Origin of the sequence: Mesorhizobium sp. B3-1-9, from assembly GCF_006439595.1 — a bacterium.
GTDB lineage: Bacteria > Pseudomonadota > Alphaproteobacteria > Rhizobiales > Rhizobiaceae > Mesorhizobium.
Genome location: NZ_VFTJ01000003.1, coordinates 216523 through 272238 on the forward strand (window position 1 = coordinate 216523; position 55716 = coordinate 272238).

The following is a 55716-nucleotide window of genomic DNA, read 5'->3' on the forward strand; positions in this document are numbered from 1 at the left end:
CCGACCTACGGAACTGACAAGACGGCAGCCGCGCAGCTCTTCGACGATGTCTCCGCGGCGGCCTCTATCACCCCGAAGCGCAAAGATCCGATCGACTACAAGCCGCGTCCTGATCTGGTGAAGCCCGCTCCCGGGCAGAAGGAAAGCCTGCCGCCGCCGCAGCAAAGCATCGAGACGGCGAGCGCCGACTGGCCCGAATCGCCTGAGGCGCGCCGCGCCCGCATCCGCGCCGACGCCACCGCGCACCAGAACGATCCGAATTACCAGCCGGAAGCCGTCGAGGATATCCAGACCAATCCCGAGGCGGTGAAGAAGGCATTGGCCGAATCGGGCTCCAGCCACCCGCCGGCCTGGTCGCCGGATGACAACTCGGCCGCCCGCCGTGCGCAGATTCAGCGCAGCCTTGCCGAACAGAAGCAGGGCGATCCGACCGTTCGCAAATATCTGAGCGAGCCGCCGCTTGCCTATCGCCAAGCTGCCGGCACCGCGCCGCAGAACGAGCTCGGCGAGGACGAATACAAGAAGGAGCGCCGCCTCAAGGCGCAGGCCGAAGGCAAGAAGGGCGGCTGGTTCGACTGGCTAGGGCTGTGAACAGTCAGTAGTCAGTAGTCAGTAGTCAGTAGTGACCTACTCACTACTCACTTCACCCGCCATTCCGTCTCCCGCGAAAAAAGTCCTTGAGGATGAGGGCGGCGTCGCTCTCGCCGATCCCCGGATAGACGTCCGGCGTGTGGTGGCAGGTGGGTGAGGCGAAGAAGCGCACGCCGTTGACCACCGCGCCGCCTTTCACATCGGCGGCGCCGAAATAGAGCCGCCGCAGCCGGGCGAAGGAGATCGCGCCGGCGCACATCGCGCAGGGCTCCAGCGTCACGTAGAGATCGTGGCCGGTGAGACGTTCGCTGGCGAGCTTCAGGCAGGCCTCGCGGATCGCCAGCATCTCGGCATGCGCGGTCGGGTCCGAGAGCTCGCGCGTGCGGTTGCCGGCTTTCGCGACCACCGTGCCGCCATTGGCGATCACGGCGCCGACCGGCACTTCGCCGCGGCTGGCGGCCGCTTCGGCCTCTTCAAGCGCCAGGGCCATGAAATCCGGTCGTTTCAAGCGGTTTCCATTCCGATTACTCCTCGCCACCCGACAGCGATCCTGTTATCTAGCGCGAGACCTTGAAAACCGGAATCGGTTTTTGCCGCGCTGGCATATGCGCAATAATCAAGATGACACCGCCTGCGCTGGGCGTCCGAAAGGGCGTGCTGCGCTGTAGCAGGTGAAGACGAGCGAAGTAATGAACGACGACAAGAAATCTTCACGCGGGCCGCGCAAAGGCGGCTCGAAACCGGCGGGCCGGCGGGACGGCAAGCCGGCCTACGGCGCCAAGAAGCCGTTCGCCAAGCGCGAGCGACCGATGGCTGCCGAAGGCGAGCGCCGCGATATCGAAGGCGAGCGCCGCGACTTCAAGCGCAGCTATAAGCCACGCGAAACGGGCGAGGGCGCCGGGCGCGCCGAAAAGCCGTTCCGCAAAGGTCCGCGTCCGGAAGGCAAGCCCTTCGAGAAGCGCGAGGGCCACAAACCTTACACACCGCGCGGCGACCGGCCGATGGCCGCGGAGGGTGAGCGCCCTGCGCGCGATTTCAAGCGCAGCTACAGGCCGCGTGAGATGGGGCCGCGTGAAATGGGTGAAGGCGGGGAGCGTGGCGACAGGCCGTTCCGCAAAGGTCCGCCGCGCGATGGCAAGCCTTTCGAGAAACGTGAGGACCGCAAGCCTTACGCACCGCGTGGCGACCGACCGGCTGCTGCCGAAGGCGATCGGGGCGAACGACGATTCGACCGCCCCAAGCGGGCATTCGACGACCGTCCCAAACGCGATTTCGCCGACCGGCCGAAGCGAGACTTCAGCGATCGTCCACGCGGAGCTGGCGGAAAGCCGGAAGGCGGCTTCAAGCCACGGCCGCGTCCCTCGGAAGCTGCGCCCGAAAGCGGCGAGCGCATCGCCAAGCGGCTGGCGCGCGCCGGCATCGCCTCGCGCCGCGACGCCGAGGAACTGATCGCGGCCGGTCGCGTCAAGGTCAACGGCAAGGTGCTGGACTCGCCGGCCTTCAATGTCGGCGCCAACGACATCATCCATCTCGACGGCACCGAGATCCCGCCGATCGAGCGCACGCGTCTCTTCCTGTTCCACAAGCCGGCGGGCGTCGTCACCACCAACCGCGATCCGGAAGGCCGCAAGACCGTCTTCGACGTACTGCCGTCCGACCTGCCGCGGCTGATGACGATCGGCCGGCTCGACATCAACACCGAGGGCCTGCTGCTTTTGACCAATGACGGCGGGCTGTCGCGCGTGCTCGAATTGCCGGCCACCGGCTGGCTGCGGCGCTACCGCGCGCGCGTCCACGGCAAGGTCGAGGAGAGCGCGCTCGCCGGCCTGCGCGAAGGCATCGCCGTCGACGGCGTCTTCTACGGCTCGATCGAAGCCTCGCTCGACCGCGAGCAGGGCACCAATGCGTGGCTGACCCTGGGCCTGCGCGAAGGCAAGAACCGCGAGGTGAAGAACATCCTCGGCGCGCTTGGCCTCGACGTGACGCGGCTGATCCGCATCTCCTACGGACCGTTCCAGCTCGAGGATCTTCCCGAGGGCCATGTGCTGGAGATCAAGGGCCGCGTGCTGCGCGAACAGCTCGGCGAACGGCTGATCGAGGAATCCGGCGCCAATTTCGATGCCGACATCCAAAAGCCGTTTTCCAACAAGCCGGTGCGCGGCGGCGGCCCTCGCCGCGAAGAGGCCGACCGGCCGAAATTCACGCGCGACGGCGATCACCGGCCGATCGGCGAGGGCGGTCTGATCAAGGCGCGCAAGCGCCGCGAAGGCAGCCGCGACGAGGCGCTGAGCAAGCTCTCGACAAAGCCGGACAGGGCGTTTGGGCCGGACCGGGCGTTCGGCGAGCGCGGCCCTAAATCCGACCGCGGCGGTTTCGGCGAAAAGCCGCGTGGTGGCTTCGGCGACAAGCCTCGTTTCGGCGGCAAGAAATCCGAGCGCGAGCAGCGGCCGATCGAACCGCCGGGCCAGCGCAAGGCCAATGTCTGGATGGCGCCGGGCGCTCGACCGATCGGCAAGGGCAGGGCGGAAGCCGATGCCGCCAGGGCCGCCGAGGCGAAGGCGCGCAAGGCATCCTACAAGCCGGGCGGCAAGGGCAAGCCGGGCGCGAAGCCGTTCGGCAAGCCCCGCGGCGAGCGCCGCGAAGGCGATGGCGGCGACAGGCCGCGCGGTCCGAAGAGGGGCGGCAATGCGGATCGTCGGCGGTGAGTTCCGCGGGCGTCCGCTGGCGACGCCGAAAAGCAATGCCATCCGCCCGACCACCGACCGCACCCGCGAGGCGGTGTTCAACGTGCTCGCGCATCGCTATGCCGAAAAGCTCGAAGGCGGCCGCGTGCTCGACCTCTTCGCCGGCACCGGCGCGCTTGGACTTGAGGCGCTGTCGCGCGGCGCCGCCTACTGCGTCTTCATCGAGGAATCGACGGAGGGGCGCGGCCTGATCCGCGAGAACGTCGAGGCCTATGGGCTCACCGGCCGCACCAAGATTTTTCGTCGCGACGCCGCTCATTTGGGTGAGGCTGGCACGCTCTCGCCCTTCGGCCTGATCTTCGCCGACCCGCCCTATGGCAAGGGGCTTGGCGAACGCGCGCTGCGCTCGGCCAAGGCCGGCGGCTGGCTGTTGCCCGGCGCGTTGTTCGTGGTCGAGGAGGCGGCCTCGGCGCCGTTCGAGGCAGGCCCGGGTTTTTCCGTGGTGGACGAGCGGGGCTATGGCGAAACGGTCATTCGCTTCATCGAGGTTGGCTAGCGCCGCCTCGAAAATGACTCACAATTCACTTTGCCTTGCCAACAACCTTGCCTATCGTCGCGCAACCGCGACCGGAGAACTTAATGAGACGAACAGGAATTGGGCTGCGCGCAGCGCTTCTGGCCAGCGCGCTGGCGCTTGCGGCGGCCGCTCCGGCCCGCGCAGCCGATGACGGCGAGGTCAAGGATTTCCTGCTCGACAACGGCATGGAAGTGGTGGTCATCCCGGACCACCGCGCCCCGATCGTCACTCACATGGTCTGGTACAAGATCGGCAGCGCCGACGAGCCTCTCGGCAAATCCGGCATCGCGCATTTCTTCGAGCACCTGATGTTCAAGGCCACGACCAACCACGCCGCCGGCGAGTTCGACCGCGCCGTGTCCGAGATCGGCGGCTCCAACAATGCCTTCACCTCTTACGACTACACCGCCTTCCACGAGACGGTGCCGCCTTCCGCCCTCGAACAGATGATGGGCTTCGAGGCCGATCGCATGCGCAACCTCATCCTGACAGACGATGTCATCAAGACCGAGCGCGACGTGATCCTGGAGGAGCGCCGTTCGCGCATCGACAGCAATCCGCAGGCGGTGCTCGACGAGGAGGTCGACGCGACGCTCTGGCAGAACCAGCGATACCGCATTCCGGTGATCGGCTGGATGCAGGAGATGGAGCAGTTGAACCGTCCGGACGCGAAAGCCTTCTACGACGCCTACTACCGGCCGAACAACGCGGTGCTGGTGGTGGCCGGCGACGTCGATCCCGACGCGGTGAAGGCGATGGCCGGGCGCACCTACGGCAAGGTCGCCCGCGGCCCGGACCTGCGGCCGCGCATCCGCCCCGTGGAGCCGGAGCAGAACACGAAGCGCACGGTGACGCTCACCGACGCGCGCGTCTCGGTGCCGAGCTTTTCGACGCAATGGGTCGTGCCGTCCTATCACACGGCCAAGCCCGGCGAAGCCGAGGCGCTCGACCTGCTTGCCGAGATCCTCGGCGGCGACAACCGCAGCAGGTTGTACCAGCAGCTCGTCGTCAAGCAGGGCATCGCCTCAGAGGCCGGCGCCTACTTCCAGGGCACCATGCTCGACGCCACCAACTTCACCGTCTATGGCGCCCCGCGCGGCGACGCCAGGCTTGCCGATGTCGAGGCAGCGGTCGATGCCGAGATCGCCCGCATCGTCAAGGACGGCGTGAGCGACGATGAGCTGGAGCGGGCCAAGACCCGCTATGTGCGCTCCATGATCTTTGCGCGCGACAAGCAGGACGACATGGCCAACATGTATGGCTCGACGCTTGCCACGGGCGGCAATGTCAAGGACGTCCAGGAATGGCCGGACCGCATCCGCAAGGTGACCGCCGATGAAGTCAAGGCGGCAGCCGCCCGCTACCTCGTGCTCGATCGTTCCACCACCGGCTATCTCTTGCCGCAGCAGCAGGCGGGGAATTGATGATGAGCATGGTTCTTGGCCATACGATCGCTTCTCCTTCTCCGGCGAGCGAGGAAGGCAAGCTCTATCGCGCCGTCGCCACCCTTTGCTTCGCCCTGTTCTTCCTGCTTTTGCCGGTGCTTGCCGCGCGCGCCGAAATGAACATCCAGGAGGTGAAGTCGAACAAGGGCGTCACCGCCTGGCTGGTGGAAGACCATTCGATCCCGCTGGTTGCGATCCGTTTCGTCTTCGACGGCGGCACGGCGCAGGACCCCGCCGGCAAGGAAGGCCTGGTCAACCTGATGACCGGCCTGTTCGACGAGGGCGCCGGCGACCTCGACAGCGAGGCCTTCCAGTTGAAGCTCGACGATGCCGGCGCGGAGATGAGTTTTCAGGCGGCGCGCGATGGCACCTATGGCTCGATGCGCATGCTGTCCGACCAGAAGGACGAGGCTTTTGGCCTGCTGAAGCTGGCGGTGAACAGCCCGCGCTTCGATCAGGCGCCGATCGACCGCATCCGCGCCCAGACACTCTCCGGCATCCTCGCCAATGAGCGGGACCCCAATACGATCGCCCAGCAGCGCTGGCTGCGCGCGATCTATGGCCAGCATCCCTACGCGCGGCCGGACGAGGGCAACAAAGACAGCCTCGAAACCATCACTGCCGACGACCTCAAGGCCTTCCACAAGGCGAACTTCGCCCGCGGCGGCCTGCATGTGGCGGTGGTGGGCGATATCGACGCCGCCACGTTGAGCGGCAGGCTTGACGAGGTGTTCGGCGACCTGCCGGCCAAGCAGACGCTGGCGCCGGTTGCCGATATCACGCCCAAGCTCGGCCAGCAGCTCGAAGTGAATTACGATCTGCCGCAGACCTCCCTGCAGCTTGCCTGGCCGGGCGTGAAGCGGAGCGATCCCGATTTCTACGCCGCCGTGCTGATGAACGAGATTCTCGGCGGCTCAACTTTCACGTCGCGCTTGTATGAGCAGGTGCGCGAGAAACGCGGCCTTGCCTATAGCGTCAGCTCCGATCTCGTCGATCACGAGCATTCCAACGCGCTGGTGGTGACGACGGCGACGCGTTCCGACCGCGCCGCCGAAACACTTTCGATCGTGCGCCAGGTGGTGAAGGACATGGCCGAGAACGGCCCCACCGAGGAGGAGCTCGCGGCGACCAAGAAATACATGGTCGGCGCTTACGCCATCAGCAATCTGGATTCGTCCAGCTCCATCGCAGCGACGCTGGTGGAGCTGCAGATCGATGATCTCGGCATCGATTATATCAAGCGGCGCGCGGCTCTCATCAACGCGGTGACGCTGGCCGACGTGAAGGCGGCGGCGAAGAAGCTCCTGTCGTCCGACCCCGCGGTGATGGTCATCGGGCCGCCGCTGGTGCAGGTGGCGGGAGGCGGCAAGGGATGAGCCCGACCTTCGGGGTGGCCTTTGGCGGCGGCGGCGCGCGCGGTCTCGCGCATATCCACATCATCGAGGCTCTCGACGATCTCGGCATCAAGCCGGTGGCGATTGCCGGCTCGTCGATCGGCGCCATCATGGGCGCCGGCATGGCGTCGGGCATGAAGGGTGCCGAGATTCACGATTATGCCCGATCGATCCTCGGCAGCCGGGCTGAAGTGGCCGCGCGCATGTGGCGCTCGCGGCCGGGCACGATCGCTGAGGCCATGCAGGGCGGCATCCGCGTCAGCCAGTTCAACATCGAGCGCATTCTGAAGGCTTTCCTACCCGAGGCGATCCCGCAGACATTCGAGGCGCTGAAGGTTCCGCTCAAGGTTACGGCGACCGACTATTTCGGCCACAGCCTTGCGGTATTCGCCGAAGGCGACCTGCATTCGGCGCTTGCCGCATCGGCGGCTATCCCGGCGGTCTTCCGCCCGGTGACGCGCGAGGGCCGCGTGCTGATCGATGGCGGTATCTACAACCCCGTGCCTTTCGACCTCATCGAGAAGGACGCCGACATCATCATCGCCGTCGATGTCGTCGGCGCGCCGAGCGAGGCCGAGCGCAGGCATCCGACCACAGTCGACCTGATGTATGGCGCCACCCAGCTGATGATGCAGTCGATCATCGCCAACAAGCTTAGGCAGCACCCGCCGGACATTCTGATCCGGCCGAATGTCTCGAAATACCGCGTGCTCGAATTCCTCAAGATCGAGACGCTGATGGCCGAGACGGTCGAGATCAAGGACGAATTGAAGCGCGCCGTCGAGAAGGCCGTGGAAGCGCATAGCGGCAGGCGGGGAGGAGGGCGGCTTAGGTAGATCCGTGGGAGGCTCAGGCCTTGGCCAGGCTGGATCGCCGGTGTAAGCCGCCTCTCGACCTGTCGCGGCGCATTTTGCCACTAGCCGCGAGCAGACCGCACATCATAATGTCGCGCCCATTCGAAGTGCCTTGAGGCCGTATGACCAAGCTCCTTTTCACCCGCGTTCCTTTCAACCCGGTCTCTCTCGGGCTCGTCTGCAATTTCATTGCGCACTATCCGCCCTTCGACGGATACGAGTTTGGACAGATGGTGAAGTCCCTGCGCTACCAGATCGAGCAGCAGACGCACCTTATCGGTTCCATCGACGACGCGATCGTCGCTTACGTCGGCTGGATCGTGACCAGCCGCGAAATTGCCGAGACGTGGGTTGCAAACAGAGGGCCACTCAACCCCGATCTCGGCGGCAACGCGATTGCCGCGACGATTATGGCAACGCGCTCGTCCTCGCACATCCTGCCGATGATCAAGGAAGCGAAACTGCTCAACCTCGACAAGTCGGTCTACTGGAAGCGCGATTTCATCGACGCCCGCGGTGCCATGAAACGCGCCGTTCGCAAGCGGGACGCGTGATGGAACAGGCTACCCCAGGCGAGGCGCTGACCCAGGAAATCCTGATCCGCCTCGGCGACCGTTACGCCTCGATGTTCGTGCGCATCTGGCAACCGGCCGGCCAACCGCGCGGCACCGTGTTCTGCCTGCACGGCTTTGCCGGCAATGGCTGCGATTTCGATTACCTCGCGTCCTTCCTGTGCCGCAACGGCTATCTGGTGATCTGCCCCGACCTGCTCGGACGGGGGCGCAGCGCCTATCTCGGCGCGGGCTACGATATGGATCTCTATTCCAGGTGCCTGCGCGCGCTCAGCCAGTTTGCCGGCAAGGAGAACCATTTCGTCGGCACGTCATGGGGCGGGCTGATCCTGCTTCTCTTTCTCTACGCGAACCGCGGCAGCGTCGACAAGATCATCCTCAACGATGTCCCCCTGATTGGCGGGCCGAAAGTCGATGCTTTGCGAAACGAGGCCATCCGCGAAGCCGCGCTTGTATTCCAGACGCGCGCCCAGGCAGGGGAATATCTGCGTGTCTCAAATCCAGGCATGGGGCGGGTGGAGAGGCCGGTCCTCGACCGCTTCATCGATAACAGAATTGCCGCGAGGGCTGGCGAGTTTCGTTTGGCCTACGATCCGGCCACGACCGGGAATTTCGAGGCCATGACCGGCCGCGAATACGACCTGTTTCCCATGGTCGCTAAGCTCGACGCCCAGGTCATGCTCATGTACGGCCGCGAGAGCGGGTTCATCGACAGGCAGGCCTTTGAACGATCCCGCTGCGCCCGACCCGATCTTTGCATCGTCGACAATATCGATGTCGGCCATCCGCCGTCGCTGATGACGCCCGATCAGGCTCTCCTGATCTTCGGGTTTCTGTCCGCCATGTGAGCAGTATCCGTCATGGCGGGATCGCACTTCGATGAAACATATACCCGATTGCTCTCAGCTGATCTCGATCGCGACGACGCGGCCGAAAATCCGTATAGAATCCTGATTTGCACCACGCCGAGAACCGCCGGCCATACCTATTGCCAGGTCATGCGGCATTTTGGACTTGGCCTGCCCACCGAATACTTCCAGTGGCAATTCGCGGTACCGCTCATGCGGCGCTGGACGGGAGACGACACATTCGACGTCCCGGCGCTCGATCGCGGTGCGTCGTCATATGGAAAGCATCTTCTGATGCGGCGCTCAGTCGAAGGCGTATTCGCGGCCAAGCTGTTTTTCGGCAATCTGGACTTCGCCCGCCTCTCGATCGGCGAGGATGATGCAAGCTCGTTCTATGTATTCCTGTCCCGCCGGAACAAAGTCGATCAGACGGTCAGCCTGCTTTCGATGCTGCATACTGGTCAGCCATTCGATGGCGGGGAAACGCTGCCCGGTGTCCCTATGTTGAGAACGATAAGTCAGAAGGCGGTTATTGACACCGTGCGACACATCGCGGACTCCGAGGCAAAGTGGCGGAGCTACCTTTCGACCATTGATGTGACGAGGGTTGCTCATGTGGCCTATGAGGATTTCGTCGTCAATCCCCACGACAATGTGAAGGCGACGATGCGGAACTGGTTTCCAGCCCGCAATCTGCGCAATGATGCCCTCGCTGCAAATGGTCGCTACAGCAACGACGCCTCCGTAAAGTCGATTATCGCAAGACAGTTCGGAGGCTTGATCCGTCAACTTTGGCGCGACATGCCTGTCGAGGCGGAGCAGAGCCGATCAGCGCCTTGACACCTGGACGGACATGCCGCTCGCCGGGCGCAGCGCCAGCGCATAGTCGAAGCGGATAACGTCGTCGGCGCGAGTAAAGGCGAACTGGCGCACGACCGCGCGGACCGCCTGCTCCACCTCGAGTCGGCCCAGGCGTGCGCCCCCGCACATACGTGGTCCGGTTAGGAAGGGAATGAAGGCGCGGCGGTCGAAACTGTTGTTGATGAACTCCTTGCGGCTGGCATCGAAAGTCCTCGGATTTTCCCAGAATTCAGGATGCTGGTGCACACCGACGACGGACAGCATGATAAGTTGCCCGGCCCGTAGCGACGTGCCATCCAGAACCGCATCGGTGCTTACTTCGCGAGTGAGGAACGGTATAGGTGGGAAATAGCGCATCGTCTCGTTGATGAAGCAGTCAGTAAACGGTGTCTGTGCCTTGCCGCCAGTAATCTCACTATAGATACGCTCCTGCACCTGCTGGTTGGCGCCGAGCCTATCGATCACCCACTGCACTGTCGTGAGGGTGGTTTCGACGCCAGCGAACAGATTCATCACGAATTCTTCGATCGGGGAAAAGCCGTCGATCCCGGCTGCTCTTTCCGAGAAACGGTCCATTTCCGCGGCCGCCCGCGGATCCGCCATCAGTTGCGAACCGAAATCCGCGATGACCGCGCGGGCATCTTGGATGGCGCTGTCTCTTTCGGCATTGGTTGGCGTGACCCAGGAATAATACTGCAGGCGGCGCAATGTCTCACGGACTCGGTCGAAAAGCACCGTGGTTGGTCGCGCTTCCGCGACAAGTCCGAAGGCCTGATAGAAAATGGTCATGGCGCCGGTGAAAAGCGCCTGGTGGATTCCTGCGAGGGAGGTCTCGCAATCGGCAAGGTCGCCGCTGAATATATCCGACACGCTTTGCCCATGGGCGGGTTTGGCCGCCGCGAGATAGCGATCCTGGGTGATGGCGCGTCTTGTCGCCCATTCCTCGTCATTGGTGTTGAAGCGGCTGAAGCCGAGGGCCGAGATCAGCGAGAAGTTCTTCCGGAACAGGGCAGGCGACTTGACGATCTCGTCGACGCTCTCCGGATGGTCGAATACGACGAGGTTGCCGATTTCCTTAGCGCCGGTTGCTCGTCCATCATCCTGCCCGCTCCGCGCGAATAGGTTGTAGACGAGACTGTTGAGCATGCCTTCAATTTGTGCTGGATCGCTCACCCTACCTCCATGTCTGAACGCACGACCACTTCGGTATTCGTTCAGCTAACGATGTCCCTTATTGTTGCAAAAATGCGACAGTCACGCCGCAAAGTCATTGGCATCCCGCAGCGGCAATAGGCGGTTATAAACTTGTCTGCAATAACAACCCGGCTGGAATCTGGGTGGGGACTTAAATGCATTCGCAGGGCACGGGTAAATTTTTAGCTACGGTGGCGGCTTCGGCTGCCTCCCTAACGGCAACAGGCGTGGCCACGGCTAACGCAACCGAGGCGCAGCCCTCGGATCAGACGGTCATTGATTCGCGCATCAAGATGTCGTTCGAAGGCTCGTACTTCTGGAACAATCTCCATAACGACGACAAGCTGAGCAGCGACAAGCTGGGTAAAGGCAACGGTGATATTTCCGGGGCAGTTTCGCTGACCAAGCAGATCTCTCCGGACTGGGATTGGCGTCTTGCCGCCGCTGTCCAACTCGGCAAGGACCGCTCTGCCCTCCTCTTCGAGCAGCCTGAGACGAACCCTGAGGGTCTTGTTACAGGGACTTACAGCGACGGCTACAGCTTCCAGACTTTCGATTTTGACGTCGGCAAGCACGTCAAGGTGCAACAGGCCGATATCCGTTTCTTCGGCGGCCTGCGGCTAGTGCATTCCGATGAAACATTGGGCGAGATTTCCGAAAAGTTCACCCCCACCAATCCTGCCGACAAGGGCATCGCCGCTGACAAGATCGGTACGGCCGAGTACTGGGGCATCGGCCCGCGCGTTGGTGCGGAAGCTTACTATCCGGTTGGCGAGAACTGGGGCCTGACAGGCTCGGCTTCGGGCGCAGTCATGTGGGGCCGCCGCACCGCGCGTGTCGGTTTCAATATTTCGTCCACAAACCCAGACGAACACTTTTCCGAAACTCTGGCCAGTCAGGGCTCGAATGAAACGGTCTCGAACCTCGACGCATCGCTTGGCCTGAGCTGGACGCCGATAACGAACGCCACCTTCACTGCTGGTTACAAGATCGAGGCTTGGCACAATCTGCTTGTGAACGCAGATCACAAGAATCAGGTTTTCCAAGGCCCGTTCCTGCGCCTCGAAGTAAAGATGTGATCGCGGCGGCCGGTCAGGGTGACTTCGGAGACAGGTTTCGAGTCCAGGTTCGCATCTAACAGGAACGTTAAACTGCACTATGTCGCGGCGGGCTCCGGCCCGCCGATCCTTTTCCTGCACGGCCTTCCCGACCATGGCCTTGGTTGGCGCAGGCAGATCGAGGCTCTACGCGGCAGTTTCAGGGTGTTGGCACCGGATTTGCGCGGATTCGGGCGAAGCGACGCGCCGCGCGGACATGCCCACTACACGCTGCTGCCGCATCTGGTCGAGGACGTGCTTTCGGTGCTCGTGGCCGAACAACTCTCCCAGGCCTCGATCGTCGGTCATGACTGGGGCGGAACAATTGCCTGGTGGCTGGCCATGCGGGTCCCGCAGGTGGTTCGCCATCTGGTTGTCCTTTCCTCCCCTCATCCGCGCAACTATCTGCGCGCCATCGCCGATCCAGCCAACGCCCGGTATTTCGCCTATGTGCGCCGCTTCCAGGAGGCAGGCGCGTCCGCCATGCCGGCGCCGGAGGAGCTTGCCGGATGGGTCGCCGACGAGGCCGACCGACAGGCTCTCGCAGCGTCGCTCCGGCATTCCGATCCGGAGGCGATGCTGGGTTACTACAGGGCCAACATTCCGCTCGGCAGGGTGCCGGACATCGGTCAATTGCCTCTGGTCAAAGCACCTACGCTGGTGATGTTCGGCGCCCACGATCCCTATGTTCCGGCCAGTGCTTTCGAAGGCACATTCCGCGAAGTCGACAACATCAGCTCCGTGGTGGCGCTGCCCGACGCCGGCCATTTCATCCATCATGAGGCCGCCACCTTCGTCACGCGTGAGATCGAGGGCTGGGTGTCGCGGCCGCTGTCGAGCTTTCGGGTCGCGGGATAGAGACGCGATCGGCAATCGAGCCGGGCAGCGTCAGCACGGTTGCCACTTTGAGCCCTCGTTGCTGTGAGGTTTCCAGACAAGGCGTTGGGCCTTCTTCATGCCCCTTGCGTTCACCCTTGTTTTCGGATTAGATTTCGCTTGAGAAAACCTTTTCCCAAATCGCCCTGCGCTTGCTGACTCATCCGTCAACACCACGCAGGCCGATAAGAGAAAACCTTTTCCCAACTCAGGGAATGGTTGCACGATATGTCTTCGGATGCCTCACCTGTCTCCGCCAAGCCGCCGGTCACGCTGCGCGAGGTCGCTGCCGCGGCCGGCGTCAGCGTCGCCACGGCGTCGAAGGCGCTGAACGGGCAGGGGCGGATGACGGCGGAGACGCGCGAGCGCATCCGCGAGACGGCGCGGCTGCTCGGCTTCCGGCCGAACAGCCTGGCCCAGAGCCTCCTGCGAAAACGCTCCTTCACCGTCGGGCTGCTCACCAACGATACCTATGGCCGCTTCTCGCTGCCGCTGATGGCTGGCGTTTCGGATGCGCTGGTCGACAAGGGCGTCTCGGTGTTCCTGTGCAATGTCGAGGATGACCAGCGGCTCGGCCAGCTGCATGTCGAGGCCATGCTTGACAAGCGCGTCGACGGCATCGTCGCCACGGGAAAACGCATCGACCGCCATCTGCCGGTCGATCTCTCCAACTTGCGCATTCCGGTCGTCTACGCCTTCACCCAGCCCGATCCCGGCGCGGTCGGCCTTGTCTCCGACGACGCCGGCGGCGCGCGGCTGGCGGTAGAGCAGTTTGTGCGGCTCGGGCGCCGCCGCATCGCCCATGTCACCGGACCGGCGAGCTTCGCGGTGGTGCATACGCGGGCCGGAGCGTACCGCGATGTCCTGACGGAGAACGGCTTGCCCGCAGCCGAGCCGCTGCTGGGCGCATGGTCTGAAGCCTGGGGCCACGATGCCGTGGCAAGACTGTTCAGCAAGGCGGGCAGGGAGGGGTGGCCGGACGCCGTCTTCTGCGGCAACGACCAGATTGCCCGCGGTGTCATCGATGCGCTGCGCGAACGCGGTATCCGCGTGCCCGAGGATGTCGGCGTCATCGGCTTCGACAATTGGGAGATTGTGGCCGAGGCGACGCGTCCGCCGCTGACTTCGATCGACATGAACCTGGCGAGCCTCGGGCGCGAGGCCGGGCTTGCCCTGCTTTCGCTCGTCGATGGCCAGCCGGCCGCGCCGGGCATCAGGAAACTGCCGTGCCGGCTGGTGGTGCGTCAGTCATGCGGCAGTCCGCCGCAATGAAGCAACAAGGCTACGCGCCCGGTTAAGCCGGGCGGCGTGGCCAGAACAGGGAGGAGAACATGAGGAGGAGTAAGATGAAGACCATTTTTGCCAGGCTGGCGCTTGCGGCAGCCGTCATTGGTGGCGGCCTGCAGGCGGCGTCCGCCGAAACCGCCAACATCTGGGTGCGCGCCGACGGCTCGAACTTCATGCCGCGCATCGTCGACGCCTTCAACAAGGCGAACAAGGACCAGGTCAAGCTCGACATCATCCCCAACGCCGAGATCATCCCGAAATATGGCGCGGCCGCCGCCGGCGGCACGGCGCCCGACGCGCTCTCGCTCGACCTGATCTACACGCCGTCCTTCGCCGCCGCCGGCCAGTTGGAAGACATCACCGACTGGGCGAAATCCTTGCCCTATTTTTCGAGCCTGTCGCCGGCGCATGTGAAGACCGGCACCTATAAGGACCGCATCTACGGCCTGCCGTTCTCGGCCGACGCCTCGGTGCTGATCTGGAACAAGAAGCTGTTCAAGCAGGCGGGGCTGGACCCTGAGAAGGGCCCGACCAATTGGGCCGAGATCGAGGCCGACGCCGAGAAGGTCAATGCGCTCGGCGGCGACATCAAGGGCTTCTACTTCTCCGGCAATTGCGGCGGCTGCAACATCTTCACCTTCACGCCGCTGATCTGGGCCTCGGGCGGCGACATCCTGTCCGAGGACGGCTCGAAGGCGACGCTCGACAGCCCGCAGCTGCGCGGCGCGATCGACCTCTACCGCTCGATGGTCAAGAAAGGGCTGGTGCCCGAGGGCGCGCAGACCGATACCGGCGCCAATTTCTTCGCCGCCTTTGCCGGCGGCAAGATCGGCATCTCGCCGTCCGGCGCCTTCGCCATCGGCGCGCTCAACACGCAGTATCCGGACGTCGACTACGGCATCACCTTCCTGCCGGGCAAGGATGGCGGTTGGTCGTCCTTCGCCGGCGGCGACAATTTCGTCGTCACCAAGGGCACCAAGAAGATCGCCGTGGTGAAGGAGTTTTTGGACTTCGCCTATTCGCTCGAGGGCCAGACCATCCTTGCCAAATATGGCAGCTTGCCGGTGCGCAACGACATCGCCAAGGATGCGCTCAAGGATCTCGACCCGCGCTACCAGGTGGCGGCCGAGGCGATGGCCAAGGGCAGGACGCCCTATTCGGTGGTGTTCAACGACCTGATCAACTCTGCCAACGGTCCGTGGACGCAGATGATCAACGAGGTGTTCTTCGGCGACGACGTCGACGGCGCCATCAAGAACGCGCAGGATACCATGCAGTCGATCATCGACCAGGCGCCGAACAAGTAAACACCAGGGCCAGCCGGCGGCGAGGATCGCGCAACGCCTCGCCGCCAAGGCTCCGGCCGGCCGCCCGCTCCGTCTCCCTGGCCGGGCGGCCGGATGATCCATCGCTGAATGGCAGGGACTGACGCGTTGAGAAAAGACCCCTTCATCCGGCCGCTTCGCGGCCACCTTCTCTCCGGTGGGGAGAAGAGTTTGGCGCCGACGCTTGCGATCTCCTCTCCCCTTGGGGAGAGGTCGGATTGCCCCGGATTGCCCTTCGCAATCCGGTCGGCAATCCGGATGAGGGGGCGCCGGCGGGCTGGCTCCCCCTTCTCCCCTTGTGGGAGAAGGGGGAGCCAAGCTCGGTCGGATGAGGGGCGCTCCAGGGAACGCCGACGCCTCACTCCGCTGGAACATCCCTCGTCCGTCTTGGCGATGCGCGCCGATCCACCTTCTCCCGCAAGGGGAGAAGGGGAGGCCCAGCCATGACCGCCATCGCCACCACCTCCGCGCCCGCCCGAGCCCGCGCACGCACCAGCCGCCGGCAATGGGTGGGCCTGCTCTATGTCCTGCCGGCGGTCGCCCTGGTCACCGTCTTCTTCGTCATCCCGCTCGGCATGACGGCGTGGATGTCGCTGCACAACTGGCCGCTGATGGGCGAGCATTCCTTCATCGGCCTCGACAACTACTTTGCCATCCTGCGCGACACGCGCTTCTGGAATGCGCTGAAATTCACCTTCTATTACACGGTGATCGTCACCATCGCGATCTTCGCCGTCGCCTTCCCGCTGGCGATCTTCATCGAAAGACCGCGCCCGCTCACCAATCTCTACCGCACCGCCTTCTTCATGCCGGCGGTGGTGGGTTTTGCTTCGGCAAGCCTGCTCTGGTCGTGGCTGCTTAACGTCGATTCCGGCCTGTTCAGCCCGGCCGCCTTTGACCTCGGCCTGACCGGCAAGAAGGTCAATCTTCTCGCCACCTTCCAGCCGGCCTTCTGGTCGATCATCGCCATGGTGGTCTGGAAGGTCGCCGGCTTCACCATGATCATCCTGATGACCGGCCTGCAATCGATCCCGCAGGATTTGCAGGAGGCCGCTGTCATCGATGGCGCCGGCCCGTTCGCCAGGTTCAGGGCGATCACGCTGCCGCTGATGCGCCGCACACTGGCGCTGGCGCTGATCCTGTCGGTCGCGGGCTCGATCCTGGCCTTCGACCAGTTCTACATCATCTTGCGCGGCGGCCCGCGCAACCAGACGCTGACGGCCGTCTACTGGATCTTCAACCAGTCCTTCGTCTCGTTCAAGCTCGGCTACGGTGCCGCGCTCTCGATGGTGCTGCTGGTCATCCTGGTGGCGCTCAGCCTCATCCAGCTCTGGCTGCTGCGCAAGCCCGAGGGGCTCGACTGATGGCCGAGGCGATGTCGCAAAACCGCAAAGCGGCCTTCAGCCTCGCCAGGCACTCGACCGGCATCGTCGCCTCGGTGCTGTTTTTGGCGCCGATCGTGTGGACGGTGCTGTCGACCTTCAAGCCGGCGCAGGAAGCGCGCCAGCCTCCGCTGCCGCCCTGGCCGACCACCGGCTTCTCGATCGAGAATTATCAGACGCTGAACTCCTTCGGCGACGGGCTCTGGGTCTCGGCGCAGAACAGCATCTATGTCTCGGTGATGACGGTGCTGCTCTCCGTGCTGGTCAGCGTGCTCGCCGGCTACGGTTTTTCGCGCTTCCGCTTTCCGTTCCGGGATTTCTTCTTCGTCCTCATCCTGTCGACGATCATGATCCCGTTCCAGTCGATCCTGACGCCGATCTTCCTGGTGCTGACGAAACTCGGCCTGCACAACACGCTGACCGGGCTGGTCTGCGTCTATGTCACGCTGCAGCTGCCTTTCTCTATCTTCATGATGCGCAACGCCTTCGACGCCGTGCCGCGCGAGATCGAGGAGGCCGCGCGCATGGACGGCGCCAACAACGTCACCATGCTGGTGAAGGTGATGCTGCCGCTGGTCTGGCCGGGCGTCGTCACCATCGCGCTGTTCGCTTTCCTCGGCGCCTGGAACGAGTTCCTGGCAGCACTCGTGCTGATGACCGACCAGTCCAAATTCACCTTGCCGGTGATGATGACCGCGCTTCAGTCCGGCCGTTTCGGCGCCATCGACTGGGGCGCCGTGCAGGCCGGCGTCACGGTGATGATGGTGCCCTGCCTGATCCTCTTCCTGGCGCTGCAGCGCTTCTACATCCGCGGCCTGATGGCCGGGGCCGTCAAGTAATTCGAATGGAGTGAAATCATGACCGCATCGCAGCCCGCCGCGCAGACCGGCACCTCCGCCAGGCCGAAGCTTGCCTTCCGGCCGCTTCCCGTGCCGCAGGTCGATGTCCGCGGCTTCTGGGGCGACCGTGTCGATGCCGTGGCCGCCAAGACCGCCGGCATCCTCTACGACCGTTGTGTCGAGGCGCGCATGCTGGAGCAGATCGATCCGGACGTACCGTCGCCGGGTGTCGTCATCCCCTTCCATGTCAGCGACGGTTTTACCGCGCGCACCGTGACCACCCAGATGTTCTGGGATTCCGACTGGGGCAAGACGATCGAGACCGCGGCCTATTCGCTCTACCGCCGCCGAAATCCCGATCTGGAAAAGAAGATCGACGCCGTCATCGACATGTACGGCAAGCTGCAGCAGGAGGACGGCTATCTGTCGAGCTGGTACCAGCGCATCCAGCCCGGCCTGCGCTGGACCAATCTGCGCGACTGCCACGAGCTCTACTGCGCCGGCCACCTGATCGAGGGCGCCGTCGCTTACTTTCAGGCGACGGGAAAACGCAAGCTGCTCGACATCATGAGCCGCTATGCCGACCATATCGCCGACACCTTCGGTCCGGAGCCCGGCAAGCGGAAAGGCTATTGTGGCCATGAGGAGATCGAGCTGGCGCTGGTCAGGCTCGCCCGCGTCACCGGCAACGACAAATATATGAAGCTGGCCAAATACTTCATCGACCAGCGCGGCCAGCAGCCGCATTACTTCGACGAGGAGGCGCTGGCGCGCGGCGCCGACCCGAAGGATTTCCACTTCAAGACCTACGAATACAACCAGTCGCACAAGCCGGTGCGCGAGCAGGACAAGGTCGTAGGCCATGCGGTGAGAGCCATGTACCTCTATTCCGGCATGGCCGACATCGCGACCGAATATGGCGACGACACGCTCAAGGTGGCGCTCGAGCGGCTATGGGACGATCTCACGACGAAAAGCCTCTACGTCACCGGCGGTCTGGGTCCGTCGGCCGACAATGAAGGCTTCACCAACGACTACGACCTGCCCAACGAGACCGCCTATGCCGAGACCTGCGCTTCGGTCGGCCTGGTGTTCTGGGCGAGCCGCATGCTGGGCATGGGTCCGAACGCGCGCTACGCCGACATGATGGAGCGGGCTTTATACAACGGCTCGATCTCGGGCCTGTCGCTCGATGGCTCGCTGTTCTTCTACGAGAACCCGCTGGAGAGCCGCGGCGGCCACCATCGCTGGAAATGGCACCGCTGCCCGTGCTGCCCGCCCAACATCGGCCGCATGGTGGCCTCGATCGGCAGCTATTTCTACGGCCTCGCCGACGATGCGCTGGCGGTCCACCTCTATGGCGAATCGACCGCGCGCTTCGAGATCGCTGGCCGGCAGGTTACCCTGGTCCAGACCTGCAACTATCCCTGGGATGGCGCGGTCGGGATCGAGGTCGGGCCGGAGGCGCCGATTGCGTTCACGCTTCATCTGCGCGTGCCTGCCTGGTGCCGCAAGGCAGCGCTTCGGATCAACGGCAAGCTGGTCGATCTCGAAGCGGCGACGGTCGACGGCTATGCCGCGATACGCCGCGAATGGCGCCAGGGCGATAAGGTCGAGCTCGATCTCGAAATGTCGATGGCGCGCCTCTTCGCCAACCCGCAGGTGCGGCAGGACATCGGCCGGGTGGCGCTGGCGCGGGGTCCGCTGATCTACTGCGTCGAGGAAACCGACAATGGCGGCGGGCTGCATCGCATAGCGCTATCGCGCACGGCCAGGCTCGAGGCCAACAAGGAGCCGAACCTGCTCGGCGGCGTGGTCACGCTTTCGGCCATCGGCAGCCGGGCCGAAACGAAGAACTGGGGTCACGATCTCTATCGCTCCGAACCGCCGGCGACGAAGGAGACGAAGCTCAAGGCCATTCCCTATTTCGCCTGGGACAATCGCGACCCCGGCGAGATGCTGGTCTGGCTGAGGGAGGGGTAGGGCACCTGCGTCGTCTCGGCGGGACGAACTTCCGCCAGCAAGTCCTTCACGAATGGGCGTGCAAGCCTACTGGATATTTGCAGCGGAGGCGGATAGTGCCGACGCTCGATCGGGCGTTTCGGCATTCATGCTCACTTCCGTCACCAGCTTGCGGCGCAGGGCCGTGACGTAATCGCGCGGCTCCTTCGGTGACATCACGAAGGCCTGTGAGCCGCCGATAACCGACTGCTCAAAGTAGGAAGCCAGCGGTTGGCGAGGGTCTTCGTCGTCGGCCGGAATGGCGATCGCGTTGATCGTGTAACCCTTGGCGATGGCGTTTTCCCGGCTTGGCTGCACAGGCAGCCCGTCATTGTTCTCGCCATTCGAAGAGATGTCGATCACCTTCTTCATGGCATTTCCTGGAAACTCGTCGAGCAGGAGGCTTCCGACGTCGATTGCCGTCGACACCGAAGTTCCGCCCCGGCCTCGACGGATATGGCCGGTGTCGCCCGTCTTGCTGATCACCGACGCGGCCGCCTTGGCATCGTCCAGTCCGCAGATGCGTGTCCAGGGCAGCACGGTGCGCGAGCGACCCGGGCTCGACCATTCGAAATAGGCCACGCCGATGCAACCGAGATAGTTCTGGGAGATGGCGCGGATGATCTCGGGCGAGGTGAGCGCTTCGGCATGGCCTTCACGCTGCATGTCGGCGATCTTGGGATCGATCGAGGAGGAGAAATCCACGGCGAAGACCACGGCTACGTCGACACGCATCGACGCCAGACCGACGTTGTTTGCATCCGCGACAGGTCCCCAAAGTATTGAGGTCGCGAATGTCGCCAGTCTCAGCAATGAATTGATATGCCTGATCGGCCCCGCATCAGAGCCAAATGTCCCATGAATACATTCGACCATCTTATTTCCCCCTCTGACAAGAAACTTGTCGAGAAATCAGTTATTCCTCTTTCAGGGGATGCTAAATGAAGTGCGTCACGATAACGCTTGGAATGGCGGGCTTGGCGTTTGCGAGGCGTTAGTTTTGAGTTAGAATTTCGTCAGGCTGGGGGCCCGTTGGCAATGCAGGGTGGGAAAGGCTTCATTGCTGGCAGGATTTCTCTCTTCGGTGGTTTTCGAATTGAGAGGGAAGCTGGCAGTGAGCTCTTGCTGACCGGAAAGCGCGGTGCCGCTATCCTCGCCTATCTTGCCCTTTGTCCCGGTATGGCGGCGCCACGCGAGCGGCTGGCCGACCTGCTTTGGAGCGACAGCGACAGCGAACACTCACGCAACAGCCTGCGGCAAACGCTCAGTGTCCTGCGCCGGGATTTGTCGCGCGCGGGTATGGATATCATCCAGTCCCACAAGGAGCTGATTGGGATAAAGGCAAACGCGGTGCGGGTTGACGTGGAGGACTTCGAAGCCGGCCTGTCCGGCCGGTCCGCTTCGGAGCTCGAAACCACCCTGGCGCTTTATACGGGGCCGTTTCTCGACGGATTTCATGTCGGCACCAATGTTTTCGACGATTGGGCGGCACAGGAACGCGAAAGGCTGCTGAGCCGCGCGCTTCCGTCGCTGGAGAAACTCGCCCGTCTCGTGGATGCCGAAAGCGGGCTTGCCGTGGCCGATCGAATTCTGGCCATGGAACCGACGCGGGAGGAAGCCTACCGGCTGAAGATGGAACTGCTCGTTGCGGGCGGTCAGCGAGACCAGGCGTTGCGAACCTTCGAGGCTTGCAGAAGCGTCTTGAGGAAGGAGTTCGGTGTCGATGTCAGCGCCGAGACACGAACGCTCTGGCAATCGCTGCTTTCCTCCACAGAGTCACCGTCAAATCCGCAGACGGCCAACGGAGCCATCGCCGGTCAGCGCTCGGGACGCCCATCCATCGCCATGGCCGACTTCGTCAATCTGACGGGACAGCGCGGCGACGACTTCTTCGCCAAGGGTCTGGTCCACGATATCACCACGGCGCTTTCCGAGGTGGCCGACTACATCGTGATCTCGGCCCTCGAGAAAAACGGCGAGGAGCCGAGGGCGCAGGACAGCTTGCGGGCGCGTTACACACTGAAGGGCAGCGTCCAGCGGTCGGGAGACGGGCTGAGGGTGAACATCCAGCTTGTCGATGCCGCGGGCGGCCACAATGTCTGGGCTCAGAAGTTCGACGGCCAATCGGAAAGCGCGCTTCAATTCCAGGACCGGATCGCGCAGTCGGTCGTGCTGGCGGTGAGCCTTGAGCTTCAGTTGACCAACTGGAAGGTTCGCGACAAGAGCCCGCCCGGTCCTCCCGAAGTGCGCCGGCTGGTGAACGAAGCCCTGATGAAATATTTCGAGATGACCCGGGACTCGTTGCTGGTCTCGAAGGATCTCGCCGAAAAAGCTCTGGTGATTGCGCCCGACAACGTCCGCGCGAAACGGACGCTGTCCATCGCGACGACCATGGGGGGTGCGTTCGGCGCCTTGCCTCGCAAGCAGGAGTCTATCGACCGTGCGATCGAGCTTGCCGAGGACGCGGTAAGGGCCGTGCCCGACGACGAAATTGCCCGCTGCATCCTGTCATTCGCCTACGAATGCGATGGCCGGATCGACGAGGCGATCGTGCAATGCCAGCACGCAATCAGCCTCAATCCGAGCTATCCCAGCGGCCACGGCGATATTGCGATGCTCTTCGCGCTGCGCGGACAGGTCAGCGAGGCGGTGCGCGCGGCCAACGAAGCGATCCGGCTTGGAACGCATGACGTCATCGACTTCTGGCGCCACCACGGCCTGGTTTTGGCGCTGTTTGCCGGTCAGGACGATCGGCGGGCACTCGAAGTCGCCCGCAAGGTGGTCAGGACAAAGCCGGGATTCGTGCGCGGCGCCCTTTATTGGGCGGCAACCGCTTCGGCGACAGGGAACAATGAAGAGGCCTCACGAGCCATCCATCACTGTCTGTCACAGCTTCCACATCTCAACCTGGGCAATGTCGCTCCTGGGTTCATGCCCCGCTATGTGAGGGACGACCATCACGGCAGGTTCCTCGAGATGCTGTCGAGAGCCGGCCTTCCTGGCTCGTGATCCGCGTATCTTCGACGGACCGAAGGCCGCTCTTGCGTGGCACCGCTACAAATGCACGAACGCCGTCAGCGGCAGGTGGTCGGAGGCGACGCGCGACAACGGCGTGTCATGCGCCTCGACGCCTGAAACCAGATCGTGCCGGTTGCCCATGATGCGGTCGAGCGCCAGCACCGGCAGGCCGGATGGGAAAGTCGGCACCGCCGGCGGCGTCGGGCCGAATGTCGTGTGCAGCGTGTTCAGCGCCGAGCGGTTGCCGAGCCGCCATTCGTTGAGGTCGCCGAGCAAAAGCGTCGGCCTTTCGTCGGCGCTGCTCATGATGTCGAGCACGACGCGGGCCTGTTCCGAGCGCGAGCGGCGCAGCAGGCCGAGATGCGCGGCAATGACTCGCAGCGATCGTTTCTCGTCGAGATCGATCTCGGCGACCAGCGCGCCGCGCGGCTCCAGCCCCGGCAGCTTGATCTGGTGGACGTCGCGCACGCTGCCGCGCTTGAACAACAGCACGTTGCCGCGCCAGCCATGTCCCTTGCCGTTGCCGATGACCGGCACCGGCACCAGCCCGGTATCGTGTTCGAGGCGGGCGAGATCGAGCAGACCGGCGCGGTCGCCGAAGCGGTTGTCGGCCTCCTGCAGGGCGATCACGTCGGGGCTTATTTCGCGGATGACGCGCCCCGTCCGCTCCGGGTCGAACCTGCGGTCGGTGCCGATGCATTTGTGGACATTGTAGGAGGCAACGACGATCTCGGCGCCGTTGACGCGCTTGCGCGGCGTCGCCCTCGCCTTGCGCGCGCTTCTGCCGCGGATCGAGAGCAGCACCGTCTCGGGCAGACTGCGTCCTTTGATGTCGTCTATCTCCATGATCCCGATGCTCGATTTCCTGCTCTAAAGATAGGGCGATCCCAGCCACAGCAAACGGTCGAAGACGCGGATTATGAACGGTCTTTCCCTCAGCGTCTGCAGCGTCACCGGCTGGGCCGTGGAGATGGCCGCCGCGATGCGGGCGTCGATCTCGGCGGCGAAGTTTTCATCCAGGACTTCCATGTCGATCTCGAAATTCAGCCTCAGCGAGCGGGCGTCCAGATTGGAGGAGCCGACATAGGCCCACACGCCGTCGATCGCCATCAGCTTCGAATGGTCGAACGAGCCTTCGTGGCGCCAGACGCGGCAATAGTGCTTCAAGACCTGGTCAAACTGCGCCGTCATCGCATGGTCGACGAGGAAAAGGTTGTTCACCGCCGGCACGACGATGTCGATTTCGACGCCGCGCCGGCCGGCCGTGGTCAGCGCGCTGATGAATTCGCGGTCCGGCAGGAAATAGGGCGACATGATGCGTATCGATTTGCGGGCCACCGAAAACGCGCCCATCAGCAGCTTGAGATTGGTTTCGTTGGACGCGTCCGGTCCGGTCGCGACCGCGCGCACCAGCATCGGCTGTCCGGGCGGCGGCACCGCGCGCTCGACCTGCCAGGGCCCGTCCTTCAGGGCCTCGTTGCCGGCAAAGCGCCAGTCCTCGGCGGCAACCGAGAACAGATCGGCCACCACCGGCCCAGTGACTTCGAAATGCGTGTCGCGCGAACTGTCGGAACCGGCGAATTCGGCAGAGAAACCCTTGCGGATGTTCATGCCTCCCGTGAACGCCACCGTGCCGTCGACGATCAGGATCTTCCTGTGGGTCCTGAGGTTCGCATAAGGAAGTCTCAGGCCCATGACGATGTTGCCGTTGAAGAGATCGGCGGTGACGTCGGCTTCCCTGAGTTGCTTCAGGATGCTGGGCACCGAGTAGCGCACGCCGACGGCGTCGATCAGCACCCGCACGGTGACGCCGCGCTTGACGGCATTGCCGAGCGACTGGACGAAAAGCGCGCCCACCGCGTCATTGTCGAAGATATAGGTTTCGAGCAGCACGCTTCTTTGCGCCGAGTCGATCGCCCGGCACATCGCCGTATAGGCCTCGTCGCCGGTCTTGAGCACGGCGATGGTGTTTCCCGATGTGAGCGGACGCCGCGCCACCCTGTCGCCAAGCGTCTTCAGCCCGGTGAAACGCTGGCCGTATTCGGCGCTGATCAGGGCTTCGAGCGCGACGTCGCGGTCGTGCCTAGCGGCGGCGGCCTCGGGGGAGGCCGGGCGCATGGCACTGATCGTCGCGCGGCGGATGCGGTTGATGCCGGCAATGGCGTAGATGATCGCGCCGAGAAAGGGTGACAAGAGCATCACGCCCACCCAGCCGGTGGCGGCGCGCACGTCCTCCTTCGTCATGATGGCATGCACGATCCCCACCGCCGCCATCGCCAGCGACAGGATCAGGATAAGCGTGGACCAGTGACTCGCAATCGCCTCGAACATCGGCTCGACTATTGTGCGAGCCGGCGCGGAAGGCAATGCGGGTGAGTTGTTCCTGCGCTCCTTCGGATACCTGAGACCGGGTGGCAAGAACCGCGGTCATGCGCTCGGCGAGTTCCGTGACTGGCCCGGTCCTTTCCCAGGCATAAAGGGAGACCACCATCGACGGCTCGGCGCCAAGTCGAGCATAGGGCCGGACGCGATGCTCGATCGTCACGCTCCGCGGCAGCAGCGACAGGCCGAACCCGGGGCGGCGGCTTTCTCATCGCCGCGATACCGCCCTGGATCGTCGCGGTGCTGCACGACATGACCGGCGGTTTTCGCGCCGGCTGGCTGCTGCACCTGCCTGTATCGCCATCGTGACAGTGCTGACCTTGCGTCTCGCGCCCGACAGCTACGGGCGGTCCATGAGGCTGCCTACCGTCAACGCGCTGGCATAGGTTCGTGCCACGGTGTGACCCAACCGTGTAACCGTGGCTTTGCCGTGTCAGCCATCGGTCGAGATGGTTACGGCCCTCCAGGCTTCGATCTCTTGCTGCAGATGCTGGATACGCTCCGACACGAGCTCGAGGGCGTCGCTGCCAAGCAGGAGCTGCGGTGGCGGGGCTTCGGATTCCACCAAAGCCAATAAGGCCGTCGCAAGCTTGTCCGGATCGCCAAGCTGCTTGCCGCTTTTCGCCTGTCGGGCCTCCCGGATCGGATCGAAAAGCGCATCGTAGTCGCTGATGGACCTTTCGGTCCGGACCATGGAGCGCCCGGCCCAGTCCGTCCGGAAAGAGCCGGGGCAGACGGCCGTGACCCGAACGCCGAACGGAGCCATTTCCGAACGCATCACTTCCGATATGCCCTGGAGCGCGAACTTGCTGCCACAATAATAGGCGATGCCCGGCATCGTGATCATGCCGCCCATCGACGTGACATTGACGATGAAGCCGCGGCGTCGCTCGCGGAACCTGGCCGCACTTGCTGCCACTGGCAAAGAGAGCGTAAGTCTAGGGGATATCTAGGGGCTTTCAGGGCGGTGGGGGATGCTGCGAAACTGGAAAGCGTGGCCGGTTGCTATCGGCCTTGTTCTGGCGATTGGCGGGCTTAGCTGGTCACAAGAGACCCAGCTAAGCCAACAAGGCGGTTCCCCGCAACCAGCTACTGCCGAAGATCAGCAACGTACTCCGCAAAACAGCCAAACCCATACGGTCGCGCCTGCGCCGAGCCAAGTTATCAGCGAAGCAAAGACCACCGATGACGAGCAGGGCAGCGCCGGCAAAGAATGGCGCGAAAACCTGGTTGAACATGCGCCCGATTGGTCGGTCGCCTTCTTCACCTTTGTTCTGTGCGTGTTTACCGGGTTGCTCTGGCGCTCCACCAATAAGCTCTGGCTGGCCGGCGAAAAGCAAATGAAGCTGATTCAGGACAATGCTGCCCAGCAATCCACCGACATGCAGGCGTCTACCAAAGCCGCTCAGGACGCCGTCGCAGTCTCCAGAGAAACTGGCGTGACGCAAGTACGTGCGTACATCAGCGTAACCAAGGCGGAAGTCAGCTTTCATCCACTCCCGTATCTTATTGATGTCGTTACGGGCAAATCCACTAAGCAATATCAAATGTGGGTGGACCTGAAAGTCGGCAATTTTGGTCGAACGCCAGCTCGGCGCATCCAAACTAGTTGGGTTATCTCTCGCTACGCCGATCCGAGTGACGTTTGGGCTGGCCGCAGGAACTTCATCGAAAACATCGACATTCCGCCAGAGCAGACAGACTACATCGTGAGCGATGCACAATTTAAGGCCCCCGCTGAAGCGGGGGAGCGTTTCGCCAACCAGGAAATTGATCTCGTTTTGGAGGGAGCGGTCATCTACGATCCCGTTGTTGGACCGCCCCAGCGCATAACGCCATTCCTCTATCTGCTCAGCTTTGACGAGACGCTCGATAGCGGTGTGAAAATCCGCATGTCGACCTATGTGGACCATGCGACCTAACCATGCAGCAGTCGCGACAATCCATCCCAGCCATGCGCCTAATCGCGATAGCGTTTTTTCTGGCGCTATGCGGCGTCGCCCAAGCCGATCCGTGGTGGCTTGAATCATCTCAGTCAGCTCATCCACCAGGCAAGCAACAGGCCGCCGCCGAAGGCGCAGCCCAAAACCGCGAAAATGAAGGTGGCGAAACCGTTTGGCAGCGGACGATAACCGATCCGATCGCGCTCTATACCTTTATTTTGACGCTCTTCACGGGTGTTCTCGGCGCTTCTACAGTCGCGCTTTGGTGGGAAACCCGCCGGATTCGCAAATCGGCTGCGGAGGACATCCGAACGCTCCAACGGGCATACTTGAGCGTCGAACCATATGGCGTGCATGCGCATAACGAGCGCGGGCGTGCCCGGCTCCCCGGTGACAAGGGGCCGTTCCAAAGCGTGCCGCAAATCAAAATATCCAACGCCGGGAATTTGCCCGCCCGAGAAATTAGGTGGGTGATTGAACACAAGTTCAATCACGACAGGCGACTGGATGACTTCCCGATAGATGAGACTAAATGTGAGGGGCGAAACGTAATACCGCCTTCCGGGCACATGATTCAGGGCGGCATAGTCATCAACGTTGGTGAGGTCGGCACTACCGACCCGGGCGAATTGAGGGAGGAAACCGATCGTTTCCTGTATGTCTGGGGGATCGTCATCTACGATGACGGTTTCAGGGAAACCAGACGGACCCGGTTTTGCCACCGCTACAATTGCGTCAATCTTGATTATGTCTTGGCCGACGTAAGGGCCCCTAAGCGAGGTTACATCGGTCGCTCGATAGCGGCCGAGTTCGCCCGGTATCACCGCTATGGTAACGATGCTGATTGAAGCGGCCCATGCCGCCCGCGCCCGCACGAACCTACTCCTAGCTCACTGACTCCCCCCCGCGATCTAGGGATTGTTGCTCGGGTCGTCCCGTGGCGTTTGCGCCATAATACCGGAATAGTCCGCTCTTGGCGCTCGACCGGCTTCGACGGCCTAAAGCCTGCTGAAGAAGCCCGACAGAATGTTCGGACCCGCTTCGCCAGGCCGCAGCCTGATCCCGTCCTCGAAGCAGTTCAGCGTCACGCACTCGAAGCCGCTGGCCGCGAGGAGCGCCACCAGCGAGTCGCGGTCGAAATGGTGCAGGTGCTCGTTGGGCAGCCGCATGCGCCACTTGTCGAACCATGTGTCGCCGTCGGCGCCGAGCTCGCGCCAGCGGCAATAGGGGACGGCGACGGCAAGGTGACGGGTCTGAAGACGCGAGAGGAAACTGAGATCCGGGATGTGCTCAAGCACATCGAACATGGCGACGAGGTCCCAGGTGCCGGCCAGTGCCTGATCCCAATCGACGAAGCGAACCCCCTTTGGCAAGGGGAATTCAGCGATATCGCAGCCGGCGCAATCGGCGACGCCGGTTATCCTGGCGGCTTCGATGAATGTGCCGGTGCCATATCCGATTTCCAGCACCGAGCGAGGAATCTCCCCGGTGACGCCGAGCACCCAGCCAAGCCGCTGATAGCCGAGCTTGATGGTCCGGTCGCTCAGGTCCTCGTAGTAGGAGATGTATTTCTTGTCGTATTTGATCGGTGTGAAATCGATCTGGTGGATCACGCCGAACCTGTCCACTTCATAGTTGTCCAACATGTCCGCGCGGCCTCCGGATACCGAGTTCCTTACATGGTCAATGACACGCAGCCACGGTTCTAAGCGCCTCGGCACGTGAAGGCGCGGGCAAAGCCCCGATCCGCCGAACAGAGGCATAGAACCTTGGATAGTCGCCGGAGCATAAGTCGAGCAAGCGAAGAAACGCCGGAACCTCTTCGCTGTAGACGGCGATCGCGGCGAGCTTCGCGTTGTTAATAGGGCCATCGAACCAGGCGTCATATCCTCGGTATCCGGCCCATCGCCTGTTGCGCATTTGCCGGTAGCGCATCCGCAACCTGTCGATCGTGGCGGCTTTGGCGGCCGCCATCCGCTCCGGGCTGCGCGGGCTTCGATAGACCTGGCTCAACTCGTCCCGGGTTTTCGATATCAGTCCGAGAAAATCCGCCTTGCGCTTGCGATCGACTTCGTAACTGCGCAATCCGGCGCGATTGCCGGTGGCGCGCAGCCATTTCCTCGTACCGGTGGTTTCGACGGCAACCGCGAAAGCCTCGTTGAACGCGGAGTCGCCGTTCACATAGACTTTCTGATGCGCCAGCTCATGGAAGACAAGGCTTGCCAGATAGGTGTCGTTCTGACGCAGCATGGTGCTGAGCAGCGGGTCGCTGAACCAGCCTAGCGTGGAATAGGCCGTGATGCCCGTCACATAGACGTCCAGCCCCTGTCGCTGCAGTTCAGCGGCATTTTCGAGCGCGTCCTTGCGCGAAAAATAACCCTTGTAGGGAACGCAGCCGAACACCGGAAAGCACCATGTTACCGGCGCGAGAGAGAATTGCGGTGCGGCAAAGACCGCCAAGGTCACGTCGTTCCGACCGAGGTCGACATAACTGCGATAGCTGCTGTTATCGGGCAGCGCCAGTTCTTCCGTGGCAAAGCGACGTATGGCGCTGGCCGACGTCAGCTTGGTGCGCAACGCCTCTGGCGTCGAAGGATCATGGATCAGCTTCGCAACATTCTTGCGCGCGGCCATGATCCCGACATGGCCTTCCAGTGATTGCGCATAGTAGGAAATGCTGGTGCACCCGGTCACGCCGGATGCCATGATCGCAGCGGCAAGCAATCGAAAAACGCGCTTCACAGCTTGCCCACCGCCTGCTCATCTCCATGGAGCAAATGTCTCCATTTGCTCCCCTGTCTCAGGCGCGTCTATTTTCGTCAAGACCTGAAGGGTAGCGGGCTGGACACTCGATTTCGCAGCGGTGATCGGGCAATACGGCGCTCAAACGAAAATCTCACCCTCGCCGCGCGGCCAGCCGCAGCCACGGCGCGAGATGGAACGCCGCCATCAACAGATACATCGGCACCATGCCGCTGAGCGCCGAGGCGCCCGACATGCACATCATGTCGTGTCCGTCATAGGCAGCCGTGAGCAACGCCATCATTGCGAAGGTGGGCGCCGCGGCGAGACAGAGCCAGTCGGCGAGGCCGAAGCCGCTCAGGCCGGCCGGGCGAGGGGAGTCGATGCTCATGATATCCACCTTCTGAAGCGGGCAGGTTTCAAGCCCATAGGAACAAGGGCGAAGCGATCGGCCACGGCGGCGCAACTCCACGCCGCCGGTTCCGCTTCATGCTCAGCCGTTCTTGTTGCGGAACGCCGCTTCGCCGGCATCCGACACCTCGACCCATCTCTGGTCGGGGGCGGCACCTGCTTCGTAACTGTCGTGCCAGTTCCACCATTTGTAGGTCTGGGTCTGCGGATAGCCCTCGGGCGAATCCTCCCACACCTCCTGACGGCCGAGTGGCGTGACGTCGAGATAGCTCCACACGGTGCCGAAGGCTTCGTCGCCGCGGTTGTTGACGAAATAGGTGCGGAAGATGCGCTTGCCGTCATGGATGAAGACGTTGTGGCCGTGCCATTCGTCGACGCCGAAATCCTTATCCCAGCTGTCGGTGATGGTGTACCAGGGCATCTTCCAGTCCATGCGCTCCTTCAGCCGCTGGATGTCGGCCTGTGGCGCGCGCGAGGCATAGGCAAGCGTGGTGTCGCGGGCGTTGAGATGGGCGAGGTTGCCGACCTGGTCGGCGCCGAGCGAGCAGCCGCGGCAGGCATGTTCCGGCCAGCCAAAGACGCCGGGCTCGAAGAAGGCGCGGTAGACGATAAGCTGCCGGCGGCCTTCGAACAGATCGAGCAGGCTCGCCTTGCCGTTCGGGCCTTCGAACACATAGTCCTTCTTGACTTCCATCCACGGCATGCGGCGGCGTTCGGCGGCCAGAGCGTCGCGGGCGCGGGTGACGGCCTTTTCCTTCACCAGCATCTCTTCATACGCGCCTTCCCACGCTTCCTGCGAAACGACCGGCGGTGTCTTCATGTGTTGGGTCATTGCTCTTGTCCCGTTCTTGGGTTTGGTTGGGGGTGACGAGGACAGACATAGGGCCGCATCCGGCGATGGTGAGAGTTACAAGTGTGGCGCGATTTGCTGCAGCGGGCTTTGAGGCGGCGGCATGGACTCGCTGATCAACGCCGCCGGCCGCGCGCTTGCCGCGGGCGATCCGCTCGGCGCCTTGAAGCGCGTCGCGCTGCGCGACGATGCGCCGGCGCTGGCGCTGCGCGGCATCGCGATGGCGCAGCTCGGCGATTTTGCCAAGGCCAAGGCGTTGCTGAAGGACGCCGCCCGCGCCTTCAGCCCGAGGGAAGCGGTAGCGCGTGCGCGTTGCGTCGTCGCCGAGGCCGAGATCGCGCTGGTCTCGCGCGATCTTGGCTGGCCGGAGAAGGCTCTGCGATCCGCCCGTGCGACGCTCGCCGCGCGTGGCGACCGGTTGAACGCTGCCTATGCCGGCAGTCTTGAGGCGCGCCGCCTCATCCTGATCGGCCGCCTCGACGAGGCCGAGCGCCTGCTGGCGGACTTCGATCCGGCGCCGCTGCCGCCGGTGGCGCGCGTCGCGCATGAACTGGCGGCCGCCGGCATAGCCGTCCGCCGCCTCAGGACCAAGGCGGCGCGCTCGGCCTTCGGCCGGGCATCGCTTGCCGCCTATCAAGCCAACATCCCGGCATTGAAGGCCGAAGTCGAAGCGGCGTCCTTGGTGCTGAACACGCCGGTCGGCCGGCTAATCGCGCGCGGCATCGAGAAAGAACTGCTGCTCGACGAGGTGGAAGCGCTGCTGACCTCGGGCGCGCTGGTCGTCGATGCCTGCCGCAACGTCGTACGCCAGGCCGACGCGGTCGTTTCGCTTGCGACCCGGCCTGTATTGTTCGCGCTGGCGCGCACGCTTGCCGAGGCATGGCCGGCGGATGCCTCGCGCGAAGTGCTGCTGAGGCGCGCCTTTCGCGCCAGGCACGCCGATGAATCGCATCGCGCGCGGCTCAGGGTCGAGATGGGACGGCTGCGCGCCGAGCTCGCCGGGCTGGCAGAAATCAACGCGACGGCCGCCGGTTTCACGCTCACGCCGGTCAGCGCCGCTGAGGTCGTCGTGCTGGCGCCGCCGGTCGAGGAGGAGCATGGTGCGGTGATGGCCTTCCTGACCGACGGCGAGGCCTGGTCGAGCTCGGCTCTGGCGATCGCGCTTGGCGCCAGCGCGCGCACCGTCCAGCGCGCGCTGGAGCAGCTTTCGGCCGAACACAAGGTGCAGGCCGTCGGCCGCGGCCGGGCGCGCCGTTGGATGATGCCGCCGGTGACCGGATTCCCGACTGTGTTGTTACTCCCGGGTCCGCTGCCCAGCGACTAGTTTCCCGATACTGGATCGAGGAGACGTCATGAAACTGATCAGATTGCGGGCGCCAGGCGGCCTGGAAAAACTGGAACTGGTTGAGGAGGATCGGCCCGAAGCCGGACCGGGAGAGTTGCTGGTCCGGATCCGGGCGTGCTCGCTGAATTTCCACGACAGCATGGTTGTCACGGGCAAGAAGCCCTGCGCCGACGGTCGTATTCCGCTGTCCGATGGCGCGGGCGAGGTGGTTGCGGTCGGCGACGGTGTCGAAGCATTCAAGGCTGGCGATGCCGTCGTCAGTTGCTATTGGCCCGACTGGCTGGGCGGCGAGGCTTCGCGCGCGAACAAGCGGGGCGAATTGGGCGACGATCTCGACGGCTATGCACGGGAGTATGCGTGCATGCCCTGGCAGGCTTTCACGAAAGCGCCGGCGGGTTACACCCACGTGGAGGCGGCTACACTCACTTGCGCCGGGGTCACTGCCTGGAGAGGCCTGGTGGTGTGCGGTCAGGTGAAGTCCGGCGATACGGTGCTGATCCTCGGCGCGGGCAGCGTGTCGCTGTTCGCGCTGCAGTTCGCCAAGATGGCTGGTGCCCGTGTTATTGCTACATCCTCCTCGGATGCGAAACTCGAAAAGCTACGGCGACTCGGCGCCGATGCTCTCATCAACTACAAGGCCGTGCCGGACTGGGGCAGCAAGGCGAGGGACCTGACCGATGGACGCGGTGTCGATCATGTAGTCGAGGTCGGCGGTCCAGGCACGCTGGCCCAGTCGATAACGGCTTGCAGGATAGGCGGCCACATCGCTCTGATCGGGGTGTTGACCGGCTTCGCCGGAGAAGTGTCGATCCCGGCGCTGTTTTCCAATCAGATCCGCGTTAGTGGAATTTCCATCGGGAACAGGGCTGACCAGGAAGACATGATCCGGGCGATAACGGTCAATGGCCTCAGGCCCGTGATCGGTCGCAGTTTTCCGCTGCACGAAATTGCTTCGGCCTTCAGATCGTATGAGAGCCAAAAGCATTTCGGCAAGGTCTGCGTCGAACTTTAAGGCGCCGGCTTCGGTAAATTCGCGACTGTGTTGTTACTCTCAGGTCTGTAGCCGGGCGGCTAGAGTCGAAGCTGACACAAGAGATCGATGGAGATTGGAAAATGAAACGAGCCGCTGCCGAGATCCTGCGTGAATTCGGACCGTTCCCCGGCGTCGAGCGCGTCAACGGCGTTACCTATGATGGCGAAAATGTCTGGTTCGCCAGTGGCGACAAGCTGAACGCGCTCGATCCCGACAGCGGCATGATCGTGCGTACGATCGATGTCGCCTCACATGCCGGTACTGCCTTCGACGGCGAATATCTCTACCAGATTGCCGAGGATCGTATCCACAAGGTCGACCCGAAGATCGGCAAGGTCGTCGCAACCATTCCTGCCCCCGGCAACGGGGGTGACTCAGGCATGGCCTGGGCCGAGGGTTCGCTCTGGGTCGGCGAATACCGGGCACACAAGATCCATCAGATCGATCCTGAAACGGGCAAGGTGATCCGCACGATCGAATCGAAGCGCGTCGTCACCGGCGTCACCTGGGTCGATGGCGAGCTCTGGCATGCCACCTGGGAGGGCGAGGAGGGCGATCTGGTGCGCGTCGATCCCGACACAGGCGACGTGCTGCAGGAACTGGCGATGCCCTCCGGCGTGTCGGGGCTGGAATCCGACGGCGGCGGCTGCTTCTTCTGCGGCGGCGGGAGCAGCGGCAAGATCAAGGCCGCGCGGCGCCCGGGACACGGCGGTGGCAAGTAACGGGCTAATGGATGGAGCGGCCTGATCAGGCCGCCTCGCGTGCCGGCCGCGGCATGGGCTTGCTGGAGGCCTTGGCGGCGTTCGGCCTGTCGACATGCGCCCAGGCCGGCCGCTCGAACAGGAAGGTGCCGAAGCCGATGCGCTTGACGATGAAGTAGAGCACCACCGGGCTGACGACCGAGACGAGCAATACGGCGAGGCTCAGCATGCCGGTGTCGGTCAGAAGGCCACTTGCCAGCATGACGCCGCGGAAGATCGACATCGGGATGGTGAAGGCGACATAGACGACCAGCGAATGCTCGCCGAGCCAGCGCAGCCATTCCATCGAGGCGAATTTCGACAGGAAGCCGCCGGCGACGCAGAGCGCCACCGCGCCGGCGACGGCAAGCGACAGATGCAGCGGCGGCCATGCCGCCAGGCCCATCTGCATGCCGACCGGCTGCACGGCGTAGCCCGGCGAATAGACGAGCAGGCCGTTGACGAGCGCCCAGGCAAGCAGGCCCGCAACGGCGATCGCCGAGCGAGCCTGTGTCCACTCGACCAGCCGGAATATCAGCGGCGCCAGGACGAAGCCGAGATAGAAGAACACGAAATAGGCCGCGAACTGCTCAAGCGCATAGCTGTCCGGCTTCGGCGCCCACATCTGCAGGGCGGCGGCAGCCAAGATGACGATCCAGTGCGGCACGCGAAGCTCCCGCAGCAGTCGTATGACGATCCCGAACACCGCCAGCATGTAGATGAACCACAGGACGCCGTAGGGCTGGACGGCGGCCATCGCGAGATCGTGCAGCATGCCGGCGGGGTCGCGGCTGAAGATGCCGATCTTCAGCCCGATCGAGATGATCGCCCAAAGCACATAGAAATAGAGGTAATGGACGACGCGGCGGTCGACATAGCGCCGCCATGGCCGGTCGATCACCTGCGACAGGAACAGGCCCGAGATCAGGAAGAATTCCGGCATGCGGAACGGCGTCGCGAAGCCGATGACATAATGCAGGAAGCCGACGCCGCCGGTGTATTCACCGGTGTTGTAGGCGGCATACATCATCACCACCAGGATGATGGAAAGACCTTTTGCCGTATCCACCCACGGCATGCGGTTTGGATTGCTCATGAACGATCTCGAGGAAAATTCAACTGCCGCAATTGTAGCGGACGGGCGCGTGCCCCGCAGCAACAAGCTTACGATATCGTAAACGGAAGCCTTGCCCGGGGCCGATGTTAACCATCGTCCGACGCTGAAACCAAGGCGGCGACGCGCGTCTCGCGCATCGCTATCGCGACGATCGCACCCGACAGGAAGGTCAGCGCCGCGATTGCTCCGATCGCCGCGGAGAAGCCGAAGAAGTCGGCGATCAGGCCTGCCGACAGCGCCCCGATCGCATAGCCAAGATCGCGCCAGAAGCGATAGACACTGAGCGAGCGCGCCCGCCAGGAGGGATGCGATGCGTCCGACACCGCCGCGATCAGGCACGGATAGACCATCGCCGTGCCGAGGCCAAGCAGCAAGCTCGCCAGCAGCCACCAGCCGAAATCGCGCGTCATGGCGGTCAGCAGAAGCCCGGCCGCCTGCACCCACATGCCGGCGACGATCAGCCCTTTGCGGCCCCAGCGGTCGCTCAGCGGCCCGGTCGCGACCTGGAGGATGCCCCACACCGCCGGATAGACCGCCTTGAGGATGCCGATGCGCTCGATGCCGAGCCCGTTGGCAACGAAGAAGAGCGGAAACAGCCCCCAGCTCATGCCGTCGTTCAGATTGTTGACCAGGCCGGCCTGCGAGGCCGCGAACAGGTTGCGATCGCCAAACGAGGTCCGCATGAAGATCTCGCGGAAGCCGAGCGGCGAAGCTGCTTTCGGATGGTTCGCCAGCTCCAGCCGCACATGCTCGCGCGTGTCGCGCACAAGCAGGATCGATAGCGCGGCACCCAGAATCGCATAGCCGACGCCGAGATAGATCGGCACGGGACGAAAGCCGTAGCGGCTCGCGAGGTAGCCGGTCAGAAAAGCGGTGACGCCGACGGCGAGGTAGCCGGCGAACTCGTTGAGGCCGACGGCGAGCCCGCGCGATTTCGGTCCGACCAGGTCGACCTTCATGATCACCGTCATCGACCAGGCGAAGCCCTGGTTGATGCCGAGCAGCGCGTTGGCGGCGACAATCCAGCCCCAGCTCGGAGCTGAGATGATGATGAAGGGCACCGGCAGGCCGAACAGCCAGCCGAGGATCAGCACGCGCTTGCGACCCCATCTGTCGGCGAGCTGGCCGGAGACGAGGTTGGCGCAGGCCTTGACCACGCCGAAGCTGACGATGAAGGAGACGACCAGCGTGGTGGAAGCGACGCCGAACTCCTCCGCGCCGATCAGCGGCACGACGGTCCGTTCGATGCCGACCATGCCGCCGACAAAGGCGTTGATCAGCACCAGGAGCGAAAACTGCTTCCAGTTGGCCTGGAGGCCGAGCGCGACGGCGGACGCCGCTGTGCTCAAGGTTTCGCTCCGGCGTTGACGACCCGGTTCCGGGCGGCCTCCGGCGGCGGGGGAGGGATGTCGGCGGTCATGGCGGCGACGAACTCACCCTCGTCCTCGATGCGGAAGGCCTTGTTGAAGCGCCGCTCGAAGCCGATGGTCGATGTCGGCTTGCCGCTCAGCGAGCGGCCGCAGACAGAACCGGAATAGGCGCCGGGCAGCACCTCGATGTGATCGGGCAATTCCTTCAGGCGGCGCACGCTGGCGTAGAGCGCGCGGGCGCCGTCCTCGGCGTTTGAAGCAAGCTCGGTGCGGCCGAGATCGCCGACCATCAGCGTGTGCCCGGTGAGCACGAACCAGGGTTCGGTCGATCGCGTCCGGTCGGTGACCAAAAGGCTCAAATGTTCCGGCGTGTGGCCCGGCGTATGCATGACGGTCGCCGTCACATTGCCAAGCTCCAGCACCTCGCCGTCCTTGACACGCCGGAACGGGAAGTCGGCCGCAGCGCCTTCGAACAGCACGTATTCGGCGCCGGTCGCTTCGGCAAGCGTACGCCCCACCGAGATATGGTCGGCGTGGATATGCGTGTCGACGACATAGAGGATGCGCATACCGGTCGCGCGCGCCGCCTCGACATAGGGCGCGATGTCGCCGAGCGGATCGACGACTGCCGCGGACGCCTTGCCGCCGCAGCCGAACAGATAGGAAGCGGCCACCGGGTCGCTATGCAGGAACTGCCTGAGAATCATCGCTTTTTCCTCCGATCAGGCGAACGTGCCGGGCAGCGCGCACTGCTTGACAGCCCGAGCTGAAACTGACATTCAATAATTCTATTGAATGACGATGCGTTAGTGAAAAGGCGATGTCAATCCGCAATCCGAAACAGGCGCTGTACGAGCAGTTCGCGATCGTCGCCAAGGCGCTCGGTCATCCGCTGCGCCTGGAAATGATCGAGCATCTCGCGCAAGGCGCGCGCAGCGTCGAGGCGCTGGCGGTCAAGCTGGGCCAGCCTGTCGCCAACATCTCCCAGCATCTGCAGGCGCTGCGCCGCGCCGGCATCGTCTCGGCCGAGCGCGACGGCAAGTTTGTCCGCTACGCACTCGCGGATGAAAGCGTGCTCTCCGCTTTCGCCTCGGTGCGCGGCGTCGCCGAACGGCATCTCGCCGAGGTCGACCGCATCGTGCGCGGCTATTTCGACGCGCGCGACGACATGCGGCCGGTCACGCGCGACGAGCTCCGCACGCTGATGCGCGACGGGCTGGTGACGCTGATCGACGTTCGTCCTGCCGATGAATTCGCGCTCGGCCATGTGCCGGGCGCAATCAACGTGCCGTTGGGGGAAGTCAGGGCGTGGTCTGCCACCGTCGCTCCCGACCGGGAGGTCGTCGCCTATTGCCGCGGCCCGTGGTGCGTGATGTCCTTCGAGGCGGTCGCGGCGTTGCGCTCGCTCGGGTATTCCGCGCGCCGGCTCGAGGACGGCATGCCGGAATGGAAAGCCGCCGGTCTGCCGGTGGAAGTGACGGCCTGATCGTGGCCAATTGGACAGCGCGGAATGCTCGCAAGCGGATAGGCCGCTGAGCACCAATTGCAGACGCTTGGTGACAACATGGCGAATGCCTTGAGCGGGGCCGTGAGCCGATTAAGCAGGTTTTCGCCCTTTTCCGGGCAAACCATCTCGACCGCTTAGTAGGTGATCTTCGGGTACCAGTCGGTCCCGCGGCCTTCCGGCGTCCAGTCCAGGACGTTCCACAGCATCATCAAGTCCGGCTCGGTTGTCGGGTCTTTGCCCGGATCGGCTGACTCGAAACCCAGCTCCGCGCCCCAGAAGTGCCGAATGGTTCCGTCGCGTCGGGTGAAGACGTTTTCGGCGGCGGTATCGGTCCCATCGTCCATGATCGCGTGGTAGTCCCGGCTAAAATTCCCGTTGACGTCGGCGTAGAAAGGCAGGTTCTTCCAGCCACGCTCTACCTTGAAGGCGATCTGCCGCTCGATGACCGAAAGGCCGACGACGGAGAGGGCGATTCGCTGGCGGAGGTGGTCGGCGTTGCCATCCAGGCAACTCAGGAGCGAGGTGCACATTGGGCAAGGGCGCTGGCGCTTGGGGCCATACATCCAGTTGTAGACGAACAGAGTATCCTTATCGCCGAAGAGCTCCTCGAAGCCGACGGGATTGGCGCCGGCCACGCTACTGGCTTCGCCAATGAACTGATAGTCGCCCTTCACCTCGCCGCCAGGCGGCAAGGCGCGACGCTGGGCGGCGACGCGCGCGATGTGGCGGTTGAGTTCGATCTCCTCGATCAACAGGGCCTCGCGCGCCTTGCGGTACTCGACGCTCTCGTTCGGCTGGCGGGCGCGGTTCTTGTGAGCGATCGCAGCAGCGGGTTGCAAGGTGGAACCGTCGGCCATGACGTGTCTCCTTTCCAATCCCTTTCAACTGGTCACCCGCCTTAGGGTTCCGCCTGGATCGCTGCTGCGCGCGATACGCAGACTGTCGTATTAAACGGTGCTTTATTGCGCTTCGTAGAGTTCCAACGGCAGTCCATCCGGGTCGCTAAAGAAGGTGAAGCGCCGATCCGTATATGGGTCGATCCGGATTGGCTCTACGGCAACGCCGGCGGCTTCCAGGCGCACAACCACGAGGTCGATGTTCCCCACAGCAAACGCCAGGTGCCGCAGCCCTGTCGCCTCTGGATAAGACGGCCGCGGCACCGGGTCAGGGAAGGAGAATAATTCCAGCTGGGCGGATCCGATTCGCAGGTCGGCCTTCCAAGACTGCCGGTCCTCCCGATAGACCTCGCGGATCAGGTCCAGGCCGAGGAGCTCGACATAGAACCGTCGCGACCGATCGTAGTCGGTGCAGATAAGCGCGACGTGGTGAATGGCGTCCAGCATCTTTCGAACTCTAGCCAAGCCGGGCTTTTGGGCCAAGGTCAGGCTGTCGCGCGGGAAACTCCCATGTCGGCTTTTCGAGCGCAACATTTGCCCGAGGTAAACGTACGGCGCCTTTCAGGATTGGCTCGCGGTCGTTGCACGGCGACATTTGAGCGCGGCTGCCCTTCACGTCGCGGCAAATGTAAATTCGCTTCGGGTCAGAGCCTGACATCCAGACAACCGTACCATGGCCCGCTTGGTCGCGGGCGGGCCATGGCGGTTGGGCTGCTGTGAAACTGCGGACTCTCAGTCCTTGGCGCGCTCGACATAGGAGCCGTCGGCGGTCATCACCACCACGCGCGTGCCGGCGGAGATATGCGGCGGCACGGCGGTGCGCACGCCGTTGGAGAGCATTGCCGGCTTGTAGGACGAAGACGCCGTCTGGCCCTTGGTGACCGGCTCGGTGTCGACCACCTCGAAGGTGGCGCGCTGCGGCAGCACCAGCGAGATCGGCACGCCGTTGAACTGCGCGAGCTGGACGGCCATGCCTTCCTGCAGATAGGGCGCCATATCACCGACCACGGCTTCCGAGGCCACGACCTGGTCGTAGCTTTCCGGGTTCATGAAGTGAAAACCTTCGCCGTCGGAATAGAGGAAGGTGTGCTCGCGCTCCTCGACATAGGCGCGCTCGACCATTTCGGTCGTGCGGTAGCGCTCCGAGACCTTCACTCCGTCGCCGATGCGGCGCATGTCGAGCTGGGTCACCGGCGTGCCCTTGCCAGGGTGGATGTTTTCGGCAAAGAGGATGACATAGAGCTTGCCGTCCTTATCGACGACGTTGCCTTTGCGTAAGGAACTGGCGATGACCTTGACCACGGTATTCGATCCCATTCGAGTTTTTCGGCCTGCAGGCGTCGATTTCCGCGAAGCGGCGACGGCGGCCATCGCCTGCGCCCTAGCGCATCTTGCGCTGAACCGCCAGCCTGCCGAGCGATTTTCCTGCCCATGACCGCCGCCTCGCCCTGGTGGACGCCGCATATCCATGCCGACCGCCGGCCCCGGCTGATGGCGCGCAATGCTATCGCCGCCGCCCTTCGCGGCTGGTTCGCGCAACGCGATTTCGTCGAGGTGACGACCTCGGCGCTGCAGGTTTCACCGGGCAACGAGGCGCACCTTGCCGCCTTCGCCACCGAGGCGATCGGGCCCGACGCGTCGCGCCGGCCGCTCTATCTCCACACCTCGCCCGAATTCGCCTGCAAGAAGCTGCTCGCCGCCGGCGAGGAACGCATCTTCAGCCTCGGCCCCGTCTGGCGCAACCGCGAGCGCGGGCCGCTGCATCACCCTGAATTCACCATGCTCGAATGGTACCGCGTCGGCGATACGGTTGAACGCCTGATGGACGATTGCGCCGACTTCCTGGCGCTCGCCGCGGAAAAAGCAGGCGCCACAAGCTTCCGTTTCCGCGGTCGCGAGGCCGACCCGTTCGCCGAGCCCGAGCGGCTGAGCGTGGCCGAAGCCTTTACTCAATATGCAGGCATCGACCTTCTTGCGACCGTCTCGGTCGACGGCGGCACCGATCGCGACGCGCTTCACGAAGCGCTGGTCCGAGCCGGACTGCGCACCGCGCCCGACGACAACTGGGCCGACCTGTTCAGCCGGGTGATGGTCGAAAAGATCGAGCCGGCGCTGGGGCAGGGGCGCGCCACCATCCTTTACGGCTATCCGATTTCGGAAGCGGCACTCGCCCGGCCGAGTGCCGAGGATCCGCGTGTTGCCGAGCGCTTCGAGCTCTATTGCTGCGGCGTCGAGCTTGCCAACGCCTTCGGCGAGCTCACCGACCCTGCCGAGCAACGTCGCCGCTTCATCGCCGAGATGGACGAGAAGGAGCGCGTCTATGGCGAGCGCTATCCGCTGGACGAGGATTTCCTCGCTGCCCTGGCCAACATGCCGCAAGCCAGCGGCTCGGCCCTCGGCTTCGATCGGCTGGTGATGCTGGCGACGGGCGCCGCAAGGATCGACGACGTGATCTGGGCGCCGGTGGCGTGATGTCAGCCGCCGTTGGCCTTTGAGTCAGGTCGGGATTTTCCCCGACTCTGCAAGGCCAGGAATTGTTTGTAACCTTTGCGCCCCATGCGGGCGCGCAAAGCCTCGCGCGTCTCGGCTTCTCCGCATGCCGCCAGGATCTCGTCGAAATGATCGGCCAAAATATCCTGAATTGTAGGGTCGTTGAAATATGCATTCAACGGAACCCCATCCGGCACGCTGGGGGCATCCATCAGGGTCCAGAAAGCACGTCCGTGGGTGGAGACAAAATCCCGGGCACGTGAAGCCAGTTCGCGCACGATGGCGCTTCGCCGCGCGCACGAGCGCTGATGGGCGGCTTTGCTGAATGTCCTCAGGCCCGGCATGGAGGGCTGCGCGCCATGCACGTTGCTTCCGTGAATTCGGTAGGCCGAAAGCGGAAGATCTATGCAGGCCGAACCAGCCAAGGCATGCACGAACGGCATGAAATAATTGTCGGTCGCGGCATTGCCGACAACGGCCCGAGATGGCTTGCATCGGGCAAGATAATGCCGCTTGTACATGTTCGCCGTTCCAGGCGACCAGTGCCAGCCGGGCTCGTGTGGTTCTATCACCGTGGACTGTTGCCAGAGCAACTCGCGCTCTCGTCCTCCCAAGATCATGTGATCTGAATTTGCACGATCGGGATCGAAGGGCCGGCCCACCCTGCGGTGCAGCAGCCATGCAAAACCGGAAGACAGCGGCCGCCCGACATGGTCGGTTTCAAGAACGCCGCTCGACGTCGCCGCGATCGTCGGGCAGTCGCGATGAAGCTGGGCGTGGAAGGCCGCGAAGGTCGCGAACAGGAAATCGTCGGCGTCCACGATACAGACCAATTCGCCCGTCAGGCGATCCACGACGTGAAGGAATGCGCCCATCTGGTGCAGGTTGCTGTCCAGATATTCGAACGCCAGCCTGGGGTCGGTATTCTCGAACTCCGCGATGACATCGCGGCTGTCGTCGGTCGAGGCGTTGTCGACGACGAGGCATTCGAAGTCGTCATAAGTTTGCGACAGAACGCTCGATATCGCTTGGCCGACATAGCGGCCGTAATTGTGGTTGATGATGAGGAAGCTGATTTTCGGCGCGGTCATTATCGTCTCGGCTTCCTCTTCAGGAAGGCGCGGAGATCGCGGGACAACATTTTGCGAAGGACGCGCATCGGAATTCCGCCTCCGAAACCGGCTCTGAGGATAGATCTTGCCTGTGCGCCGGAAAACCGGGCCGTGACCTCCTTGCTGAATCCTTTGGCACCGAAGACAGACCTCAATTGCGGCGCGTTGCGCTTGAATATCTCGACCGCGATCTCATTGCTGAAATAGTCGCGCAACTTATCAGGGTTTTCCCGTGTGACCCGGTCTACGACAGGCCAAAACTCTGCCCCCAGAACCCAGTCGAAACGGTCGCTTTGTTCGATCAGGAACCTTACGCTTTCATATGTGAATTGCTCCAATCTGACAGTGTAATCTCTTGTTCCGCTACGCATGCCCTCGATGCTTTCACCGGTCGCGAAATAATTGCTCGAATGCAGGCGATAGCCGGACAAGGGCATATCGATCAGCGCGCTGCCGGCAACGGCATGGCAGATCGTATTGAAATAGCCGTCCGCCGATGTCATCCGCGGGCTGCTGCCGTCGTCCAGGCTCAACAGACGCAGCACCGATGTACGGAACATGTTCGCGCTGCCCGGCGCCCAGAGCCAGCCTATTTGCCACCGCGGTATGGTCGCCGTGTTGGCGTCGAGGAGCCGGTATTGCGAGGGGGACACCGTCGGCAGTCTCAACACGGTCCGCTCGCCTCGAAGGCCTCGTTGCGCGTCCGGTCTGTTCAACTGGAGTTGCTGGTAGGAGGCCGTCAGGGCCTTGCCAGTCGAATCCATCTCGGCGACGTTGGCTGACGTGAAGCCGACGCTTCGTTGCAACGCCATGTGCACCTGGATGTGCGTCGAAGCGTAGTTGTCGAACAGCACATCATCCGCGTCCACGAAGGTCACGAATCCGCCATTCACCTTGTCCAGAGCCCACAGGGCGGCGCCGAGCTGGCCGCCGTTTTGCGCCAGCGTCTCGACCCGGAAACGCGGATCGCCCTCGACATGCCGGGCAATCACCTGCACGCTGTCGTCGGTCGAGCCGTTGTCGATGACGATGCACTCGAAATGCGGATAGTCCTGCCGGCGTATGGAATCGATCGCGGCGCCGACATAGCGGCCGTAATTCCAGTTGATGACGACGAAGCTGACGAGCGGCGGCGACAGCGCGCCGCCGGCCAGTTCGCCGATGTCGCGTCCAGCGATCGTGAATGACTTGGCCGCGACGATCCCGTTCTTGCGAATGATGATCTGCTGGTCCCGGTGCAACAGCTCGTATTCCCCGGCGACCTGGCTCAGGAAGGCTTCGATCCCTGCCTCGGGGCGCCTGGCCATCGGCAGATCTGGCCCCCACGGATGATCGTCCAGGATCATGACACCATCATTGTCGAGCAGGTCCCAGGCCAGTCGGGCATCGCTGTAAGTGGCTGTGGCGGAATGGTCGCCGTCGACATAGATCACGTCGTATAGCCGGTGTTCGGCGGCAAGGCCCGGCAGGATCGTTACCGAGTGGCCCTTGCGTTTCTCGACCCGGCCGGCGAAGGGCTTGAGATTGCGGTCGAAGCGTCGTTCGACCTCGGCCATGTCCGATTCATACTTCGAGCCGACATGCTCTTCGCTGCCCTGGAAGCTGTCCACGCAGGTGATGTGGGATTTTGGCAGGAACTGCAGGAAAAACAGCGCCGAACGGCCCTCGAGCGAGCCGATTTCGAGCACCGCCGTCGCCGTGCCGGCCTTGTCGCCGAGAAGCTTCTCCCAAAGCTTCAGGTGATGGGAGGTCCAGTCATAGGTAAACTCTCCACCGACGAAATACTCCATCCTTCCCCCATTTTAGCCCGGCGCCATCAGCTCGGCGCTGACGCGCGCGGCCAAACCCCTTCATCAGAGCGTGAACGCTCTTCCCGCGATCGGAACCCCTTCCTGTCGCTTTGGGCGATTTGGTCGCGGTATCCTGATTGCCCGCCGCCCATTGCACAAGCGGCAATGGAACAATAGATGGTGCGGTGGCATCCATAGATGGTGCGGTGGCAGCCACGGATGGACGCGGCCGGATCCGGCTTGGCAGACCGCGTGAACAAACAGGAACAACCTTATGACCGATAAGCTCGACGCAGCGAAATTGACCGATCGCGTCGCGGCGCTCGTCGAGGCTGCCAGGCGCGCCGGCGCCGACGCGGCCGACGCGGTCACGGTGCGCGGCCGTTCGGCCGGCGTCTCGGTCCGGCTGGGCAAGGTCGAGGGCACCGAATCGTCGGAGAGCGAGGATATGTCGCTACGCGTCTTCGTCGGCCAGCGTGTGGCGAGCGTCTCGGCCACCGCCGCATCCGACCCGAAGGCGCTTGCCGAGCGTGCCGTTGCCATGGCCAGGGTTTCGCCCGAGGATCCGTTCCAGGGCCTCGCCGATCCGGCGCTGCTCGCCCGCAATTTGCGCGATCTCGACCTCTTCGACCCGACCGAAGTTTCCGCCGACCAGCTCAAGGAAGCTGCCCTTGCCGCCGAAGCGGCCGCATTGGCGGTCAAGGGCGTCACCAATTCCGCGGGCAGCAGCGCTGGCGCCGGCCTTGGCGGCCTGGTTCTCGCCACTTCGCATGGCTTTGTCGGCCATTATGTCGCCTCGCGTTTCTCGCGCTCGACCAGCGTCATTGCCGGAGAGGGCACAGCGATGGAGCGCGACTATGAATTCTCCTCGCGCCAGCATTTCGCCGATCTCGACGCGCCGGAAGAGATCGGCCGCAAGGCCGGCGAACGCGCGGTGCGCCGCCTCGGCGCCCGCAAGGCGGCGACCGGCCCGGTCGACGTGGTGTTCGATCCGCGCGTCGCGCGCGGCATAGCCGGCCATCTGGCCGGCGCCATCAACGGCGCCGCGGTCGCCCGCAAGACCAGCTTCCTGCGCGACATGATGGGCAGAGCGGTGGCCTCGGCCGCCATCACCGTCACCGACGAGCCTTTGCGGCGGCGCGGCCAGGCCTCGCGCCCGTTCGATGGCGAGGGCGTCGAGGGCGACAAGCTGCTGATGGTCGAGAAGGGCGTGTTGAACCACTGGTTCCTGTCGACCTCGGCCGCGCGCGAGCTCGGTCTCGTCACCAATGGACGCGGCTCGCGCAGCGGCTCGTCGGTTTCGCCGTCCTCGACCAACTTTGCCATCGAGCCAAGCGAGCGTTCGCCGCAGGATTTGATCGCGTCGTTGAAGAGCGGCTTCTATGTCACCGAGGTCTTCGGCCAGGGCGTCGACATGGTCACCGGCGAATACAGCCGCGGCGCTTCCGGCTACTGGATCGACAACGGCGCGCTGGCCTATCCCGTGGCCGAGGTGACGATCGCCTCGAACCTGAAGACCATGTTCCTCAACATGGTGCCGGCCAACGATCTCGACCGCAATTTCGGCACGGCGGCGCCGACGCTCCTGATTGAAGGGATGACCCTTGCCGGCGCTTGACCAATTGACTTCGAATGAGGCCCGCGACGACCTCGCTCTGCTGCGCGAGGCCGCCCGCGAGGCCGGCATCATCGCCATGCGCTATTTCGGCAACAGCCCGCAGGTGTGGATGAAGGGCGGCACCTCGCCGGTGAGCGAGGCCGACCATGCCGCGGACGCCTATCTGCGTGAGACCTTGCTCCGGGCGCGTCCGGATTATGGCTGGCTGTCGGAGGAGACCGCCGACGACCATGCCAGGCTGTCGGCCCGCCGCACCTTCGTCGTCGATCCAATCGACGGCACGCGCGGCTTTCTCGATGGCCTGCATTCCTGGTGCGTCAGCGTCGCCGTGGTCGAGGACGGGCGTTCGCTGGCCGGCGTGCTCGAATGCCCGGCCAAACGCGAGACCTATTGGGCGCTGCCGGGCGAGGGCGCCTATCTCAACGACAAGCGCATCCACGTGCGGCCGCTGGGCGAAAGCGTCGATATCGGCGGACCCAAGCCGCTGGTCGACTTGATGCCGCAGGCTTGGCAGGAAAGGCTGCGGCGGACCGCCTACATTCCTTCGCTTGCCTATCGGCTGGCGATGATCGCCGCAGGCAAGCTCGACGCGACCTTCGTCAAGCCGAGCGCGCATGACTGGGACATCGCCGCCGCCGATCTCATACTCACGGAGGCGGGCGGCGCATTGCTCGACCGTACCGGCAAGCCGCCGCGCTACGCCGGCGAGGTGATCAATCACGGCGCGCTCGCCGCCGGCAGCGGCGAGCTGCTTGCCGTGCTCGCCGGCGTAATTGCCGGCATTGACCAAGGGTGAGTCGGCCCGCAGTTCCAAAATCGACCGCTTTGGGCTAAACGTTTCACAAAACTCATGAATCTGCGAAGGGTCGGCATGGCCGTGGAAGACGGAAAGAAGCAGCTTTTGCACCTGGTTTTCGGTGGCGAGCTGAAAAAGCTGGGTGGAACCGAGTTCCGTGACCTCGACTCCCTCGACATTGTCGGCATCTATCCCGACTATCAGACCGCGCTTGGCGCCTGGAAAGCCAAGGCGCAGGCCAGTGTCGACAATGCCCATATGCGCTATTTCGTTGTTCATCTGCACCGTCTGCTCGATCCAGAATCGAAGGTCGGCGGTTGACGTCGATGGAGCATGAAGCGGTGAAAGGGGCGACCAGGCGGCGCGCCGCCAGGCGCGGCGGAACGCGCACGCTGTGGCGGCGTATCCGCGAGCCGTTGGCGCAGTCGAGTTTCGTCAAGAACTTCATCGCCAGCCTGTTCGCCTGGTTCCTGCGGCTGATTCGCCTCACCAGCCCGCTCGTCGAGGGCTCGACGCAGGTAGCAGGCGGCGCTTATGCCCATCTCGAGCCCGGCATCATCGCGCTCTGGCATGGCCAGCATCTTTTGACCCCCGCCTATTACCCCAAGGGCCGGCAGCTGGTCGCCATGGTCTCGCGCAGCGCCGACGCCGAGCTCCAGGCGCTGATGATCGAGAAATTCGGCATCGAGGCGGTGCGCGGCTCCGGCGGCCGCAACAGTTCGAGGCATCTCGACAAAGGTGGCGCCAAGGCCTTGATCGCGCTCAAGAAGTCGCTCGTCGCGGGCAAGAACGTCGCCATGATTGCCGACATTCCGAACGGCACGCCGCGCGACGCCGGGCTTGGCATCGTTCTCCTGGCAAGGCTTTCCGGCCGGCCGATCCTGCCCTCGGCGATCGCCACCAGCCGCCGCAAGGTGCTGGAGAAGAGCTGGGACAAGACCACCATCAACCTGCCTTTCGGCCGCTCTGCGGTCATCGTGGGGCCGCCTGTCTTCGTGCCCGCCGATGCCGACGACGCCGAGATGGAGCGCAAGCGCCAGGAGCTCACTGCCTCTCTCAATGTCGCGACGGCTGAGGCTTATCGCCTCGTGGACGGCGGCAAATGAGCGAGCGCTGGGCGCGTGCGGCCCTGACTGCCTATCGCTATGCGGGGGCGGCCGCCTATCCGCTGATCGGCCCCTATGTCGCCTGGCGCGCCTCGCGCGGCAAGGAGGATCGCGTCCGCCGCCGCGAACGCTATGGCGTCGCCGGCCGTCCCCGTCCGGAAGGGCCGGTGATCTGGATCCATGCCGCAAGCGTGGGCGAGACGATCGCGGTGGTGCCGCTGGTCGAGAGCATCCTCGACTATGGCGTCAACATCGTCCTGACCACCGGCACCGTGACCTCGGCCAAGGTCGCCGAAGAGCGTCTTGGCAACCGCATCATCCACCAATATGTGCCGCTCGATCTGAAGCCGGCGGTAAGCCGCTTCCTCGATCACTGGCGGCCGGAACTGGCGATCATCGCCGAATCGGAAATCTGGCCGATGACCATCCTGGAGCTTGGCGCCCGCAACGTGCCGCAGGTTCTGGTCAATGGCAGGTTGTCCGACCGCTCCTTCATGTCCTGGAAGAAGCGCGCCGGCGTTGCCGAGGCGCTGTTCGAGAATCTTGCCCATGTCATCGCCCAGTCGGATGTCGACGGCGAGCGGTTCCGCGCGCTCGGCGCCAGGCCGGTCACCGTCTCCGGCAACCTCAAGGTCGACACCAGCCCGCCGCCGGCCGACGAGCGAGCCTTAGCCACCCTGCAGCGCCAGATCGGCGGCCGTCCGACCTGGGCTGCGATCTCGACCCACGATGGCGAGGAGGTCGTGGCCGCGGAGGTCCATGCCAGCCTGCACAAGCGACATCATGGGCTCTTGACCATCATCGTGCCGCGTCACCCCGATCGCGCCGATGCGCTGGCCGCGCAGATTTCCGGCATGGGCCTGTCCGTGGCAAGGCGCGGCAAGGGTGACCGCATCTCCCACGATACCGACATCCTTCTCGGCGACACGATCGGCGAAATGGGCCTTTACCTAAGGCTGACCGAGATCGCTTTCGTCGGCCGCTCGCTGACTTCGCAAGGCGGCCAGAACCCGCTCGAGCCGGCGATGCTCGAAACCGCAGTGTTGGCCGGCCGTAACGTGCAGAATTTCCGCGAGGCCTATCAGCGTCTGCTCGACAGCGGCGGCGCCAAGCTGGTGCGCGACCGCGACATGCTGACCGGAGCCGTCAATTTCCTTTTGAGCAACGAAGTGGCGCGCCACGAAATGATGGCGGCCGGTGCTGCCACCGTCGACGAGATGCGCGGCGCGCTTGCCCGCACGCTGAAATCGCTGGAGCCCTATATCCAGCCGCTGGTCGTCAAGGCGCGCCTGAAAGGCGCAAACGGGCGCTAGATCATGATGCCAAAAATCGGGACCGGTTTTTGGAAAAGTCCATGCGCGAAGCCGAGACGCATGGGGCAGGCGCGATGACCAGCGAAGCGCCACCCTTCTGGTGGGAAAAGCCGGACTGGCGCGTGCTTGCGCTGTCGCCTGCATCGGCGATCTATGGGCTGGTCGCCGGCCGCCGCATGCGCCACGCCCCGCGCGAGAAGGTCGCAGCGCCGGTCCTGTGCGTCGGCAACCTTACCGTCGGCGGCAGCGGCAAGACGCCGGTCGCCATTGCTCTGGCCAAGCAAGCCAGGCGCATGCGGCTCACGCCAGGCTTCCTGTCGCGCGGCCACGGCGGGTCGTTCGCCAGGCCGCATGTCGTCGATGCGCATCATGACGCCGCCAAGCATGTCGGCGACGAGCCGCTGCTTCTGGCCGAACATGCGCCGGTTGCGGTGACGGCGAACCGCGCCGCCGGCGCGAAGCTGCTCATCGAGGAACATGGCTGCGACTTCCTGATCATGGATGACGGCTTCCAGTCGGCGCGAATCCACATCGACTATGCGCTGGTCGTGGTCGACGCCCGCTTCGGCATCGGCAACGGCCGTGTCATCCCGGGCGGGCCGCTCCGCGCCAGGGTCGTCGACCAACTGGTCTTCACCAGCGGCCTGCTGAAGATGGGCGAGGGGGCCGCCGCCGACGGCGTCGTGCGCCAGGCGGCGCGCGCCGGCCGGCCAATCTTCCTGGCGCAGGTCGAGCCGGCCAACCCGTCACGCTTCGCCGGCGGCCGCTTCCTGGCCTTCGCCGGCATCGGCCATCCGGAGAAATTCTTCGACACGGTGCGCGGCGCGGGCGGCGAAGTCGCGCTGTCGCGAGCCTTCCCGGACCATCATTTCTACGCCCAGGACGAGCTAGGCGACCTCCTGACGCTTGCCTGGCAGGAGGGGCTGCGCCTCGTCACCACGGCAAAGGACGCCGCGCGGCTGCGCCATGGCGAGACGCCCTCCGGTTTCCTCGACCAACTGGACGTGCTCGATATCGAGGCCGTGTTCGAGCTCGATCATGTGCCCGAACGCATCGTAGACGAGACGCTCGACGCCTGGCGCCTGCGCAAGATGCGGGGCTGAGCTTCGAGCGTGGTGCCGAAAAGGATCAAGCGGTCTTCAGATCCAGCGCCGGCTTGCCCGGTGCCCGCCGTCAATTGCCGTCGATCAGCCGGCGGAAGTAGCGAACCGTCTCGCCGAGCCCATCTTCGAGAGTGACGCGAGGAGACCAGTCCAGCGTCGCTCGCGCCAGGCCTATGTCGGGTTGGCGCTGGCGGGGATCGTCCTGCGGGAGGGGCTTGAACTCGATTTTGGACTTGCCGCCGACGATACCCAATACAAGTTCGGCCAGTTCCAGGATCGTGACTTCCGTCGGGTTCCCAACGTTGAGGGGGCCCACGAAATCGTCGGGCGTAGCCATCATCCGAACCATCGCGTCGACGAGGTCGTCGACATAGCAGAAGCTGCGCGTGTGGCTTCCGTCGCCGTAGATGGTTATGGGGTCGTTCCGCAGGGCTTGGACGATGAAATTGCTGACCACCCGTCCATCCGACGGGTGCATGCGCGGCCCGTATGTGTTGAAGATGCGCACCACCTTGATGGGTAATTTCGACTGGCGCCAGTAGTCGAAGAACAGCGCCTCGGCGCATCTCTTGCCTTCGTCGTAGCAACTGCGCGGCCCGATCGGATTGACGTGACCCCAATAGGCCTCGGTCTGAGGGTGGACTTGCGGATCGCCATAGACCTCGGATGTCGATGCCTGAAGGATCCTGGCTCCGGAAGCGCATGCGAGATCGAGCATGTTGATCGCTCCATAGACGCAGGTCCTGGTCGTCTCGATCGGAATGCGCTGATAGTGAACGGGCGAGGCCGGGCAGGCGAGATTGAAGATCTCATCCGTTTCGACTTTGAGCGGCACGGTAACGTCGTGCCTGAGAAACTCGAAATTTGGATTGCCCAGAAGGTGACGGATGTTTTCCTCCGAGCCGGTCGAAAAATTGTCGGCACATATTACCTGGCGTTCTTGTGCCAGCAGCAGGTCGCATAGATGCGAGCCGATAAAGCCGGCCCCACCCGTCACAAGAACCTTCACGATAACCCCCGTACCCATCGCCCTTTGCTGTCTAATAGCCTCAGAAAAGCGAAAGTGTCAGCACTGAAATGACGGCCTGGGACCGTCGATGGGAGGGGGAAGAGGAGGTGGCTACGGCTATCCTGCGCGCCGCATCGCCTTCAGGACCGCCTCGTCGCGCTCGACATTGAGCTTGCTTTCGAAGTCGAAATGCCAATCCCTGTCGCGCAGCGCGGAAGTCGAGGCGTCGCGGCGCCGGATTTTCTGGTCGAGGTCGGCGAGCGAGCGCGACCAATAGTGATTGATCCTCAGGATATCGAGCTGGGGAGGCACGCCGGGCGCGATGGTCCGTCGATGGGTGTCCATCCCTTCACCGGACAGGAATTTCGACTGATGGACGCCCGGCTTGTAGACCAGGCGGGGATTGAGGATTGTCTTGACCGTCGTGATGTCCAGCCCGGCTCGCATCGTGTAGGCCTCGACCACCCGCCGTTCCGGGCGCTCGACATGGCCGGAGGAGCCATAGAACGCTTGCCAGACGCAAACGCCTGGCAGGTCGCGATAGTCCCTCAGAACCGAGGGAACGTCACGTCCGTCGGGCGCGAAAAGAAACTCATCGATGTCGAAGAATCCGATCCACAACGCTTCACGCCAGTGCCTGCGGATGCAGTCCCTATAAGCCGACAGCTGCCCCACCGGCCGCGGCCAGTCGACCAGCGTAACCAGCCCCTCCTGCATGAACGGGTTCAACACGGCTTTGAAGTCGTCGGTCGAGAAGTTGTTGTAGAGATAGAAATGCTCAAATCCCACATTCTGGTGGAACCTGATCCATTCGGCCAGGAACGGCGCTTCCTCACGGAAGATGGCGCAGGCCGTCAGCTTGAATCGGGGCGCCCTCGACACTGCCCGATCGCGCAATCTCGCACGCATGACAAGCGGCATGCGAACAAGGGTCTTGAGAGATTTCCTGAAGTTTTTCAATGCAGTGCCCTAAGCGGTCGAGGTCGATGGCCGCGGTGCCATGGGCTCGCATGGCCTATCCCCGCTTGCGCAATTCCGGGTGCATCTCGATCTCGCGGGCAAGCGAGACCGCCGCGTTCACATAGGGCTCCTGCCGGGCGACGCTCCAATATTTGAGCTCGTCGAGGGGAATGTTTTCGCCCGTCACCGCGCAGCGCACGAAAGAGCCGGGACTGGTGACCTGGAAGTCGCCGTCGAGATAACGGATCCGGGCTTCCCTGCCGCCCGGGCCTTCGAAACGGTTCATCATGAAAGGACGCTTGAGTTCATCGGGTTTCAATCGCCACAAATCGCAAGCAACGTCAAGCTTGACGCAATGCTCATCCAGTATGGCTGAGCGGCAAAATGGTTTCCGGAAGCCGGCATGGACATCGCCTCGACCCGCTTGAACACGCTGATCAATGAGGCGCTCACGCCGCAAGTGGTGCCCTCGCCCAAGGCCGATCCGGCGACGACGGCTTTGATCAAAGCGCTGATCCAGCCGCCAGCGCCCACGACGGGGCAGGCGGCGCAAATCGCGGCCCAGTCGCTGCAAAGCGCGCAGCCGCGCCAGGCCGCTCAGGCATCGCAACGCTTGTCGTCCTCCGAGGTCGAGGACGCCTACCGGGCCGTCATGGAGCCCGATGCCGCCGCCGACGATGCGTCGGCAAGACCCTCGACCGGCCGGGCGGCGACGGATACCGATCAGGCCCCACGCGGCTTCGTACCGCCACCGACGGCGGTTACCGACAATACGTCCAGGCCCGCGGTTGCGCCGGCATTATCCACGTTTTCGCCGGCCATCGCTTCCGCTGCAGCGCTGGTCGCGGCCAATGCCAACGCGCCTCAGCCGCGCGGTGCCTCCGTCCGCCCGGCTGGACACGCCCCGCGATCGGAAGCCGCGCCGATATCCCTTTGGACGATCTCGGTTGTCACGGCCATCGTCTCTGCGGTGACGGCAACGATCATGGTGCTGCTGCTTCGCTAACCCCGCTCAGAGCAATGCCAGGAAAAGTGTGAGCGATTAGGCTTGGCGACTTCGCCGTTGCCTTTCCGTCCGGGATTGCGTCAAAAAATAAGGAGATGGAGTGGTTCGCCGTTTTCGTGAAACGGTGAAACGCTCCGATGCATGTCGCCCGGAAGTGCGCAGCGGTTCTGGGACAACGACATGCATCAAAACAAAGACTTAAGCGCGTCGCCTGAATCCGTTTCAGCGCGACGCGCTTTAGCCGTCGTCCTGAAGGAAAGCTTCGAGCTTTTCCGGAGCAAGCCCTGCCTGTTCGGCGATGCGCCTGGCAAGGTCCGCCGCCGCCGCGCGCGGCCGGCCGACCGGGCGGTCCATCCAATAAGACACCGGATTGAGCGCGACGCGCTCATCGACCGCGACGATACGGCCGGACCCGATCTGGTCCGCCGTGAGTGGCGGTCGCGCCAGCGCGATACCCAGCCCGTGCGCCGCCGCGTCGAGCACCAGATTATAGTCTTCGAAACGCCGGTCCTGCGGGCGCGGGCGATAATCCACGTCCTGCGCCGCGAACCAGGCGCGCCAAGCGGAAGCGTCGGAATCGTTGATCAGCGGGAATTTCAGCAGCCGGGCTGGGTCGCCTCGTCCGATCTCCTTCGCCAGCTCGGGCGAGGCGATCGGGAAAATATGCTCCTCAAACAGCTGCACCGAGACGCGGCCCGGGATGCGGCCGCGCCCGCAGCGCACCGAAAGGTCGATGCCTTCGTCGGCGAGGTCGGCCTGGCGGTTGTCGACGTCGAGCACGATGCGCAGCTTGGTCGGATGGTTCTCCAATACGGCCATGCGCGGCATCAGCCACAGCCCGCTCACCGACGGGATCGAGGCCAGCCGCACCACGGCGGTGCCGCGCGGCTCGACCCAGCGGTCGGAGTTGGACGAGATCAGCGCGAAGGCCTCGGTGGTCCGCAAATGCAGGCGGTTGCCCTCGATCGTCAGCGTCACGCCACGCGCGTTGCGCTCGAACACCTTCAAGCCAAGCCAGCCCTCCAGCTTGGCGATCTGGCGGCTTACCGCGCCATGGGTGAGGTTGAGTTTTTCAGCCGCCGCGGAAAAACTCCCCATACGCGCCGCCGCATCGAAGGCGCGCAAGGTTTCGAGCGGCAGTATCTGGTCAGAGCTGTGAGCCATGTTCACAGCTGACCCTCGAATTGGTCGTTTGTCAATTGCCCGGCAATGGCGTTTTCTGCGTCCATGGCACAGAAAGACAAGGTTACGGCAATGAGCGCTTACACCGGCACGTTGAATGAGACACAGCGCATGGACACCGCCGCCGCGGTCGCGATGACGTTGACGGTCATCGGCTGGGCCTCGGCTTTCCCGGCAATCCGCGCCGGCCTTGCCGCCTTCCAGCCGCTGGAGTTAGGGGCGCTGCGCTTTGCCATCGCGGCGGTTCCCGCCGCCATCTTCCTCGCGGTGAAGCGCCCGGCGCTGCCCAGGATCGACGAATTGTGGCGCTTCGGCTTCGGCGGCGCCATCTTCGTCGCGCTCTACACTGCCATGCTCAATTTCGGCGAGCTCACCGTCTCGGCAGGCGCGGCCGGCTTCATCATCAATGTCAGCCCGATCTTCACCGCCATCATGGCGATGGCGCTGCTTGGCGAGCGCTTCTCGGGGCTTGCCTGGCTGGGGACCATCATTTCCTTCGCCGGCATCGGCATCATCGCGGTCGCCGACGGGCACGGCCTGCATTTCAACGCCGGCGCGCTGCTGGTGCTGGGCTCAGCACTTTGTTCCGCCGTCAACACCATCGTGCAAAAGCCGCTCTTTGCCCGCCATCATCCGCTGACGATATCCGCTTCCAACATGGTGCTCGGCGCGCTCTGCCTGTCGCCGTTCCTGCCGGAAGCGTTTTCGCAGGCAGCGGTCGCCAACACCGCCGGTCTCGGCGCCGTCATCTATCTCGGCATCGTGCCCTCGTTGATCGCCTATGCCGCCTGGGCGACCGCGCTGTCGCGTCTGCCGGCCGCGCGCGCCTCGAACTTCCTCTATCTCGTCTCGCCGACCTCCGCCCTGATCGGCTTCTTCTGGCTGGGCGAAGTGCCGTCGCTGCTCGGCATCCTCGGCGGCGCGCTGGCGCTGGGCGGCGTGATCGTGGTGAATTTGAAGCGGTAGATCAGAGAGTTGGGATCGTTTCCAGACTCGATCGATGATTTGCGATCCGTCACCGATGCCCTCTGTGATGTAGGCACAGGGCGA

53 protein-coding genes and 1 pseudogene (1 of these 54 only partly in view) are annotated in these 55716 nt (G+C 63.8%); 32 read left to right on the forward strand and 22 right to left on the reverse strand.

The features are described 5' to 3' along the window. A protein-coding gene (locus FJW07_RS07310) for a hypothetical protein (RefSeq protein WP_140704275.1) crosses the window boundary here: on the forward strand, positions 1–591 show its 3' portion. The gene continues 84 nt to the left of window position 1, outside the view; 591 of the gene's 675 nt are visible here — the last part of the coding sequence; its start codon lies off the left edge, out of view; the stop codon is at positions 589–591. Between the two features lie 52 nt (positions 592–643). On the opposite strand, the gene FJW07_RS07315 is transcribed toward FJW07_RS07310, so the two are convergent. Then, entirely contained in the window at positions 644–1099 is a 456-nt protein-coding gene (locus tag FJW07_RS07315) for a nucleoside deaminase (RefSeq protein WP_140855449.1), read from the reverse strand. Positions 1100–1280: 181 nt separating this feature from the next. On the opposite strand from FJW07_RS07315, the gene FJW07_RS07320 reads away from it, so the two are divergent. The 8 genes from FJW07_RS07320 (at position 1281) to FJW07_RS07355 (ending at position 9805) form a co-directional block, all read left to right on the forward strand. Next, positions 1281–3296, forward strand: coding sequence for a pseudouridine synthase (locus FJW07_RS07320; protein WP_140855451.1), 2016 nt, complete (start codon positions 1281–1283; stop codon positions 3294–3296). Then, the gene (gene rsmD, locus FJW07_RS07325) at positions 3277–3831 is read left to right on the forward strand and encodes a 16S rRNA (guanine(966)-N(2))-methyltransferase RsmD (protein ID WP_140704269.1); all 555 of its coding nucleotides are present in this window, start codon (positions 3277–3279) and stop codon (positions 3829–3831) included. Before FJW07_RS07320 ends, rsmD begins: the two co-directional genes overlap by 20 nt. Before the next feature lie 83 nt (positions 3832–3914). Then, a complete protein-coding gene (locus FJW07_RS07330; RefSeq protein ID WP_140855453.1) occupies positions 3915–5276 on the forward strand; it encodes a pitrilysin family protein in 1362 nt (453 codons plus the stop codon). 2 nt (positions 5277–5278) lie between these two features. Continuing rightward, entirely contained in the window at positions 5279–6673 is a 1395-nt protein-coding gene (locus FJW07_RS07335; protein ID WP_246680701.1) for a pitrilysin family protein, read from the forward strand. Next, complete coding sequence (locus tag FJW07_RS07340) at positions 6670–7527, forward strand: patatin-like phospholipase family protein (protein ID WP_140855457.1); 858 nt, start codon at positions 6670–6672, stop codon at positions 7525–7527. The genes FJW07_RS07335 and FJW07_RS07340 overlap by 4 nt, the downstream gene beginning before the upstream one ends. 140 nt (positions 7528–7667) lie before the next feature. Next, the gene (locus FJW07_RS07345; RefSeq protein WP_140855459.1) at positions 7668–8099 is read left to right on the forward strand and encodes a hypothetical protein; all 432 of its coding nucleotides are present in this window, start codon (positions 7668–7670) and stop codon (positions 8097–8099) included. Then, a complete protein-coding gene (locus tag FJW07_RS07350; RefSeq protein ID WP_140855461.1) occupies positions 8099–8965 on the forward strand; it encodes an alpha/beta hydrolase in 867 nt (288 codons plus the stop codon). The genes FJW07_RS07345 and FJW07_RS07350 overlap by 1 nt, the downstream gene beginning before the upstream one ends. Before the next feature lie 12 nt (positions 8966–8977). Continuing rightward, positions 8978–9805: a Stf0 family sulfotransferase gene (locus FJW07_RS07355; protein WP_140855463.1), complete on the forward strand. Its 828-nt coding sequence runs from the start codon at positions 8978–8980 to the stop codon at positions 9803–9805. Here the strand turns inward: FJW07_RS07355 and FJW07_RS07360 are convergent. Further along, positions 9794–10999 carry a cytochrome P450 gene (locus FJW07_RS07360; RefSeq protein WP_140855465.1) on the reverse strand — a complete coding sequence of 402 codons (1206 nt, stop codon included), beginning with the start codon at positions 10997–10999 and terminating at the stop codon, positions 9794–9796. The two genes, FJW07_RS07355 and FJW07_RS07360, sit on opposite strands and share 12 nt — an antisense overlap. Before the next feature lie 176 nt (positions 11000–11175). On the opposite strand from FJW07_RS07360, the gene FJW07_RS07365 reads away from it, so the two are divergent. The 7 genes from FJW07_RS07365 to FJW07_RS07395 all read left to right on the forward strand — a co-directional run bounded on the left by FJW07_RS07365 (position 11176) and on the right by FJW07_RS07395 (position 19809). Beyond that, a complete protein-coding gene (locus tag FJW07_RS07365) occupies positions 11176–12099 on the forward strand; it encodes an Lpg1974 family pore-forming outer membrane protein (protein WP_140855467.1) in 924 nt (307 codons plus the stop codon). An 18-nt stretch (positions 12100–12117) separates the two neighbouring features. Continuing rightward, a complete protein-coding gene (locus FJW07_RS07370; protein ID WP_140855469.1) occupies positions 12118–12975 on the forward strand; it encodes an alpha/beta hydrolase in 858 nt (285 codons plus the stop codon). A 246-nt stretch (positions 12976–13221) separates the two neighbouring features. After that, positions 13222–14265: a LacI family DNA-binding transcriptional regulator gene (locus FJW07_RS07375; RefSeq protein ID WP_140855471.1), complete on the forward strand. Its 1044-nt coding sequence runs from the start codon at positions 13222–13224 to the stop codon at positions 14263–14265. 74 nt (positions 14266–14339) lie between these two features. Next, positions 14340–15587, forward strand: coding sequence for a sugar ABC transporter substrate-binding protein (locus FJW07_RS07380; protein WP_140783520.1), 1248 nt, complete (start codon positions 14340–14342; stop codon positions 15585–15587). A gap of 461 nt (positions 15588–16048) precedes the next feature. Then, a complete protein-coding gene (locus FJW07_RS07385) occupies positions 16049–16969 on the forward strand; it encodes a sugar ABC transporter permease (protein ID WP_140641153.1) in 921 nt (306 codons plus the stop codon). After that, the gene (locus FJW07_RS07390; protein WP_140641154.1) at positions 16969–17826 is read left to right on the forward strand and encodes a carbohydrate ABC transporter permease; all 858 of its coding nucleotides are present in this window, start codon (positions 16969–16971) and stop codon (positions 17824–17826) included. The genes FJW07_RS07385 and FJW07_RS07390 overlap by 1 nt, the downstream gene beginning before the upstream one ends. A gap of 18 nt (positions 17827–17844) precedes the next feature. After that, the gene (locus FJW07_RS07395; protein WP_140855473.1) at positions 17845–19809 is read left to right on the forward strand and encodes a glycoside hydrolase family 127 protein; all 1965 of its coding nucleotides are present in this window, start codon (positions 17845–17847) and stop codon (positions 19807–19809) included. Between the two features lie 66 nt (positions 19810–19875). Here the strand turns inward: FJW07_RS07395 and FJW07_RS07400 are convergent, their stop codons facing one another. Further along, positions 19876–20562, reverse strand: coding sequence for a DUF1194 domain-containing protein (locus tag FJW07_RS07400; RefSeq protein WP_246680702.1), 687 nt, complete (start codon positions 20560–20562; stop codon positions 19876–19878). A 303-nt stretch (positions 20563–20865) separates the two neighbouring features. On the opposite strand from FJW07_RS07400, the gene FJW07_RS07405 reads away from it, so the two are divergent. Further along, on the forward strand, positions 20866–22836 hold the full coding sequence (locus FJW07_RS07405; protein ID WP_140855754.1) for a BTAD domain-containing putative transcriptional regulator: 1971 nt from the start codon (positions 20866–20868) through the stop codon (positions 22834–22836). Positions 22837–22881: 45 nt separating this feature from the next. Here FJW07_RS07405 and FJW07_RS07410 read toward each other — a convergent pair whose 3' ends face one another. From FJW07_RS07410 to FJW07_RS07425, 3 genes and pseudogenes are all read right to left on the reverse strand, one after another. Next, positions 22882–23691 carry an endonuclease/exonuclease/phosphatase family protein gene (locus tag FJW07_RS07410; RefSeq protein WP_181175280.1) on the reverse strand — a complete coding sequence of 270 codons (810 nt, stop codon included), beginning with the start codon at positions 23689–23691 and terminating at the stop codon, positions 22882–22884. Between the two features lie 24 nt (positions 23692–23715). After that, on the reverse strand, positions 23716–25176 hold the full coding sequence (locus FJW07_RS07415) for a phospholipase D-like domain-containing protein (RefSeq protein WP_140855477.1): 1461 nt from the start codon (positions 25174–25176) through the stop codon (positions 23716–23718). A 484-nt stretch (positions 25177–25660) separates the two neighbouring features. Next, positions 25661–26128, reverse strand: a pseudogene (locus FJW07_RS07425) (SDR family NAD(P)-dependent oxidoreductase); the annotation flags it as partial. Between the two features lie 73 nt (positions 26129–26201). Between FJW07_RS07425 and FJW07_RS07430 the strand changes: the two are divergent. Together FJW07_RS07430 and FJW07_RS07435 are read left to right on the forward strand one after the other, a co-directional pair. Further along, positions 26202–27149 (forward strand): hypothetical protein, encoded by a 948-nt coding sequence (locus tag FJW07_RS07430; protein ID WP_140855479.1) that lies wholly within the window; start codon positions 26202–26204, stop codon positions 27147–27149. A gap of 2 nt (positions 27150–27151) precedes the next feature. After that, the gene (locus tag FJW07_RS07435; protein ID WP_140855481.1) at positions 27152–28018 is read left to right on the forward strand and encodes a hypothetical protein; all 867 of its coding nucleotides are present in this window, start codon (positions 27152–27154) and stop codon (positions 28016–28018) included. 150 nt (positions 28019–28168) lie between these two features. Here the strand turns inward: FJW07_RS07435 and FJW07_RS07440 are convergent, their stop codons facing one another. The 4 genes from FJW07_RS07440 to FJW07_RS07455 all read right to left on the reverse strand — a co-directional run bounded on the left by FJW07_RS07440 (position 28169) and on the right by FJW07_RS07455 (position 31155). After that, positions 28169–28816: a class I SAM-dependent methyltransferase gene (locus FJW07_RS07440; RefSeq protein WP_140855483.1), complete on the reverse strand. Its 648-nt coding sequence runs from the start codon at positions 28814–28816 to the stop codon at positions 28169–28171. Positions 28817–28853: 37 nt separating this feature from the next. Beyond that, complete coding sequence (locus FJW07_RS07445; RefSeq protein WP_140855756.1) at positions 28854–29876, reverse strand: aminopeptidase; 1023 nt, start codon at positions 29874–29876, stop codon at positions 28854–28856. A gap of 190 nt (positions 29877–30066) precedes the next feature. Further along, positions 30067–30303: a hypothetical protein gene (locus tag FJW07_RS07450; RefSeq protein ID WP_140641165.1), complete on the reverse strand. Its 237-nt coding sequence runs from the start codon at positions 30301–30303 to the stop codon at positions 30067–30069. 102 nt (positions 30304–30405) lie between these two features. Further along, positions 30406–31155 carry a DUF899 family protein gene (locus FJW07_RS07455; RefSeq protein WP_140855485.1) on the reverse strand — a complete coding sequence of 250 codons (750 nt, stop codon included), beginning with the start codon at positions 31153–31155 and terminating at the stop codon, positions 30406–30408. Between the two features lie 121 nt (positions 31156–31276). Here FJW07_RS07455 and FJW07_RS07460 point away from each other — a divergent pair, with 121 nt between their 5' ends. The 3 genes from FJW07_RS07460 to FJW07_RS07470 all read left to right on the forward strand — a co-directional run bounded on the left by FJW07_RS07460 (position 31277) and on the right by FJW07_RS07470 (position 34273). Further along, positions 31277–32497: a helix-turn-helix domain-containing protein gene (locus FJW07_RS07460; protein WP_140704214.1), complete on the forward strand. Its 1221-nt coding sequence runs from the start codon at positions 31277–31279 to the stop codon at positions 32495–32497. Between the two features lie 28 nt (positions 32498–32525). Continuing rightward, a complete protein-coding gene (locus FJW07_RS07465; RefSeq protein WP_140855487.1) occupies positions 32526–33530 on the forward strand; it encodes an NAD(P)-dependent alcohol dehydrogenase in 1005 nt (334 codons plus the stop codon). A 101-nt stretch (positions 33531–33631) separates the two neighbouring features. After that, positions 33632–34273 (forward strand): DUF5074 domain-containing protein, encoded by a 642-nt coding sequence (locus FJW07_RS07470; protein WP_140855489.1) that lies wholly within the window; start codon positions 33632–33634, stop codon positions 34271–34273. A 25-nt stretch (positions 34274–34298) separates the two neighbouring features. On the opposite strand, the gene FJW07_RS07475 is transcribed toward FJW07_RS07470, so the two are convergent. From FJW07_RS07475 to FJW07_RS07485, 3 genes are all read right to left on the reverse strand, one after another. Beyond that, entirely contained in the window at positions 34299–35387 is a 1089-nt protein-coding gene (locus FJW07_RS07475) for an acyltransferase family protein (RefSeq protein ID WP_140855491.1), read from the reverse strand. A gap of 107 nt (positions 35388–35494) precedes the next feature. Beyond that, positions 35495–36757, reverse strand: coding sequence for an MFS transporter (locus FJW07_RS07480; RefSeq protein WP_140855493.1), 1263 nt, complete (start codon positions 36755–36757; stop codon positions 35495–35497). Next, positions 36754–37485 carry an MBL fold metallo-hydrolase gene (locus FJW07_RS07485; protein WP_140855495.1) on the reverse strand — a complete coding sequence of 244 codons (732 nt, stop codon included), beginning with the start codon at positions 37483–37485 and terminating at the stop codon, positions 36754–36756. The genes FJW07_RS07480 and FJW07_RS07485 overlap by 4 nt, the downstream gene beginning before the upstream one ends. A 113-nt stretch (positions 37486–37598) precedes the next feature. On the opposite strand from FJW07_RS07485, the gene FJW07_RS07490 reads away from it, so the two are divergent. Next, positions 37599–38264, forward strand: coding sequence for a metalloregulator ArsR/SmtB family transcription factor (locus FJW07_RS07490; RefSeq protein ID WP_140855497.1), 666 nt, complete (start codon positions 37599–37601; stop codon positions 38262–38264). Between the two features lie 155 nt (positions 38265–38419). On the opposite strand, the gene FJW07_RS07495 is transcribed toward FJW07_RS07490, so the two are convergent. The 3 genes from FJW07_RS07495 to efp form a co-directional block, all read right to left on the reverse strand. Further along, positions 38420–39142 (reverse strand): DUF899 family protein, encoded by a 723-nt coding sequence (locus FJW07_RS07495; protein WP_140855499.1) that lies wholly within the window; start codon positions 39140–39142, stop codon positions 38420–38422. A 102-nt stretch (positions 39143–39244) separates the two neighbouring features. Further along, the gene (locus FJW07_RS07500; RefSeq protein ID WP_140656470.1) at positions 39245–39628 is read right to left on the reverse strand and encodes a VOC family protein; all 384 of its coding nucleotides are present in this window, start codon (positions 39626–39628) and stop codon (positions 39245–39247) included. 285 nt (positions 39629–39913) lie between these two features. Continuing rightward, entirely contained in the window at positions 39914–40483 is a 570-nt protein-coding gene (gene efp, locus FJW07_RS07505; protein ID WP_140542739.1) for an elongation factor P, read from the reverse strand. A gap of 129 nt (positions 40484–40612) precedes the next feature. On the opposite strand from efp, the gene epmA reads away from it, so the two are divergent. After that, on the forward strand, positions 40613–41653 hold the full coding sequence (gene epmA / locus FJW07_RS07510; protein WP_140855501.1) for an EF-P lysine aminoacylase EpmA: 1041 nt from the start codon (positions 40613–40615) through the stop codon (positions 41651–41653). A 2-nt stretch (positions 41654–41655) separates the two neighbouring features. Here epmA and FJW07_RS07515 read toward each other — a convergent pair whose 3' ends face one another. After that, complete coding sequence (locus FJW07_RS07515; protein WP_140855503.1) at positions 41656–42762, reverse strand: glycosyltransferase family A protein; 1107 nt, start codon at positions 42760–42762, stop codon at positions 41656–41658. Continuing rightward, positions 42762–44573: a glycosyltransferase gene (locus tag FJW07_RS07520; protein ID WP_140855505.1), complete on the reverse strand. Its 1812-nt coding sequence runs from the start codon at positions 44571–44573 to the stop codon at positions 42762–42764. Before FJW07_RS07520 ends, FJW07_RS07515 begins: the two co-directional genes overlap by 1 nt. A 274-nt stretch (positions 44574–44847) precedes the next feature. Between FJW07_RS07520 and FJW07_RS07525 the strand changes: the two genes are divergently transcribed. The 6 genes from FJW07_RS07525 to lpxK all read left to right on the forward strand — a co-directional run bounded on the left by FJW07_RS07525 (position 44848) and on the right by lpxK (position 50509). Continuing rightward, on the forward strand, positions 44848–46191 hold the full coding sequence (locus tag FJW07_RS07525; RefSeq protein ID WP_140855507.1) for a TldD/PmbA family protein: 1344 nt from the start codon (positions 44848–44850) through the stop codon (positions 46189–46191). Continuing rightward, positions 46178–46987 (forward strand): 3'(2'),5'-bisphosphate nucleotidase CysQ, encoded by an 810-nt coding sequence (locus FJW07_RS07530; RefSeq protein ID WP_140855509.1) that lies wholly within the window; start codon positions 46178–46180, stop codon positions 46985–46987. The genes FJW07_RS07525 and FJW07_RS07530 overlap by 14 nt, the downstream gene beginning before the upstream one ends. Before the next feature lie 75 nt (positions 46988–47062). Next, positions 47063–47308, forward strand: a complete 246-nt coding sequence (locus FJW07_RS07535) for a DUF4170 domain-containing protein (RefSeq protein WP_140641199.1) — start codon at positions 47063–47065, stop codon at positions 47306–47308. 5 nt (positions 47309–47313) lie between these two features. Next, positions 47314–48093 carry a lysophospholipid acyltransferase family protein gene (locus tag FJW07_RS07540; RefSeq protein WP_140641575.1) on the forward strand — a complete coding sequence of 260 codons (780 nt, stop codon included), beginning with the start codon at positions 47314–47316 and terminating at the stop codon, positions 48091–48093. Then, on the forward strand, positions 48090–49406 hold the full coding sequence (gene waaA / locus FJW07_RS07545) for a lipid IV(A) 3-deoxy-D-manno-octulosonic acid transferase (RefSeq protein WP_140783499.1): 1317 nt from the start codon (positions 48090–48092) through the stop codon (positions 49404–49406). Before FJW07_RS07540 ends, waaA begins: the two co-directional genes overlap by 4 nt. Before the next feature lie 74 nt (positions 49407–49480). Next, a complete protein-coding gene (gene lpxK / locus FJW07_RS07550) occupies positions 49481–50509 on the forward strand; it encodes a tetraacyldisaccharide 4'-kinase (protein WP_140855758.1) in 1029 nt (342 codons plus the stop codon). Positions 50510–50579: 70 nt separating this feature from the next. On the opposite strand, the gene FJW07_RS07555 is transcribed toward lpxK, so the two are convergent. From FJW07_RS07555 to FJW07_RS07565, 3 genes are all read right to left on the reverse strand, one after another. Next, positions 50580–51536 carry a UDP-glucuronic acid decarboxylase family protein gene (locus tag FJW07_RS07555; protein ID WP_140855511.1) on the reverse strand — a complete coding sequence of 319 codons (957 nt, stop codon included), beginning with the start codon at positions 51534–51536 and terminating at the stop codon, positions 50580–50582. Positions 51537–51635: 99 nt separating this feature from the next. Further along, complete coding sequence (locus tag FJW07_RS07560) at positions 51636–52400, reverse strand: glycosyltransferase family 92 protein (protein WP_226891841.1); 765 nt, start codon at positions 52398–52400, stop codon at positions 51636–51638. A 133-nt stretch (positions 52401–52533) separates the two neighbouring features. After that, on the reverse strand, positions 52534–52767 hold the full coding sequence (locus FJW07_RS07565; protein WP_040986608.1) for a DUF2093 domain-containing protein: 234 nt from the start codon (positions 52765–52767) through the stop codon (positions 52534–52536). Between the two features lie 114 nt (positions 52768–52881). Between FJW07_RS07565 and FJW07_RS07570 the strand changes: the two genes are divergently transcribed. Continuing rightward, positions 52882–53484: a hypothetical protein gene (locus FJW07_RS07570; RefSeq protein ID WP_140855513.1), complete on the forward strand. Its 603-nt coding sequence runs from the start codon at positions 52882–52884 to the stop codon at positions 53482–53484. 237 nt (positions 53485–53721) lie between these two features. Here the strand turns inward: FJW07_RS07570 and FJW07_RS07575 are convergent, their stop codons facing one another. Next, the gene (locus FJW07_RS07575) at positions 53722–54648 is read right to left on the reverse strand and encodes a LysR substrate-binding domain-containing protein (protein ID WP_140855515.1); all 927 of its coding nucleotides are present in this window, start codon (positions 54646–54648) and stop codon (positions 53722–53724) included. Between the two features lie 90 nt (positions 54649–54738). Here FJW07_RS07575 and FJW07_RS07580 point away from each other — a divergent pair, with 90 nt between their 5' ends. Next, the gene (locus FJW07_RS07580) at positions 54739–55632 is read left to right on the forward strand and encodes an EamA family transporter (protein WP_140855517.1); all 894 of its coding nucleotides are present in this window, start codon (positions 54739–54741) and stop codon (positions 55630–55632) included. The last annotated feature ends 84 nt before the right edge of the window (positions 55633–55716 follow it).

Excerpts from the sequence above, each read along its gene's own strand:
- FJW07_RS07320 (WP_140855451.1), top strand. The coding sequence starts at position 1,281 with ATGAACGACGACAAGAAATCTTCACGCGGGCCGCGCAAAGGCGGCTCG.
- rsmD (WP_140704269.1), top strand. The coding sequence starts at position 3,277 with ATGCGGATCGTCGGCGGTGAGTTCCGCGGGCGTCCGCTGGCGACGCCG.
- FJW07_RS07330 (WP_140855453.1), top strand. The coding sequence starts at position 3,915 with ATGAGACGAACAGGAATTGGGCTGCGCGCAGCGCTTCTGGCCAGCGCG.
- FJW07_RS07335 (WP_246680701.1), top strand. The coding sequence starts at position 5,279 with ATGAGCATGGTTCTTGGCCATACGATCGCTTCTCCTTCTCCGGCGAGC.
- FJW07_RS07340 (WP_140855457.1), top strand. The coding sequence starts at position 6,670 with ATGAGCCCGACCTTCGGGGTGGCCTTTGGCGGCGGCGGCGCGCGCGGT.
- FJW07_RS07345 (WP_140855459.1), top strand. The coding sequence starts at position 7,668 with ATGACCAAGCTCCTTTTCACCCGCGTTCCTTTCAACCCGGTCTCTCTC.
- FJW07_RS07350 (WP_140855461.1), top strand. The coding sequence starts at position 8,099 with ATGGAACAGGCTACCCCAGGCGAGGCGCTGACCCAGGAAATCCTGATC.
- FJW07_RS07355 (WP_140855463.1), top strand. The coding sequence starts at position 8,978 with ATGGCGGGATCGCACTTCGATGAAACATATACCCGATTGCTCTCAGCT.
- FJW07_RS07365 (WP_140855467.1), top strand. The coding sequence starts at position 11,176 with ATGCATTCGCAGGGCACGGGTAAATTTTTAGCTACGGTGGCGGCTTCG.
- FJW07_RS07375 (WP_140855471.1), top strand. The coding sequence starts at position 13,222 with ATGTCTTCGGATGCCTCACCTGTCTCCGCCAAGCCGCCGGTCACGCTG.
- FJW07_RS07380 (WP_140783520.1), top strand. The coding sequence starts at position 14,340 with ATGAAGACCATTTTTGCCAGGCTGGCGCTTGCGGCAGCCGTCATTGGT.
- FJW07_RS07385 (WP_140641153.1), top strand. The coding sequence starts at position 16,049 with ATGACCGCCATCGCCACCACCTCCGCGCCCGCCCGAGCCCGCGCACGC.
- FJW07_RS07390 (WP_140641154.1), top strand. The coding sequence starts at position 16,969 with ATGGCCGAGGCGATGTCGCAAAACCGCAAAGCGGCCTTCAGCCTCGCC.
- FJW07_RS07395 (WP_140855473.1), top strand. The coding sequence starts at position 17,845 with ATGACCGCATCGCAGCCCGCCGCGCAGACCGGCACCTCCGCCAGGCCG.
- FJW07_RS07400 (WP_246680702.1), bottom strand. The coding sequence starts at position 20,562 with ATGCGTGTCGACGTAGCCGTGGTCTTCGCCGTGGATTTCTCCTCCTCG.
- FJW07_RS07405 (WP_140855754.1), top strand. The coding sequence starts at position 20,866 with ATGCAGGGTGGGAAAGGCTTCATTGCTGGCAGGATTTCTCTCTTCGGT.
- FJW07_RS07410 (WP_181175280.1), bottom strand. The coding sequence starts at position 23,691 with ATGGAGATAGACGACATCAAAGGACGCAGTCTGCCCGAGACGGTGCTG.
- FJW07_RS07415 (WP_140855477.1), bottom strand. The coding sequence starts at position 25,176 with ATGTTCGAGGCGATTGCGAGTCACTGGTCCACGCTTATCCTGATCCTG.
- FJW07_RS07430 (WP_140855479.1), top strand. The coding sequence starts at position 26,202 with ATGCTGCGAAACTGGAAAGCGTGGCCGGTTGCTATCGGCCTTGTTCTG.
- FJW07_RS07435 (WP_140855481.1), top strand. The coding sequence starts at position 27,152 with ATGCAGCAGTCGCGACAATCCATCCCAGCCATGCGCCTAATCGCGATA.
- FJW07_RS07440 (WP_140855483.1), bottom strand. The coding sequence starts at position 28,816 with ATGTTGGACAACTATGAAGTGGACAGGTTCGGCGTGATCCACCAGATC.
- FJW07_RS07445 (WP_140855756.1), bottom strand. The coding sequence starts at position 29,876 with ATGGCATCCGGCGTGACCGGGTGCACCAGCATTTCCTACTATGCGCAA.
- FJW07_RS07450 (WP_140641165.1), bottom strand. The coding sequence starts at position 30,303 with ATGAGCATCGACTCCCCTCGCCCGGCCGGCCTGAGCGGCTTCGGCCTC.
- FJW07_RS07455 (WP_140855485.1), bottom strand. The coding sequence starts at position 31,155 with ATGACCCAACACATGAAGACACCGCCGGTCGTTTCGCAGGAAGCGTGG.
- FJW07_RS07460 (WP_140704214.1), top strand. The coding sequence starts at position 31,277 with ATGGACTCGCTGATCAACGCCGCCGGCCGCGCGCTTGCCGCGGGCGAT.
- FJW07_RS07465 (WP_140855487.1), top strand. The coding sequence starts at position 32,526 with ATGAAACTGATCAGATTGCGGGCGCCAGGCGGCCTGGAAAAACTGGAA.
- FJW07_RS07470 (WP_140855489.1), top strand. The coding sequence starts at position 33,632 with ATGAAACGAGCCGCTGCCGAGATCCTGCGTGAATTCGGACCGTTCCCC.
- FJW07_RS07475 (WP_140855491.1), bottom strand. The coding sequence starts at position 35,387 with ATGAGCAATCCAAACCGCATGCCGTGGGTGGATACGGCAAAAGGTCTT.
- FJW07_RS07485 (WP_140855495.1), bottom strand. The coding sequence starts at position 37,485 with ATGATTCTCAGGCAGTTCCTGCATAGCGACCCGGTGGCCGCTTCCTAT.
- FJW07_RS07490 (WP_140855497.1), top strand. The coding sequence starts at position 37,599 with ATGTCAATCCGCAATCCGAAACAGGCGCTGTACGAGCAGTTCGCGATC.
- FJW07_RS07495 (WP_140855499.1), bottom strand. The coding sequence starts at position 39,142 with ATGGCCGACGGTTCCACCTTGCAACCCGCTGCTGCGATCGCTCACAAG.
- FJW07_RS07500 (WP_140656470.1), bottom strand. The coding sequence starts at position 39,628 with ATGCTGGACGCCATTCACCACGTCGCGCTTATCTGCACCGACTACGAT.
- epmA (WP_140855501.1), top strand. The coding sequence starts at position 40,613 with ATGACCGCCGCCTCGCCCTGGTGGACGCCGCATATCCATGCCGACCGC.
- FJW07_RS07515 (WP_140855503.1), bottom strand. The coding sequence starts at position 42,762 with ATGACCGCGCCGAAAATCAGCTTCCTCATCATCAACCACAATTACGGC.
- FJW07_RS07520 (WP_140855505.1), bottom strand. The coding sequence starts at position 44,573 with ATGGAGTATTTCGTCGGTGGAGAGTTTACCTATGACTGGACCTCCCAT.
- FJW07_RS07525 (WP_140855507.1), top strand. The coding sequence starts at position 44,848 with ATGACCGATAAGCTCGACGCAGCGAAATTGACCGATCGCGTCGCGGCG.
- FJW07_RS07535 (WP_140641199.1), top strand. The coding sequence starts at position 47,063 with ATGGCCGTGGAAGACGGAAAGAAGCAGCTTTTGCACCTGGTTTTCGGT.
- FJW07_RS07540 (WP_140641575.1), top strand. The coding sequence starts at position 47,314 with ATGGAGCATGAAGCGGTGAAAGGGGCGACCAGGCGGCGCGCCGCCAGG.
- waaA (WP_140783499.1), top strand. The coding sequence starts at position 48,090 with ATGAGCGAGCGCTGGGCGCGTGCGGCCCTGACTGCCTATCGCTATGCG.
- lpxK (WP_140855758.1), top strand. The coding sequence starts at position 49,481 with ATGACCAGCGAAGCGCCACCCTTCTGGTGGGAAAAGCCGGACTGGCGC.
- FJW07_RS07555 (WP_140855511.1), bottom strand. The coding sequence starts at position 51,536 with ATGGGTACGGGGGTTATCGTGAAGGTTCTTGTGACGGGTGGGGCCGGC.
- FJW07_RS07565 (WP_040986608.1), bottom strand. The coding sequence starts at position 52,767 with ATGATGAACCGTTTCGAAGGCCCGGGCGGCAGGGAAGCCCGGATCCGT.
- FJW07_RS07570 (WP_140855513.1), top strand. The coding sequence starts at position 52,882 with ATGGACATCGCCTCGACCCGCTTGAACACGCTGATCAATGAGGCGCTC.
- FJW07_RS07575 (WP_140855515.1), bottom strand. The coding sequence starts at position 54,648 with ATGGCTCACAGCTCTGACCAGATACTGCCGCTCGAAACCTTGCGCGCC.
- FJW07_RS07580 (WP_140855517.1), top strand. The coding sequence starts at position 54,739 with ATGAGCGCTTACACCGGCACGTTGAATGAGACACAGCGCATGGACACC.